Origin of the sequence: Mycobacterium sp. 94-17 (genome assembly GCF_035617725.1) — a bacterium.
GTDB lineage: Bacteria > Actinomycetota > Actinomycetes > Mycobacteriales > Mycobacteriaceae > Mycobacterium.
The window spans coordinates 214142-271812 of record NZ_JAPIYN010000005.1 but is presented as its reverse complement, the minus strand read 5'-3'; the positions used below and the strand labels follow the sequence as shown (position 1 = coordinate 271812).

The 57671-nt window shown below is 66.7% G+C and carries 44 protein-coding genes, 1 pseudogene and 1 riboswitch (1 of these 46 cut by a window edge); of the genes and pseudogenes, 26 read left to right on the top strand and 19 right to left on the bottom strand.

Annotation, left to right across the window (positions count from 1 at the left end):
- The 5 genes in view from OQ789_RS08955 to OQ789_RS08935 are tightly spaced (at most 21 nt apart) and all read right to left on the bottom strand, a layout consistent with a single transcriptional unit that may run on beyond the window.
- Positions 1–1086, bottom strand: the 5' portion of a protein-coding gene (locus OQ789_RS08955; RefSeq protein WP_324685090.1) for an AMP-binding protein. Its footprint begins 399 nt before the window's first position; 1086 of the gene's 1485 nt are visible here — the first part of the coding sequence; the start codon lies at positions 1084–1086; its stop codon lies off the left edge, out of view.
- Entirely contained in the window at positions 1071–1853 is a 783-nt protein-coding gene (locus OQ789_RS08950) for an SDR family oxidoreductase (RefSeq protein WP_324685041.1), read from the bottom strand. Before OQ789_RS08950 ends, OQ789_RS08955 begins: the two co-directional genes overlap by 16 nt.
- 2 nt (positions 1854–1855) lie before the next feature.
- Positions 1856–3484: an AMP-binding protein gene (locus tag OQ789_RS08945; RefSeq protein ID WP_324685039.1), complete on the bottom strand. Its 1629-nt coding sequence runs from the start codon at positions 3482–3484 to the stop codon at positions 1856–1858.
- A 21-nt stretch (positions 3485–3505) separates the two neighbouring features.
- The gene (locus tag OQ789_RS08940) at positions 3506–4249 is read right to left on the bottom strand and encodes a GntR family transcriptional regulator (protein ID WP_324685038.1); all 744 of its coding nucleotides are present in this window, start codon (positions 4247–4249) and stop codon (positions 3506–3508) included.
- Positions 4246–5868: an SMP-30/gluconolactonase/LRE family protein gene (locus OQ789_RS08935; RefSeq protein WP_324685037.1), complete on the bottom strand. Its 1623-nt coding sequence runs from the start codon at positions 5866–5868 to the stop codon at positions 4246–4248. Before OQ789_RS08935 ends, OQ789_RS08940 begins: the two co-directional genes overlap by 4 nt.
- Positions 5869–6084: 216 nt before the next feature.
- Here OQ789_RS08935 and OQ789_RS08930 point away from each other — a divergent pair, with 216 nt between their 5' ends.
- The 8 genes from OQ789_RS08930 to OQ789_RS08895 all read left to right on the top strand — a co-directional run bounded on the left by OQ789_RS08930 (position 6085) and on the right by OQ789_RS08895 (position 17639).
- The gene (locus OQ789_RS08930) at positions 6085–6948 is read left to right on the top strand and encodes an SDR family oxidoreductase (protein ID WP_324685035.1); all 864 of its coding nucleotides are present in this window, start codon (positions 6085–6087) and stop codon (positions 6946–6948) included.
- Positions 6948–8303 carry an aromatic ring-hydroxylating dioxygenase subunit alpha gene (locus OQ789_RS08925; protein ID WP_324685033.1) on the top strand — a complete coding sequence of 452 codons (1356 nt, stop codon included), beginning with the start codon at positions 6948–6950 and terminating at the stop codon, positions 8301–8303. Before OQ789_RS08930 ends, OQ789_RS08925 begins: the two co-directional genes overlap by 1 nt.
- 23 nt (positions 8304–8326) lie before the next feature.
- Positions 8327–10183 (top strand): NAD(P)/FAD-dependent oxidoreductase, encoded by a 1857-nt coding sequence (locus OQ789_RS08920; RefSeq protein ID WP_324685031.1) that lies wholly within the window; start codon positions 8327–8329, stop codon positions 10181–10183.
- On the top strand, positions 10180–11091 hold the full coding sequence (locus tag OQ789_RS08915; protein ID WP_324685030.1) for an SDR family NAD(P)-dependent oxidoreductase: 912 nt from the start codon (positions 10180–10182) through the stop codon (positions 11089–11091). Before OQ789_RS08920 ends, OQ789_RS08915 begins: the two co-directional genes overlap by 4 nt.
- Entirely contained in the window at positions 11084–12244 is a 1161-nt protein-coding gene (locus tag OQ789_RS08910) for a CoA transferase (protein ID WP_324685029.1), read from the top strand. Before OQ789_RS08915 ends, OQ789_RS08910 begins: the two co-directional genes overlap by 8 nt.
- Before the next feature lie 2 nt (positions 12245–12246).
- Complete coding sequence (locus OQ789_RS08905; RefSeq protein WP_324685027.1) at positions 12247–13959, top strand: thiamine pyrophosphate-binding protein; 1713 nt, start codon at positions 12247–12249, stop codon at positions 13957–13959.
- 16 nt (positions 13960–13975) lie between these two features.
- Positions 13976–15406 (top strand): aldehyde dehydrogenase family protein, encoded by a 1431-nt coding sequence (locus tag OQ789_RS08900; RefSeq protein WP_324685025.1) that lies wholly within the window; start codon positions 13976–13978, stop codon positions 15404–15406.
- Between the two features lie 238 nt (positions 15407–15644).
- Positions 15645–17639 (top strand): acyltransferase family protein, encoded by a 1995-nt coding sequence (locus OQ789_RS08895; RefSeq protein WP_324685023.1) that lies wholly within the window; start codon positions 15645–15647, stop codon positions 17637–17639.
- A gap of 3 nt (positions 17640–17642) precedes the next feature.
- On the opposite strand, the gene OQ789_RS08890 is transcribed toward OQ789_RS08895, so the two are convergent.
- Complete coding sequence (locus tag OQ789_RS08890; protein WP_324685022.1) at positions 17643–18302, bottom strand: O-methyltransferase; 660 nt, start codon at positions 18300–18302, stop codon at positions 17643–17645.
- A 113-nt stretch (positions 18303–18415) separates the two neighbouring features.
- A riboswitch (M-box (ykoK) riboswitch) is annotated at positions 18416–18584 on the top strand.
- Positions 18585–18822: 238 nt separating this feature from the next.
- Between OQ789_RS08890 and OQ789_RS08885 the strand changes: the two genes are divergently transcribed.
- Both OQ789_RS08885 and OQ789_RS08880 read left to right on the top strand, forming a co-directional pair.
- A complete protein-coding gene (locus OQ789_RS08885; protein ID WP_324685092.1) occupies positions 18823–19038 on the top strand; it encodes a hypothetical protein in 216 nt (71 codons plus the stop codon).
- A gap of 75 nt (positions 19039–19113) precedes the next feature.
- Complete coding sequence (locus tag OQ789_RS08880) at positions 19114–20922, top strand: NRAMP family divalent metal transporter (RefSeq protein WP_324685021.1); 1809 nt, start codon at positions 19114–19116, stop codon at positions 20920–20922.
- Here the strand turns inward: OQ789_RS08880 and OQ789_RS08875 are convergent.
- Positions 20914–21858, bottom strand: coding sequence for an NADP-dependent oxidoreductase (locus OQ789_RS08875; RefSeq protein WP_324685019.1), 945 nt, complete (start codon positions 21856–21858; stop codon positions 20914–20916). The genes OQ789_RS08880 and OQ789_RS08875 overlap by 9 nt on opposite strands.
- A 180-nt stretch (positions 21859–22038) precedes the next feature.
- Here OQ789_RS08875 and OQ789_RS08870 point away from each other — a divergent pair, with 180 nt between their 5' ends.
- Positions 22039–22647 (top strand): hypothetical protein, encoded by a 609-nt coding sequence (locus tag OQ789_RS08870; RefSeq protein WP_324685017.1) that lies wholly within the window; start codon positions 22039–22041, stop codon positions 22645–22647.
- A 55-nt stretch (positions 22648–22702) separates the two neighbouring features.
- On the opposite strand, the gene OQ789_RS08865 is transcribed toward OQ789_RS08870, so the two are convergent.
- Positions 22703–23458: a L,D-transpeptidase gene (locus OQ789_RS08865; protein ID WP_324685016.1), complete on the bottom strand. Its 756-nt coding sequence runs from the start codon at positions 23456–23458 to the stop codon at positions 22703–22705.
- A gap of 156 nt (positions 23459–23614) precedes the next feature.
- On the opposite strand from OQ789_RS08865, the gene OQ789_RS08860 reads away from it, so the two are divergent.
- Both OQ789_RS08860 and OQ789_RS08855 read left to right on the top strand, forming a co-directional pair.
- Positions 23615–24259 carry a cysteine hydrolase family protein gene (locus OQ789_RS08860; protein WP_420716069.1) on the top strand — a complete coding sequence of 215 codons (645 nt, stop codon included), beginning with the start codon at positions 23615–23617 and terminating at the stop codon, positions 24257–24259.
- Positions 24260–24320: 61 nt separating this feature from the next.
- The gene (locus OQ789_RS08855) at positions 24321–25253 is read left to right on the top strand and encodes a LysR family transcriptional regulator (RefSeq protein WP_324685014.1); all 933 of its coding nucleotides are present in this window, start codon (positions 24321–24323) and stop codon (positions 25251–25253) included.
- Here the strand turns inward: OQ789_RS08855 and oxc are convergent.
- Positions 25237–26979: an oxalyl-CoA decarboxylase gene (gene oxc / locus OQ789_RS08850; RefSeq protein WP_324685012.1), complete on the bottom strand. Its 1743-nt coding sequence runs from the start codon at positions 26977–26979 to the stop codon at positions 25237–25239. The genes OQ789_RS08855 and oxc overlap by 17 nt on opposite strands.
- 246 nt (positions 26980–27225) lie before the next feature.
- On the opposite strand from oxc, the gene OQ789_RS08845 reads away from it, so the two are divergent.
- Positions 27226–28821 (top strand): FadD7 family fatty acid--CoA ligase, encoded by a 1596-nt coding sequence (locus OQ789_RS08845; RefSeq protein WP_324685010.1) that lies wholly within the window; start codon positions 27226–27228, stop codon positions 28819–28821.
- A gap of 6 nt (positions 28822–28827) precedes the next feature.
- Here the strand turns inward: OQ789_RS08845 and OQ789_RS08840 are convergent, their stop codons facing one another.
- Positions 28828–30987, bottom strand: a complete 2160-nt coding sequence (locus tag OQ789_RS08840) for an elongation factor G-like protein EF-G2 (protein WP_324685008.1) — start codon at positions 30985–30987, stop codon at positions 28828–28830.
- A gap of 132 nt (positions 30988–31119) precedes the next feature.
- Positions 31120–31545: a TIGR03668 family PPOX class F420-dependent oxidoreductase gene (locus tag OQ789_RS08835; RefSeq protein ID WP_324685006.1), complete on the bottom strand. Its 426-nt coding sequence runs from the start codon at positions 31543–31545 to the stop codon at positions 31120–31122.
- 187 nt (positions 31546–31732) lie between these two features.
- Between OQ789_RS08835 and OQ789_RS08830 the strand changes: the two genes are divergently transcribed.
- From OQ789_RS08830 to OQ789_RS08815, 4 genes are all read left to right on the top strand, one after another.
- Positions 31733–32809 (top strand): S1C family serine protease, encoded by a 1077-nt coding sequence (locus tag OQ789_RS08830; RefSeq protein ID WP_324685004.1) that lies wholly within the window; start codon positions 31733–31735, stop codon positions 32807–32809.
- A 121-nt stretch (positions 32810–32930) separates the two neighbouring features.
- Positions 32931–34703, top strand: coding sequence for a maltose alpha-D-glucosyltransferase (treS, locus tag OQ789_RS08825; protein ID WP_324685002.1), 1773 nt, complete (start codon positions 32931–32933; stop codon positions 34701–34703).
- Positions 34704–34745: 42 nt separating this feature from the next.
- Positions 34746–36095: a maltokinase N-terminal cap-like domain-containing protein gene (locus OQ789_RS08820; protein ID WP_324685001.1), complete on the top strand. Its 1350-nt coding sequence runs from the start codon at positions 34746–34748 to the stop codon at positions 36093–36095.
- Between the two features lie 34 nt (positions 36096–36129).
- Complete coding sequence (locus OQ789_RS08815) at positions 36130–36816, top strand: YoaK family protein (protein WP_324685089.1); 687 nt, start codon at positions 36130–36132, stop codon at positions 36814–36816.
- 61 nt (positions 36817–36877) lie between these two features.
- Here OQ789_RS08815 and ag85C read toward each other — a convergent pair whose 3' ends face one another.
- Complete coding sequence (ag85C, locus tag OQ789_RS08810; RefSeq protein ID WP_324685000.1) at positions 36878–37900, bottom strand: diacylglycerol acyltransferase/mycolyltransferase Ag85C; 1023 nt, start codon at positions 37898–37900, stop codon at positions 36878–36880.
- Positions 37901–38431: 531 nt separating this feature from the next.
- On the opposite strand from ag85C, the gene OQ789_RS08805 reads away from it, so the two are divergent.
- Positions 38432–39376: a hypothetical protein gene (locus OQ789_RS08805; RefSeq protein WP_324684999.1), complete on the top strand. Its 945-nt coding sequence runs from the start codon at positions 38432–38434 to the stop codon at positions 39374–39376.
- A 24-nt stretch (positions 39377–39400) separates the two neighbouring features.
- Here the strand turns inward: OQ789_RS08805 and OQ789_RS08800 are convergent, their stop codons facing one another.
- From OQ789_RS08800 to OQ789_RS08790, 3 genes are all read right to left on the bottom strand, one after another.
- A complete protein-coding gene (locus tag OQ789_RS08800; RefSeq protein ID WP_324684998.1) occupies positions 39401–40282 on the bottom strand; it encodes a glycosyltransferase in 882 nt (293 codons plus the stop codon).
- A gap of 33 nt (positions 40283–40315) precedes the next feature.
- The gene (locus tag OQ789_RS08795; RefSeq protein ID WP_324684997.1) at positions 40316–41854 is read right to left on the bottom strand and encodes a methyltransferase domain-containing protein; all 1539 of its coding nucleotides are present in this window, start codon (positions 41852–41854) and stop codon (positions 40316–40318) included.
- 246 nt (positions 41855–42100) lie between these two features.
- The gene (locus tag OQ789_RS08790) at positions 42101–43045 is read right to left on the bottom strand and encodes a TauD/TfdA family dioxygenase (protein WP_324684996.1); all 945 of its coding nucleotides are present in this window, start codon (positions 43043–43045) and stop codon (positions 42101–42103) included.
- Positions 43046–43163: 118 nt separating this feature from the next.
- On the opposite strand from OQ789_RS08790, the gene OQ789_RS08785 reads away from it, so the two are divergent.
- Positions 43164–44339, top strand: coding sequence for a cytochrome P450 (locus tag OQ789_RS08785; RefSeq protein ID WP_324684995.1), 1176 nt, complete (start codon positions 43164–43166; stop codon positions 44337–44339).
- Between the two features lie 19 nt (positions 44340–44358).
- Here OQ789_RS08785 and OQ789_RS08780 read toward each other — a convergent pair whose 3' ends face one another.
- Positions 44359–45534, bottom strand: coding sequence for a cytochrome P450 (locus OQ789_RS08780; RefSeq protein WP_420716073.1), 1176 nt, complete (start codon positions 45532–45534; stop codon positions 44359–44361).
- A gap of 199 nt (positions 45535–45733) precedes the next feature.
- Between OQ789_RS08780 and OQ789_RS08775 the strand changes: the two genes are divergently transcribed.
- The 5 genes from OQ789_RS08775 to OQ789_RS08755 all read left to right on the top strand — a co-directional run bounded on the left by OQ789_RS08775 (position 45734) and on the right by OQ789_RS08755 (position 50311).
- Complete coding sequence (locus OQ789_RS08775) at positions 45734–46879, top strand: acyl-CoA dehydrogenase family protein (RefSeq protein ID WP_324684993.1); 1146 nt, start codon at positions 45734–45736, stop codon at positions 46877–46879.
- 4 nt (positions 46880–46883) lie between these two features.
- On the top strand, positions 46884–48404 hold the full coding sequence (locus OQ789_RS08770) for an amino acid adenylation domain-containing protein (RefSeq protein WP_324684992.1): 1521 nt from the start codon (positions 46884–46886) through the stop codon (positions 48402–48404).
- A 17-nt stretch (positions 48405–48421) separates the two neighbouring features.
- Positions 48422–48688, top strand: a complete 267-nt coding sequence (locus OQ789_RS08765; RefSeq protein WP_324684991.1) for an acyl carrier protein — start codon at positions 48422–48424, stop codon at positions 48686–48688.
- Positions 48685–49572, top strand: a complete 888-nt coding sequence (locus OQ789_RS08760; protein WP_324684989.1) for a hypothetical protein — start codon at positions 48685–48687, stop codon at positions 49570–49572. The genes OQ789_RS08765 and OQ789_RS08760 overlap by 4 nt, the downstream gene beginning before the upstream one ends.
- A gap of 70 nt (positions 49573–49642) precedes the next feature.
- The gene (locus OQ789_RS08755) at positions 49643–50311 is read left to right on the top strand and encodes an alpha/beta hydrolase family protein (protein ID WP_324684988.1); all 669 of its coding nucleotides are present in this window, start codon (positions 49643–49645) and stop codon (positions 50309–50311) included.
- A 6-nt stretch (positions 50312–50317) separates the two neighbouring features.
- On the opposite strand, the gene OQ789_RS08750 is transcribed toward OQ789_RS08755, so the two are convergent.
- From OQ789_RS08750 to OQ789_RS08740, 3 genes are all read right to left on the bottom strand, one after another.
- Positions 50318–51214, bottom strand: a complete 897-nt coding sequence (locus OQ789_RS08750) for a glycosyltransferase (protein WP_324684986.1) — start codon at positions 51212–51214, stop codon at positions 50318–50320.
- 200 nt (positions 51215–51414) lie between these two features.
- Positions 51415–53325 (bottom strand): ABC transporter ATP-binding protein, encoded by a 1911-nt coding sequence (locus OQ789_RS08745; RefSeq protein ID WP_420716068.1) that lies wholly within the window; start codon positions 53323–53325, stop codon positions 51415–51417.
- Positions 53322–55058, bottom strand: a complete 1737-nt coding sequence (locus tag OQ789_RS08740; RefSeq protein WP_324684984.1) for an ABC transporter ATP-binding protein — start codon at positions 55056–55058, stop codon at positions 53322–53324. The genes OQ789_RS08745 and OQ789_RS08740 overlap by 4 nt, the downstream gene beginning before the upstream one ends.
- Before the next feature lie 122 nt (positions 55059–55180).
- Here OQ789_RS08740 and OQ789_RS08735 point away from each other — a divergent pair.
- Positions 55181–57478: pseudogene (locus tag OQ789_RS08735) on the top strand (GH92 family glycosyl hydrolase); the annotation flags it as partial.
- Between the last annotated feature and the right edge of the window lie 193 nt (positions 57479–57671).

Here is a 57671-nt window from a genome sequence, read left to right as displayed (position 1 = left end):
CTGCCAGTATCCGGACATGACGGCGTCTCCGCGGCAGACGATTTCGCCGATTTCGCCGCAGGGCGCCCGGCGGCCGTCCGGACTCAGCACCGCGACCTCCATCCCCGACCGCGCATAGCCGACCGAACCCAGGATCGCGTCGTCATCCGTTTCGTGGTCGGCGCGCCGCAGCCCGGTGATGGTCATCGGCGATTCGCCCTGACCGTAGATCTGCGCGAAGACCGGGCCGAACGCCGCAATCGCCTTGCGCAGGCTCTCGACGTACATCGGCCCGCCGCCGTAGACGATCGCCTTCAGATTCCGCGGACGGCCGCGGCCCGTGTCGACCAGTCGTTGCACCATGGTCGGGGCCAGGAACGCGCTGACGGCGGGGTGGTGCTCGCAGAGGTCCAGGAACTCGCCCGGATCGAATGCACCCGACTCGGGCACGATTTGGCGGGCGGCCCGCAGCACATACGGCAGGACGTACAGGCCGGAGCCGTGCGACATCGGAGCCGCGTGCACCAGGCTGCAGTTCTCGTCCGGGTCGTCGATGTCGGCGAGGTGCGCGACCGCCATCGCCGTCAGGTTGCGGTGCGACAGCATCGCGCCCTTCGGTCGGCCGGTGGTCCCGCTGGTGTAGAACAGCCACGCCAGCGCGCCAGGGTCGGTGCCCGGCGGCGCCGACGGGTCGGTGCCGAATCGCCGCGAATAGTCTTCGGAATCGACCAACTCCGTTGGAGTTGCGGTGAGCGCTGCGAGCTCGGCGCCGATGGCTGATGAGGCGAACACCCGAGCCGCCCCGGCGTCGTCGAGGATCTGCGCCATCTCGCGGGGATGCAGCTTGTAGTTGATCGGGACGACGGCGCATTCGGCGGCCCAAGTCGCGAACATCAGCTCGAGCATCTCGGGACGGTTGTGGCTCGCGATCGCGATCCGTGCTCCGGCACCGTGCTGGTGCCGGATCGACGCGGCCAGCCGTAAAGCCCGGTCGCGCAACTCGATCCAGGTGTACACGCGGCGAGCCCCGTGATAGACCGCGCCGCGACCGGGATGCCGGTGCGCGGCCAGATCGAGCAGCGCGAACAGGTTCACGGCTGGATCCAGTGCGCCGCCAGCGCGGCCTCCGACAGGTACTTCGTCGAGCTCCATCCGCCGTCGACGACGATTGTCTGGCCGTTGATGAAGCTTCCGCCCGGCGAGCACAGGAAGGCGACGGTGCTGGCGATGTCGTCGATGCGGCCCAACCGCTGATGCGGCGTCATCTCGGTGTTGATCTTGCGGAAACGCTCGTCCCGCAACCGCTTTTCGACCATCGGGGTCACCGTCACCCCCGGCGCGACGGCGTTGCAGCGGATACCGGACGCGCCGTACTGGCAGGCGATGTGGGTGGTCAGCGCGGTCATGCCGCCCTTGGCGGCGGAGTAGGCGCCTCCGCGCAGGCCGCCGACGACCGCGAACGTCGACGTCACATTGATGATCGCCGAACCGGGCGGCATGTGCGGCAGCACCTCGCGCGCGAGGCGAAACGGCGCACGCAGCATCAAACCCAGGAAGTAGTCCAGGGTTTCGTCGTCGGTTTCGTGCAGCGGCTTGGGGCTGCCCACCCCGGCATTGTTGATCAGGAAGTCGACGTGGCCCCACCGGGCGACCGCGAGGTCCACGATCCGGCGCGGCGCGTCATCGTCGGTGAGGTCGACGGCGAGTGTCGCGACGCGGTCCGGATCGCCGACCGCCCTTTCCAGTTCGGCCAGCCGCCCCTCGTCGCGGGCGGTGCCGAGCACCGCGATGCCCGCCTCGGCGAGCTTCGTGGCGCACCCCAGCCCGATGCCGCTGCTTGCTCCCGTGACGATTGCGACCTGCATCTCACCCATCCTTAGTCCTCGCGCGGCGACCCGCCGCGCCCGGCTTCGCCGCGCTCGCGATCTTCGTGTATCAGCGACGCCCGGATCTGATGCTTGAGTATCTTGCCCGCATCGTTCTTCGGCAGGGCGTCCCAGATCTCGACCCGTTCCGGGGCCTTGAATTTGGCGACGCCCTTGCCCACCAGCAGCGCGAGCAGGCTCGCGACATCCGGCCTCTTACCGTCCGCGGCGACGATCACCGCGCATGCGCGCTCTCCGGTGTGCGCGTCGGGCAGTCCGACGACCGCGATTTCGGCGATACCGGGATGGTCGGCGAGCAGGTCCTCGACCTCCTTGGCGGAGATGTTCTCTCCGCTGCGAATGATCACGTCCTTGGCGCGGCCGGTCACGACGAGGTAACGGTCATCGACCCAACGGCCGAGATCGCCGGTGCGGAAAAAGCCTGCGGCATCGAAGGAATCGTCCGCGCCATGGCGGTATCCCAGCAGCATCTGCGGGCCCCGCACACAGATCTCGCCGTCCCCGGTGGGCGCCGCCCGGTGCGCGACTATTTTGATCTCGGCGATGCCGGGCCTCCCGTCGGTGTCCGCCGCGTATTCGGCCTCGTCCGGGCCGGGTGCGCCGACGGTGGCGACGGGCACTTCCGTGCAGCCGTAGACTCGGGTGATGACCGCACGGTCGAAATACTCTGCGGCGCCGCGGATCAGCGAGGGCGACACGGATGCGCCGCCGCAGATGAACACCTTCAGGTCGGGCAGGCGGGTGCCGGCCCGCTCGGCGGCGGACAGCAGCTGCTGCAGAAACGGGGTGGCCCCCGCCATGTGGGTGCACCGGTGCGAGTTCATCAGTGCGACCGCCGCGGCCGCGTCCCAGCGGTCCATCAGCACCGTGGCGGTGCCCAGCAGCAGTGGGCATTCGAACGCGTAGATCGAACCGCCGATGTGGGCGAGCGGCGACGGCACCAGAAACGTGTCGCCCGGGGCGATCGCCCAGTGGTCGCGGATCTGGCAGATCAGCGCGTGTATTGAATTGTGGCTGTGCAGGACGCCTTTCGGCCGGCTCGTGGTGCCGGAGGTGTAGAGGATCATTCGTACGGCATCGGGATCGAGCGCCGGAAGCGCTGCAGCGTGCGGCTGAGCCAACAGCAAGGCCGAATACGCGGTGTGCGGCCCTGCGGCGCCGCGCAGCACCACCACCTCGGGCGCGCGCTCCATCGCGGATGTCACCCGCTCCAGCATCGCCGCGTAGTCGTGGCCGCCATAGCGCCGCGGGACGAAAACCACTGCGGTGCCCGCATCTTCGAGGATGTAGCGCAGGTCGTGGTCGCGCAGCGACGGCGGGATCGGGTTGACCACCATTCCCGCCAGCGTGGCCGCCAGATAGATCACGGCGCTCTCGTGCCAGTTGGGCAACATGAACGATACGACGCTGCCCGCGGGCGCACGCGCCAGCAGCGCGGCGGCCAACGCGCCGGCCTGCGCGTACAGCGCGGCGCAGTCCAGTCGGATATCGTTGTCCACCAGCACCGTTCGGTGCGGCGACTCCGCGGCGGCGGCTCGCAGCGCGTCGGCCAGCGTGGTGTGTACCCACAGCCCGCGCCGGTATGCCTCCGCCGCGTCCTGCGGGGACCGGGCGATCACCGCCACCACATCCGCGGTTGCCTACTCATCCACGCGGCGCATGGTCATTGCGTACCGGAACCTCGAAGACAGGTGGGTGTTGATGGTCACCTGGGCGATCTCGCCGTCGGAGGTCGTATAGGTGCGCCGCATCTGCAGCGCGGCGGTGCCCGGTTCGACCCCGAGGCCGTCGGCCAGCTCCGCGGACAGCAGGACGGCGGCGATCTCCTGATGCAACTGGGCGACACTCACGCCGAAAAGGTCCTCGATCAACGGAAATATCGGGCCGGCGTGACGTTGCAGCAGCCTGCCCACCGCCGCGAAACTTCGGTTGATGTAGTACTCGGTTCGGCACAGCGGGACCGACGCGCCGTCGGCCTGCCGGTAGCCGCGCACCGACAGCCATTGGCTGCCGACGTCCAGGCCGGTCTGGGCGGCGAGGTCGTCGTCGACGGTCACCATCGCGTTGGACTCGATGGTCAGCTGCGCGCCTGCCGCGAACGCCAGCAGATCGTCGATCGACATCGCGTCCTGGGCGTAGGAACTCGACGCCGGCCGGGGCACCACCCGGGTGCCCGCCCTCGGCCGGGAAGCCACCAGGTTGTCCTCGCGGAGCCGGCGCAGCGCCTCGCGGATGGTGTAGCGGCTCACCGCGAAGCGTTCGCACAGTTGATGTTCGGTAGGTAACTGCGAACCTACGGGGTACACGCCGTCGACGATCTCCTTGCGCAGCGTCCGCGCAATCTGGAGGTAGCGGTGGTCGGCCGCGATCGCCCGCGGCGTCATGGCCCGTCCGGTGCCGGGCGCAACGCCAGCACGCTGCCGTCGCCATCGGCCGAGAGGTAGAGCGTTCCATCGGGCGCCGCGGCGATGCCGGCGAAGGGGCCCTGCGGTCCGGAGAACGGCGGCATCCCGCGCAGCGGTTTGGGTGCCACACCAGGCGGGGGGCCGACCGGCAGGCCGGCGGCGATCGTGCGCCGCGCGCCGGTGCTCAGATCGAAGGCGACCAACTCCTTGGTGCCGGCGTCGACAACGTAGAGCACCCCGGCGTCAACCAGAATGCCTTGCGGGCGTTGCAGATCGGCGGTCACGATGGCGGACCCCGATCCCGTCAATCTCAGCACCCGCCCGGCCGCGGCTTCGGCCACCAGGCACGCCCCGTCGCCGTCGACGGCGACCCCGACCGGCTCACGCAACTCGCTCGCCAGTACCTCGACGCCACCGGGCCCCCACGACAGCACCCGCCCGGTGCCAAGCTCTGCGAACACGACACCGCGGGGACTCAGGGTGACCCCGTAGAGCTGGTCGAAACCGTCTGCCAGCACTTCGGTTTCGCTGGTCGCGGGGCGGTAGCGGCTGAGCTGACCGCCGGAGGTGGTGACGACGAACTCGCCGGGCCCGCTGACCGCGAGGCCGCGCAGGAACCCGGGATAGCCGGGGCTGAACAGCATGCCCGCGGTGCGCAGGGACCCATCGTGCTGGGCGACGTAGAAGTAGGTGCCGTCGGCGATGTAGAGCAGACCGTCGTGTCCCACCGCGAGATCCAACGGCCAGTTGAGTCCGCCGGTCAGCACGGATCGCGTTGTGCCGTCGGGCGATATCTCGGTGATCTCGCCGGTGAAGTTGGACACGAACAGCCGGTCACCGACGAAGGTGCAGTTGTCCAGGCCGGGGCTGAGTTGGGCGAGCAGACGCTGTTCACCGCTGCGGGGGTTGATGCCCAGCACCTGCCCGCTCGCCACCTGCGTCGAGACGATGTGGCCCTGCCGGTCGAACTTGACCGAGTCCGGTACGCCGAGACCGGTTGCGACACACTGCGGGTCGCCGCCGTCGGGATCGATCCGCCAGATTTCGTTGGCGCCCATCACCGGGAAGTACAGCAGGCCGTCCGGCCCGACCTCCATCGCGTTCGGCGATGGCACGTTCTCCAGCAGCACCCGCGGCGCTCCGCCCGTGAGGTCGAATTCCAGCAGCCGCCCACCCTCGCGGCATTCACCGATGAACAGCCGGCCCCGGTGGAAGGTGATGCCATTGGCCGACGGCACGTCATCGCGGAGCACGCGCGTTCGGCCGGCGGGGTCGCGCACACTGACCCGGCCGTCCATCACCTCGGTCGCGTACAGGTTGCCGCCGTCGTCGAACGCGACGTCGTCGGGTGCGACGATGTCACCGCCCTTGGGGCTTGCGGTCACCAATTCCCCGGTGCGGTGATCCAGCGCGCTGATCTGGCTGCCGGTCACCTGGGCGATGTAGATGCGACCGTCCGGGCCGGTGCGCAGGCCGTTGGCGCCGAACAGCCGACTGGGCGTGGTGACCCGTTCGAGCTCCCAGCCCGGCGCGACATCGATGGGGTGGGCCACCGGATAGCGCGATGGCTGGGCCGAGATGGCCCTCGAGGTGGACATGCTGCGCCGGGGTTCCTTCTGTCGGCCGTTTGGGCTGGACGCTATCAACTCCGCTTAGTCCAGACAATAGGGGGGAAGTAGCCCGAACCCGACCTTGACAGAAAAGTCCACCGATCGGAATAGTGTTCTCCTAGCGACAGAATGCCATATTTTGTCCGGACAAAACCGTACTTGTCCTGGCGCGGACGCATGGCCGGCGGCGAGGGAAAGCAGGTCATGGCCGATCACGAGGATCGCCCGAATCTCCTGGGCCTCGACGGCCGCGTCGTGGTTGTTTCCGGCGCCGGCGGGGGCGGCATCGGCACGACCGTCACGGCGATGACCGCCCGGGCCGGGGCCACGGTTATCGCCGTGAGCCGGTCGAAGGAAAACCTCGACGAGCACGTCGCCCCGCTGGCCCGCCAGGGGCTTGCCGTGGTGCCCGTCGCCGCCGATGCGTCGACCGACGAGGGCATCGCCGCGGTGATCGACCGGGCCCGCCGCACCGGCGGCGACTTGTACGGGTTGGTCAACGTCGCCGGCGGCGCGGAGCCGTCGACGTGGATGCCGTCCACTCGGGTGACGCGCGACGACTGGCGCACCATCTTCGCCGCCAACCTCGAGACGGCGTTCTTCATGAGCCAGGCCGTCGCAAGTGAACTCGTCGCGCGGCAACGGCGCGGGTCGATCGTGTCGATTTCCTCGATCAGCGGCATGAACACCGCGCCGTTCCACATCGCCTACGGCACCGCCAAGGCGGCCATCATCGCGATGACCCGCACCATGGCCCTCGAGTTGGCGGAGGCGGGCATCCGGGTCAACGCCGTGGCGCCCGGCGTCACCGAGACGGCGGCCTCGCGCACCTACGTCGGCGAGGACCCCCAGCGCGACCGGCAGGCGATCGCGATGGGCCGGCGCGGCCGGCCCGAGGAACAGGCCGGCGCCATCCTCTTTCTGCTCTCTGAGATGTCGAGCTACGTCACCGGCCAGACCCTGCTCGTCGACGGCGGCCTGGATCTCAAGTGGAGCCACCTCGGCGCCGATAACACCTCACTTTTCCTCAAAGACGAATCCTTCCGTGCGGCAATCAGGAGGATGTGATGACCGACTCAGGGGCAGACGAACTTTCGGCGCCTGTGACGATCGGCGTCGAGGCGTACATCAGCGAGACCTACGCCCGCGCCGAGCGCGACAGGCTGTGGCGCAAGGTCTGGCAGCAGGTGGGCCGCGTCGAAGAGCTGCCCGAGGCGGGCAGCTACCTGACCTACGACATCCTGGACGACTCGATCATCGTGGTGCGCACCGGCACAGGCGAGTTTCACGCCCACCACAACGTCTGCATGCACCGCGGCCGCCGGCTGATCGACACCCCCGAGGGCGCCAAGAACGCGTGTGCGCGAACCCGAAAGTCCTTCGTCTGTGGGTTTCACGGCTGGACCTACGGTCTGGACGGCGCGTGCATGCGCATCCGCGAACAACAGGACTGGCAGGACGCGCTCACACCCGACAACACCCGCCTGCGGCCCGTCAAGGTTGACACCTGGGGCGGCTGGTTGTGGATCAACATGGATCCCGACTGCGAGCCGCTGGCTGACTTCCTGTTTCCCGCCGCGAAGATCCTCGATCCGTTCGGGTGTGAGAACATGCGCTTCAAATGGCGTAAGTGGGTCGAGTTCGACTGCAACTGGAAGGTCGCGCTGGAGGCCTTCAACGAGACCTACCACGTCTTCACCACGCATCCCGAGTTCAACAGGTTCGGCGAGTTCAAGGGATGGGCGAAAGCCCAAGGCAGGCATAGCAATATCGGCTACGACGCTCCTGAGGACCTGAAGGCCACCAAGTCCAAGATCCGCCTCGGCACCGGCGCGGACCCCCGTGTGTCGACCGCGGAGATGCAGGTGTACACGATGGAGGAGACCAACGCCACCACTACCCAGACGCTGGTGAACGCCGCGAAGCGATTGGTCGACGAGTTGCCCGAGGGCACACCGGCCGACAAGGTCCTCGAGCACTGGCTGGCGTCGGCGCGCCGCGACGACGAGGCCCGCGGGGTGGTCTGGCCGACGATCTCCGCCGACATTCTCGGGCAGGCCGGTACCGCGTGGCAGATCTTTCCGAACTTCCAGATCGGCCAGGGCTTGACCAGCGCGTTGTGCTACGGCGCGCGGCCGCACCCCAGCTACAACCCGGACAAGTGCATCTTCGAGGTCTCCGTCTTCGAGCTGTATCCGAAAGGCGCTGAGCCGCGGACGGAATGGGAGTACACGCCCGTCGGCGACCCCCGGTGGCGGTCGGTGCTGCCACAGGACTTCTCCAACATGGCCGCCGTGCAGCACGGCATGAAGTCCCTGGGCTTCCCGGGCACCAAGCCCAACCCGTATCGCGAGCGCAGCACCGTCAATCTGCACTACCAGTTGTCGCGGTACATGGGAACCGGCGAACCTCGGGAGCTTTGAGTGATTCCGCGAAGGAGACACGGATGACCACCGCTGACACGCCCTGCGGGCCCACCGAGGTCCCGCAGGACGTAGACATCGACGCGATGCGGGCCAAGTACGCCCGGGAGCGCGAGAAGCGCCTGCGCACGGACGGCGGCGCGCAGTACCTCGAACTCGACGGTGACCTGGCCGACCTCTACGAGGTAGACCCGTACACCCCGGTGGCAGACCGCCCCCCGATCGAGGCGGACATCGAGGTAGCGGTGCTCGGCGGCGGGTTCGCCGGGCTGTTGTCGGGTGCTCATCTGAAAATGTCTGGCGTACAGGACGTTCGGGTCATCGACATGGCCGGGGACTTCGGCGGCGTGTGGTACTGGAACCGCTTCCCAGGCATCCAGTGCGACAACGACGCCTACTGCTACATCCCGATGCTGGAGGAACTCGAGTTCCTGCCGAGCAAGAAGTTCGCCGATGGCGCCGAGATCTTCGCGCATTGCCAGGCCATGGGCAAACACTTCGACCTCTACGACGGCGCGATCTTTTCCACCCAGGTCGAGACGATGCGCTGGGACGAGGAGACCAAGCGCTGGCGGCTGAGGACGAACCGCGGCGACGACATCCGCGCGCGGTTCGTGGTGATGGCGCAGGGCTCGTACAACAAGCCGAAACTGCCCGGCATCCCTGGCATCAAGGAGTACCTGGCCGCCGGCGGCCACGCGTTCCATTCGGCGCGCTGGGACTACGACTACACCGGGGGCGACGCCAACGGTGGCCTGCACAAGCTCGCCGACAAGCGCGTCGCACTCGTTGGCACGGGTGCCACCGGCGTTCAGCTGGTGCCGCATCTCGGCCGGGATGCCCAGCAGCTCTTCGTTTTCCAGCGCACCCCGTCGTCGGTGGACATGCGCGCCAACACCCCCACCGATCCGGCCTGGGTGGCGACCCTGCGGTCCGGTTGGCAGGAGGAGCGTAAGCGCAATTTCCACAACTGGTCACCGTTTGTCGGGGTGGTCTTCGGTGAACCGGATCTGGTGTGCGACTTCTGGACCGAATTGGGCCGCAACATGACCGCCCGGATTGCCGCCAGCCCGGATCCCGCCTCGCTGGGGATCGAGGAGATCATGGGGATCCGGGAGGAAGAGGACTACAAGATCATGGAGCGGTTGCGGGGCCGCGTGGCCGCCCTGGTCGACGATCCCGACACCGCCGAGGCGCTCAAGCCGTATTACCGCTTCATGTGCAAGCGGCCATGTTCGAGCGAGACGTACCTGCCGGCGTTCAACCTGCCCAACGTGACGTTGGTGGACGTGTCGGAATCCAAGGGCGTGGAGCGCCTGACGGAGAGGGGCGTTGTCGCCAACGGCGTTGAGTACGAGGTCGATTGCGTCGTATTCGCCAGTGGATTCGAGATCTCCACGGAGATCAGTCGCCGCTTCGCGGTCGACGTCATCGAGGGCCGCGACGGCCTGTCGCTGTTCGACTACTGGCATGACAAGTACCAGACGCTGCACGGCATGACCGCCCGCGGGTTCCCCAACCAGTTCTTCACCGGTTTCATCCAGGGCGGCGTCTCGGCCAACACCACCGCGATGTTCGAGCAACAGGCCGAGCACATCGCCTACATCATCGCCGAGGCGCAGAAACGCGGCGCGACCACCGTCGAACCCAGTCAGGAGGGCCAAGACGCCTGGGTGAGAACAGTCGCCAAACTCGCGATCGACAACTCTGCGTTTGAGATGTCCTGCACGCCTGGGTATTACAACAATGAGGGCCAGGGTGGCGCCAAGGACAATGGCGCGTTCCTCGGTGATTTCTACTCGCCGGGCTTCTATGCCTTCGGCGACCTCATCGCCGAGTGGCGCGCCAGCGGCGACCTACAAGGCCTCGAGCTTTCGTGAGCGAGTTGCGCTTCGACGACCGCGTCGCCGTCGTGACCGGCGCCGGACGCGGACTGGGCCGCGCCTACGCCGAGCTACTTGCCGCGCGCGGCGCGAAGGTCGTGGTCAACGACCCCGGGGGCAGTCTCACCGGCGAAGGGGGCGACGTCGGTCCGGCCGAGCAGTTAGTCGATGAGATCACCGCGGCCGGAGGAGAGGCCGTCGCCTCTACCGCGTCGGTCGCGACTCCCGATGGCGGCGAGGCGATGATCCAGGCCGCGCTCGAACGCTACGGTCGCCTCGACATCCTGATTCACAACGCGGGCAACGTCCGTCGCGGCTCGCTGAAGGAGATGAGCTACGCGGATTTCGACGCCGTCCTCGACGTGCACCTGCGTGGTGCGTTCCACGTTGTGCGGCCGGCGTTTCCGGTGATGTGCCGGGCCGGCTACGGACGCATCGTGCTGACCTCCTCGATCGGCGGGATATACGGCAACCACGAGGTGGCCAACTACGCGGCGGCCAAGGCCGGCGTGATCGGGCTGTCCAACGTGGTGGCGCTAGAGGGCGCCGACGCCGGCGTGACCTGCAACGTGATCGTTCCCGCCGCGGTGACCCGGATGGCCGAGGGTATCGATACCTCGGCCTACCCACCGATGGGCTCGGATCTCGTTGCGCCCGTGGTCGGTTGGCTGGCCCACGAGTCCTGCTCGGTGACCGGCGAGATGTTCATCGCGCTGGCGGGTCGGGTGGCACGCGCGGTGATCGCCGAGTCGCCCGGCGTGTACCGGCCGTCCTGGACGGTCGAGGATGTCGGCGAACACCTAGAGGCGATTCGAAAGGTGGAGGCCCCTTTGGTTTTTCCGGTGGTGCCCGATGGCCATACCGAGCACATCCGCTACAGCTTCGAGTTGGCGCGCCATGCCTAGTGGACCGCTCGCCGGTGTGCGGGTCATCGACCTGACCGCCATGGTGATGGGGCCGTACTGCACCCAGATCATGGCGGATATGGGCGCCGACGTGATCAAAGTCGAACCGCCGCAAGGAGATAACACCCGCTACATCTCGGTCGGTCCGGCGCCCGGCATGAGCGGGGTGTTCGTCAACGTCAACCGCGGCAAGCGCGGCATCGTGCTGGACCTGCAAACCGACTCCGGCAGGCAAGCGCTGCGCGCGCTTGTCGAGACCGCGGATGTCTTCATCCACTCGATGCGGGCCAAGGCGATCGCCAAGCTCGGCTTCGCGTACCAGGACGTCGCGGCGATCAACCCCGGAATCGTGTACACCAATTGCTATGGGTACGGCCGGCGCGGACCCGACCGCGACCGGCCCGCCTACGACGACACGATTCAGGCCGAGTGCGGTCTGCCGGCGGTACAAAAACAATTGACCGGCGAGGCCGACTACGTCGGTACCATCATGGCCGACAAGGTCGCCGGGCTGACGTCGCTGTACGCGACGACCATGGCGCTGTTCCACCGCGAGCGGACCGGCGAGGGACAGGAAGTCGAAGTCGCCATGTTCGAGACCATGGCCACGTTCATGCTCGTCGAGCACGCCAACGGCGCCATGTTCGACCCTCCCCTGGGGCCGGCAGTGTATCCGCGCACGGTGGCGCCCAATCGTCGCCCGTATCGCACCAGCGACGGCCACATCGCGGCATTGATCTACAACGACAAGCACTGGAATGCCTTCATCAACGCGGTGCAGCCGCCGTGGGCGAGCGAGCTGTATTCGACACTGGAACAACGCGCCAACCAGATCGACACGGTGTACGGGTTGGTCGCCGAGACGATGAAACAGCGCACGACGCACGAGTGGCTGACGCTGTTCGGCGAACTCGAGATACCCGCCTCGCCACTCAACACTCCCGGCGACCTGTTCGACGATCCGCATCTCAACGCCGTCGGGATGTTCGAGACCGTCGACACCCCGAACGGACCGGTGCGCTTCCCGGGCGTACCCACCTGGTTCTCCCGCACACCGGGCCGGGTTGCGGGCCCCGCGCCGGAACTGGGCGCCGACACCGACAAAGTACTCGCCGAAATCGGCATGAGCAGACGTGAACCAAAGGAGCTTTAGCGATGCCCGTCCCCGTCTACAAACGCATTCTCGACCTGTTCGAGGCCGAGGGCGTGAACACGTTGTTCGGCATCCCAGACCCGAACTTCGTGCACATGTTCGCCGAGGCCGACGCCCGCGGGTGGTCGGTGGTCGCGCCGCATCACGAGCTGAGCGCGGGCTTCATGGCCGAGGCGGCGTCGCGCATGACGGGCAGGCCCGGGCTGTGCATCGGCACCCTCGGCCCGGGCATGGCCAACATCGCCGGCGCCATCCAATGCGCGCTGGTGGAGAACTCGCCGGTGATCTTCCTCGGCGGGCAGCGGGCCCGCATCACCGAGCGCCGGGTCCGGCGCGGCCGCATCCAATTCGTCCAGCAGGAGCCACTTTTCGCGGCTTCGGTCAAGTACAGCAGCTCCATCGAGTACGCCGACCAGACCGATGAGATCATCCACGAGGCGATCCGCAAGGCGATGTCAGGCACCCCGGGCCCGTCCTACATCGAGTTCCCGTCGCACATCATCCTCGACGAGCTCGACGTCGATGCCGCACCGGCCCCGTCGAGCTACCGGCTGGTGAACCAGGGCGCCGGCAGCCGCGAGGTGGCCGAAGCCGTGAAGTTGATCCGCGAGGCCAGGAGCCCGGTGCTCCTGGTCGGTCACGCGGTGCACACCTCGCGGACTCAGCAGGAGGTCAAGGAACTCGCCCAGTTGATGGCCTGCCCGGTCATCCAGACCTCCGGCGGCACGTCGTTCATCCCGGGCCTGCAGGACCGTACGTTTCCGTATCTGTTCTCACCGGCCGCCAACGAGGCCGTCGAGGAGTCCGACCTATGTGTCGCGCTCGGCACCGAACTCGGTGAGCCCATGCACTACGGCAGAACTCAGCACTGGGCGGCCAACAATGCGAACCGCAAATGGGTGTTGGTCGAGCAGGATCCGACCGCCATCGGCGTAAACCGGCCCGTCGACGTGGCGCTGGTGGGCGATCTGCGCGGCGTGGTGCCGCAGCTGGTCGAGGCGCTGCGCGACGCGCCCCGCACCGCGTCGGCCGGCCTCGAGAAACTGATCAAGGCCGACGCCGCCGAGTTGGTGCGGGTGGCCGAGGAAGCCCCGACGGGTCGCACCCCGGTGCACCCGGCGCGTTATGTCGTCGAGGCGACCAAGGCGTTCGACGAACTGGAGGACGGCATCATGGTCCGCGACGGCGGCGCGACCGTGATCTTCCAGTGGACCTACTCGCAGACCAAGCCGCGCGACGTGATCTGGAACCAGAACTTCGGTCATCTGGGCACCGGCTTGCCGTACGCCGTCGGCGCCTCGGTCGCCGAGGGCGGTAAGCGCCCAGTCATGCTGTTGACCAGTGACTCGGCGTTCCTCTTCCATATCGCCGAGCTGGAAACCGCTGCGCGGCAGAATCTTCCGCTGGTATGCGTGGTGGGCGTCGATCACCAGTGGGGCCTGGAGGTGGGCGTCTACAAGCGCACCTTCGCCCAGCCGTCGCCGCAGCCCGGCGTCCACTGGAGCAAGGACGTCCGGATGGACAAGGTCGCCGAGGGCTTCGGCTGCCACGGTGAATACGTCGAGAAGGAAGAGGAGATCGGCCCGGCGATCAAGCGCGCCTACGCGAGTGGCAAAGTCGGCGTTGTGCACGTGTGCATCGACCCGAAGGCCAACTCCGAGGAGATGCCGAAGTACGACCGATTCCGGACCTGGTACGCCGAAGGCACCCAGTAACGAGAAGGATGATCCGATGCGCGAATACCTGAAGTTCTACATCGACGGCAACTGGGTTGACCCATTGCGGCCCAACACTTTCGACGTCGAGAACCCGGCAACCGAGCAGGTGTCCGGGAAGATCTCGCTGGGGTCCGCGGCCGATGTCGATGCGGCGGTTGGCGCCGCCCGGCGAGCCTTCGCCGATTGGTCGCAGAGCACCCGCGAACAGCGCCTGGACTTGTTGCAGGCCATCCTGGCCGAATACGGCAAGCGTGCGGGCGATCTCGCTGAAGCGGTCACCGAGGAAATGGGTGCGCCGCCGTCGCTGGCCGCCGGCCCGCAGGTGCAACTCGGGGTCGGTCACCTGGTGACGGCGATCGACGTGCTGAAGAACTTTCCGTTCTCCGAACAGCACGGGTCGACGCTGATCGCCAGGGAGCCGATCGGCGTGTGCGCGCTTATCACGCCGTGGAACTGGCCGCTGAACCAGATCGCGGTCAAGGTGTATCCGGCGCTGGCGACCGGATGCACAATGGTCCTCAAACCCTCTGAGGTGGCGCCGTTCTCGGCCTACATCTTCACCGAGATCCTGGCGGCCGCGGGCGTGCCGGCCGGCGTCTACAACCTGGTCAACGGCGATGGCCCCGGCGTCGGCGTCGCGCTGGCCCGCCATGCGGGAGTTGACATGGTGTCGTTCACCGGATCCACCCGGGCGGGCGTCGAGGTGGCCACGAACGCCGCGCCGACCGTGAAGCGGGTGACCCAGGAACTCGGCGGCAAGAGCCCCAACATCATCCTCGACGACGACGGCTTCGCCGAGAGCGTGCGCGCCGGCGTCGTCAACATGATGCCGAACTCCGGGCAGAGCTGTAACGCGCCGTCGCGCATGCTGGTCCCGAATTCGCGGATGGCCGAGGCGATCCCCATCGCGCGGGAGACCGCCGAGCAGGTCAAGGTGGGCGACCCCGGCGAAAAAGCCGCGATCGGGCCGGTGGCGTCGAAGGCGCAGTTCGAGAAGGTTCAGGGCCTGATCCAGAAGGGCATCGATGAGGGCGCGACCGTGGTCGCCGGGGGTCCGGGCCGCCCGGCGGGCCTGGACAAGGGGTACTACGTCCGGCCCACCGTCTTCGCCGACGTCACCAACGACATGACGATCGCGCGCGAGGAGATCTTCGGGCCGGTGCTGTGCATCCTCGGCTACGACGACCTCGAGCACGCCGTCCAGATCGCCAACGACACCGATTACGGCCTGGCCGGTTACGTTTCGGGGGCCGACAACGACACGGCGCGAGAGGTGGCCCGCAAGATTCGTGCCGGGTGGGTGACGATCAACCACGCCTTCGACATGAACTCGGCGTTCGGCGGCTACAAGCACAGCGGCAACGGCCGGGAGTGGAGCGAATTCGGCTTCCACGAGTACCTCGAGGTCAAGAGCACGCTGGGCTACGCGTCTGACAAGGCCTGACGCGTCAGGCGTGAAATCCGAACGCAGCGGGGCGAAAAACCGTCGCGTGTCCTGCGCCTGTTCCCGAGCGCCCGCCTCTAGGCTGTCTTGCTGAACTCAACAGGAGGGGCAGCGACGTATCGGCATCAACCATGGCGCCGGGCGAGATGATAGTTACGGCGCGCTGACAGCAACCACGGAGCCGGGCGGGTCTCATCCCGCGCCGGCTCGTCGTACTCGGCCCCGGTGGGTCGCCCCGGTGCGCCGTGTCGGCCGGCTGGCCATCTGGGACCGGCCGGAGCGGGCCAACGGAATACCGGCGCTCGACGGGCTGCGCGCGATCGCGGTGTCGCTGGTGCTCATCGGGCACGGCGGCATCCCCGGCGTCAGCGGCGGATTCATCGGCGTCGACGTGTTTTTCGTGCTCAGCGGGTTCCTGATCACCTCGCTGCTGCTGGACGAGCTGGGGCGCACCGGCCGTATCGACTTGACCGGCTTCTGGATCCGGCGCGCGCGCCGGCTGCTGCCCGCGCTGGTGTTGATGGTGCTCACCGTGGCCGCGGCGCGCCGGCTGCTGCCCGACCGCTCGCTGACCGGCCTGCGCGACGACGCCATCGCGGCCTTCGCGTGGATGGCGAACTGGCGCTTCGTGGCCCAGAAGACCGACTACTTCACCCAGGGAGCGCCGCCCTCGCCGCTACAGCACACCTGGTCGCTCGGGGTGGAGGAGCAGTACTACTTCGTCTGGCCGGTGCTGCTCGTCGCGGTCACCCTGGTGCTCGCCGCCCGCGCGCGGCGCCGCTCGACCCGGGCCACCGTCGGAGGGGTCCGGTTCGCCACGTTTTTGATCGCCACGGTGGGCGCGCTGGCCTCGGCCGCGCTCGCCGTCGTCATGGCGTCGGACGGCGCCCGGGACCGGATCTACTTCGGCACCGACACCCGCGCGCAGGCGCTGCTGGTCGGCGCCGCGGCGGCCGCCCTGCTGGTTCGGGACTGGCCGTCGATGAACCGCGGCTGGTGCATGATCCGGACCCGATGGGGACGCCGGATCGCCCGGATACTGCCGCTGCTGGGTATGGCGGGCCTGGCGGCGGCGACGCACTACGCCACCGGTGCCGGCGTCGAATTCCGTCACGGCCTGCTGATCGGGGTCGCGATCGCGGCCGTGGCGGTGATCGCACCGGTCGCGCTGGAGCAGCGCGGAATCGTCGCGCGCGCGCTCGCGTTTCGCCCGCTGGTGTGGCTCGGAACCATCTCCTACGGCGTCTACCTGTGGCACTGGCCGATCTTCTTGGCGCTCAACGGCGAACGCACCGGATGGTCCGGACTGCCGCTGTTCGCCGCGCGGTGCGGCGCCACGCTGGTGCTGGCAGCGACGTCGTACTGGCTTCTCGAACAACCGATTCGGCGCTGGCGACCGGCGCGGGTGCCGCTACTGCCGCTGGCGGCCGCGACCGTGGCCAGCGCCGCGGCGGTGACGCTGCTGGTGGTTCCCGTGGGCACCGGGCCCGGGCTGCGTGAGGTCGGTTTGCCGCCCGGTGTCTCGGCGGTCGCGGCGGTCTCGCCGTCACCCCCGGGAATAAGCAGGCCCCGAGATCCCAACCGGCCGTTCACCGTCTCGGTGTTCGGTGATTCGATCGGCTGGACCTGGATGCACTATTTGCCCCCGACGCCCGGGTTCACGTTCCTCGACCACACCGTGATCGGCTGCAGCCTGGTGCGTGGCACGCCGTACCGGTATGTCGGGCAGACCCTGGAGCAGCGATCCGAGTGCGACGGCTGGCCAATCCGATGGGCGAGGCAGGTTAGCCAGGATCAGCCGGACGTCGCGCTGCTGGTCATCGGCCGCTGGGAAACGGTGGATCGGGTCAACGAGGGGCAGTGGACCCATATCGGCGACCCCACCTTCGACGCCTACCTCAACGGCGAGCTAGAACGGGCGCTAACCATCGCGGGTTCCACCGGTGTCCACGTGGTGGTCGCCACGGTGCCGTACAGCCGGGGCGGTGAAAAGCCGGACGGCCGGCTGTATCCGGAGGACCAGCCGGACCGGGTCAACCTGTGGAACGCCATGTTGCGCAAGACCGTCAGCCACCACCCGAACGTCGCCATACTCGACCTGAACAAGAAGCTGTGCCCCGACGGTGTGTACACCGCGAAGGTCGACGGCATCAAGGTGCGCAGCGACGGCGTCCACCTCACCCCCGAGGGGGTCAAGTGGCTCACGCCGTGGCTCGAGGAATCGCTGCGGTAGGCCCTAACCGCTTGTGCGACAGCTGATTTCCATGCTGTCACTGTCGCGAACCTGGAAGTTGAAGCTGACGTAGCCATTGTCGGGATCGCGCACCTTGTCCAGGTAGGGCGCCATATCGGCCGAGCTGGCGTTGTCGGCGACGACCAGCACACCGGGTGACAGCCGGGGCTCCAGCAGTTCGAGCACGGGCAGGTACAGGTCTTTCCAGCCGTCGAGCAAGACGAAGTCGACCGGCCCCGCCAAGTCCGCGAGCGTGGACAGCGCATCGCCCTCGAGGATGGTGATGACGTCGTCCAGGCCGGTCTCGGCGAAAGTCTGCTTGGCCGCGGCGATCTTGGTGTCGCTCAGCTCGGTGGTCACCACCCGGCCGGTGCCATTGTCGCGGACGGCGGCGGCCAGATGCAGGGCGGAGATGCCGAAAGACATGCCGAATTCGACGACGGTGGCCGGGCGGGTGGCCCGCACCAGCGAATACAGCAGCCGGCCGGCTTCCGGCGTCACCGGGATGTAGAACTCGCTCATCGCCTCGGTGCGTTCCTGTGTGGTCATCGGCCGATCGAAGGTGTCACGCCGCTCGCGCAGCAGCGACATCTGGTTTTTCGACACGGCGTACATCCGGTCGAGCGTCGAAGCGACCCGGGCATCCTGCAACGTTGTGGTCATGGATTCGAGCGTAGGCGCTCCGCCTGGCGGACCCCGGGAGACGTGTGCCCGGGCGTCAGGGATCCGCCTAGCCAGTTTGACGGCCTAGCGACCGCGGTGCAGTATGGATCACGCAAGCACCTCGGTAGGTGAGGCGTCTGCACGGATACAGGCCACTGACCCCGAACGTCGAGAGACGCCCCGGGTCAGGACAGCTCTTCCCGGACCCAAGGGTTGAGCCCAAGTGGCTTCCGAGCCCGGATACGCCGTGCAGTGCCGAAGCTCCAACGAGAGGGGTGCGACCGGCGAGTGTGTCGCCGGTCACTTCTGCCTCTCTCGTTTCAGGTGAATGTGGATGACACCCGCGTGTGTCTTGGCCGTGAGGAGGTGAGGGCGAGATGAGTCCCGGCGATAGTCCCTGTCACAAATCCGTCTTGTCCCGATCCGGCTCCGGCATGCCTTTCTCCGCCTGACGTCGCTGTGCTGCTGCGCGGCTGACACGCCGTGCCGACGCCGATCGGGTGTTCGTCAGGAGAAGATCATGACCTTTGTTCTCACACACCACTTTTCGGCCCGTTCCAGGCTGCGCGCACGGTCGATGCTGCGTGCTGGCCGGTTGTTGACCAACAGGTTCCACCTGCGGGCCCGGCTGACCCCTGAGGAGCGGGCCAACCTGTATGTCTCGCGGATGCCGATCGCGATGGTCACCGCGTCGCTGGGTGGCCACGTCCCGGGTTCGGGCAGCAACCACCGTTAGCCCGTCGCGCATTGAGCGCCGCAGCAACGTCGCCGCACCGGCGACGCGAGAACCGCTCGAGATAGCGAGGATTCGATGACTTCGACCCACACCGGCGGTGGTGGCCGGACCCCGGTGTTCGGGGGGACGGCCGCCACGCCGGAAGGCGCACGCGCCGAGGCGCAGAGCCCGACCGTGCCGGACTCCGCGCACGTCGGTGACATCGTCGGCGCGTTCGGCCGCATCCCGCGCGACGTCGACGGCGCCGATGCGGCGTTCCGTGGACGCTGGCGGCGCCTGCGGACGCTGGCGGTCATCACCGGACCCGGACTGATCGTCATGGTGGGCGACAACGACGCCGGTGGCGTCGCGACCTACGCGCAGGCCGGCCAGAACTACGGCATGGGCCTGCTGTGGACGTTGGCGCTGCTGATTCCGGTGCTGTACGTGAACCAGGAGATGGTGCTGCGACTGGGGGCCGTGGCCCGGGTCGGGCACGCGCGCTTGATATTCGAACGGTTCGGCAAGTTCTGGGGTGCGTTCAGCGTCGGTGACCTGCTGGTCCTGAACGCCTTAACGATCGTCACCGAATTCATCGGCGTCTCACTGGCTCTCGGGTTCCTGGGTTGCCCGCGGATCGTCGCCGTCCCGGCCGCCGCCGTGCTGCTGTTCGCTGTGGTGGCCGGCGGGTCGTTCCGCCGCTGGGAGGGGTTGATGTTCCTGCTGATCGCGGTGAACGTGCTGATCATCCCGATGGTGTTGCTGGCGCATCCCGCCCCGAAAGCGACTGTGGCCGGGCTGATTCCGCAGTTCCCGGGAGGTTTGAACTCGACGGTGCTGCTGCTGGTGGTCGCGATCGTGGGCACTACGGTAGCGCCGTGGCAGCTGTTCTTCCAGCAGTCCAACGTGGTGGACAAGCGCATCACGGCCCGCTGGATCTCTTATGGGCGAGCGGATTTGGCCATCGGAATCATCGTGGTCATGGTCGGCGCGACGGCGCTGATGGCCGTGGCGGCGTTCGGATTGACCGGTACCGCCGATGCGGGTCACTTCACGGACGCGGCCGCGGCCGCCTCAGGACTGTCGAGGCATGCGGGTGCTTCGGTGGGGGTGCTGTTCGCGATCATCCTGCTGGACGCGTCACTGATCGGCGCCAACGCCGTCGGACTGGCGACCACCTATGCGGTCGGTGACGCCATGGGCAAGCGGCACTCGTTGCATTGGAAGATCAGCGAAGCCCCGCTGTTCTACGGCGGCTACGCGATCCTGCTCGCGGTGTCGGCCGCGATCTCTTTCAGCCCCGACCACATCCTGGGCCTGGTGACCCAGGGTGTCCAGGCGCTCGCCGGTGTGCTGCTCCCCTCGGCCACCGTCTTCCTGGTATTGCTGTGCAACGATCGGGCGGTCTTGGGCCCGTGGGTGAACACGGTGCGGCAGAACATCATTGCGTGGACGATCGTGTGGTGTCTGGTGCTGCTGTCGCTGGCGCTGACGGCAACGACCTTCTTCCCGGGCATGTCCACGGCCACCATCGAGGCCGGGCTCGCGGCGGGCGCGGTGCTCGGCATCGTCGGCGGGGCGGTGATGATCGTCGTCGGCCGGCGACACCGGAACCTGATCGAGGCCGAAGCGATCGTGCGCACGCTCGGCGGCGGCCTGGACCCCGAGGTGGTCGACGAACTCGACGATGCCTCCTCGCTGACGCGGGCCGAGCGGCGGGGTCTACGGCGCCAGGATCGTGCCCGCTGGCAGACCCCAAACCTCGCGGTGCTCGATCTACCGGCGATGTCGCCGATGCGACGGGCGGGGTTGTTCACCCTGCGGGGTTACCTGGTGGTGGCCGTCGCTTTCGTCATCATCAAGATCGTGCAGGCCGGTGTTGCCGGGCCGGCCTCCTCAATGTGAATCGGTCGGCAGCAGAACGATTTTGCCGTGGGTGTGGCGCTGCTCGAGCTCGGCATAGGCGTCGGCGACCCGGTCCAGCGGGTAGGTCGCGGCGATGTCGAATTCGATGGCGCCCGACACGATCAGGTCGGCTATCTCGGCGAGCACCTCGGGCGTTGAGGCTTCCATGCTGCCCTCGGTCTTGGCACCCACTTCGCCGGCCTTCTGGAACGAGATGATGGTGTCGATCCGCTCGGGGGCGACGCCGAGATCGACGGCGAGCTGGACGTAGTCCGGGCCGAACAAGTCGATGAACGCGTCGATTCCATCCGGCGCCGCCGCACGCAACCGGTCGGCGAGTCCGGCACCGTAGGAGACCGGAATGGCGCCGTGCGCGCGCAGCCAGTCGGCGTTGCCCGGCCCCGCGATGCCGAGTACCCGGGCCTCGCGCAACACCAGAAGCTGAACCACCAGGCTGCCGACCCCGCCCGCGGCCGCCGACACGCCGATCGTCTCACCCGGTTGGGGCGCCACCGCGCGCACAGCCGCGTAGGCGGTCGCCCCGACCACATAGAGCGAACCCGCTGCCTCCCAACTGAGTTGAGGAGGTTTGCGGATCAATTGGCTGACCGGTACCGCGGCATGGGTGGCGTGGCTGGACCGGCGCATGCTGAATCCCAGGACCTCGTCGCCGACCGAGAACTCGGTGACCCCGGGTGCCACGGCGGTGACGATGCCGGCCAGGTCGCTACCCTCGCCGGAGGGAAAGGTGGCCGGAAACATCTCGTGCATCGCCCCGACGCGGATGCCGGCCTCGCCGGGATTTATCCCGGCGGCACGAACCTCGATGACCACCTCGCCCGGTCCGGGGGAGGGCATCTCGATGTCCGCGACGTACAACACCTCGGGTCCCCCGTACCGGTCGAACCGCACCGCGCGTGCCGTCGCAGCCGTCATACCGAACTCCTTTGACCCGGGGATGCCGTCACCCACGCCAGCATAGGCGCGCCGGGGTGCTACCCACCGGGCGCCGAGTGGGCATATGTTCGTAGTAAGCCCGATAACACCAGCACTTCGCCACCGGCGTCGGGGGCCGCGGTGAAAGCCTGATACCGATGACACGTGGAAGGAACATGCGTGGAGGTTGACCGGATCGGCCGCGCGGGCCGGGCCGTTGCCCTCGTCCTGGTCGGCGCCGCGGGCACGGGATGCGGCGGCGCCGGCGAATCCGCGTCGCCGTCGTCGAGTTCCGCCGCGTCGAGCAGTTCGAGCACGGTCACCGGCCCGCCGTCGGACCAGCCCTCGGACTACGGGTTCTTGCTGATCAAGCCGAACGATGTCGGCGGTGGTCTCACCGCGCCGCAGGCGCCGATGCTCAACCCCAACAATGCGCCGGGGGTCGCCCAGCTGTTTGCCAACGCCGACAGCAGCCGTCGGCTGTGGGACACGATCGTGGTCGCCGCCGATCCGCCTGCGGCCGCCGCCGAATTGGCTGCCACGCAAGGCAGTTATCACGGCAAGGTGAACGGGAGTTGGCAGCCGCTGGCCGTTGGCGCCAACGGGGTGACCATTTCGGGTGTCTCACCGGACAACTCCCAGGCCATGACGGTCTTGGTCTTCACCGAGGGCAAGGCACTGGTCACCCTGGAATTCGACAGCGCGCCCAACGAGCCGACCGATCCGGCGGCCGCCCTCGACATCGCTCGCAAGCAGGATGCCGCGATCAAGGCCGGGTTACCCAGCTAGCCGCGGAATTCCTTGGGCTGCAACGACGTTCGCGTGTTCGGCTGGCAGGTGACGCTCAGGCCACAACCTGGATGGGGTCGCCGACGTTCACCTCGTTGAAGTACCAGGCGGCGTTGTCAGGGCTGAGGTTTATGCAGCCGTGGCTGACGTTGGCGTTGCCCTGTGAATCAACCGACCACGGAGCCGAGTGGACGTAGACGCCGCTCCAGGTGACGCGGACGGCGTACTGCGCGGTGATCTTGTATCCCTCGGGCGAGCTCAGCGGGATGCCGATGGTTCGCGAGTCCATCACCACGCTGCGCTGCTTTTCCAGCGCGGTGAAGCTACCGATCGGGGTGGGCCGGCTCGGTTTGCCCATCGACGCCGGCATGGTGCGCAGCACCTCGCCGTCCCTGCTGACGGTGAAGGTGTGCCTGGAGATGCTGGCAACCCCGAGTAACGCGTCGCCGGTGTCGAATCCCGTCGTCAGAGCCTGCACACCGACCGACACGTGGGTGTGGGCGGGCCAATACCGGTCGGGAACCCACTGCACGACGGTGTCTTGGACCCATTCGAAGTGTCCGGGGGTGCCGCCTGGCGACGTGACATGGATGGACCGTTCGACGGCCGCCCGATCGGCCACCGGGGCGGTGAAGGTCACGACGACCGGATGGGCCACGCCCACCACCGCGCCGTCAGCGGGCAAAATCGAGGCGATTTTGGGCTGGGGTTGCGGCAGCGGCACGGCCGCGGTGCTTCGACCGGCAGGGGCTACCAGGGCCACGGCCGTGATCGCGACCATAACAAATAGATAACGAACACCCCGACGCATAGCGTCCACCCTTCGAGATGGTGCGATCAACACACCGGATATTCTACTTGTTACCGACGGATCGCCGGTTTCAGCAAACAATGGCAGCCTGGCTCGGTCGCTTCGGTCACGATCCGATCACCGGTCGAGTTCGATCGGCGTTGCGGAGGAGCAGGAATGTCCGGCGATCACCACACGCGGCCTTCGGCGGACTCGGCGGCGCTGGTGCTGATCGACGTGCAACGCGATTTCTATGCCGACGACGCTCCGATGCGAGTCGAGGGAACGAGTGCGGCCATCGCCGCGATGGCCGACCTGGCGCGGGCGTTCCGGCGGCGGGGGCTACCGATCGTGCATGTGGTGCGCCTGTATCGGGCCGACGGGTCGAACGCCGAGCCGGTGCGGCGCGGATCCATCGCGGACGGTGCGCGGATCGCGGTACCGGGCAGCGCCGGCTCACAGATCGCCGCCGAGCTGCTGCCGAAAACCGTTGAGCTGGAACATCATTTGCTGCTCTCAGGGGGCTTCCAGCGGATCGGGCCCGCCGAGCACGTGATGTACAAGCCGAGGTGGGGAGCCTTCTACCGCACCGGGCTCGAGCAGCATCTACGCGAAAGCGGCTCCGACACGCTGGTTTTCGTGGGCTGCAACTTCCCCAACTGCCCCCGGACGTCGATCTATGAGGCATCCGAACGCGACTTCCGCATTGTGCTGGTGCCCGATGCCATCTCGGGCTTGTATGATCGTGGCGCCCAGGAATGCCGGGCCATCGGGGTGGCGGTGATGGACACCGCGCAGACGCTGGTTTGGCTCGCCGGTTAGCAACGCGTTAGCCTCAGCGGGATCGGTGCCCAAAGGCCGAGCCGAAACCCGAGGAGTGCGGTTGCTCTTCCGTCAGCTGCAGTACTTCGTGGCGGTCGCCTCCGAGCGGCACTTCGCCCGGGCGGCCGAAAAGTGCTTCGTATCCCAGCCGGCGCTGTCGGCCGCGATCGCCAAGCTGGAACGGGAACTGAACGTCACGCTGATCAACCGCGGGCACAGCTTCCAGGGCCTCACGCCCGAAGGCGAACGGTTGGTGGTGTGGGCCAAGCGGATTCTCGCCGAGCACGACGCGTTCAAGTCCGAAGTGGACGCCGTGCGCTCGGGCATCACCGGGACACTGCGGCTAGGCACCGTCCCCACCGCCTCCACCACGGCGTCGCTGGTGCTCTCGGCGTTCTGTTCGGCCCACCCGTTGGCGACGGTGCACATCCTGTCCCGGTTGGCGGCCACCGAACTGTACCGGCGCCTGCGTGAGTTCGAGCTCGATGCCGCCATCGTGCACGCGGCACCCGACGAGGCTCACGACGTGAACCTGGTCCCGCTCTACCGGGAGCGCTATGTGCTGCTGGCACCGGCGGACATGGTGGCGTCCGGCGCCACGACGACGACCTGGGTTGAGGCCGCGCAGTTGCCGCTGGCGTTGCTCACCGCCGAGATGCGCGACCGCCAGATCATCGACAAAGCGTTCGCCGACCATTCCATCACCGTCCGCCCGCAGGTCGAAACCGATTCCGTCGCCTCGTTGTTCGCTCAGGCATCGGCGGGAAACTGGGCGGTCATCGTGCCGCACACGTGGCTGTGGACGTCGCCCCTGGGGCCCGCCATCCGGGCGATGGAAATGGTCGATCCGGTGCTCACGGCCGACGTGGCCCTGGCCACCAACGCGAGCGGACCCGGCTCACCGATTGCCCGTGCGCTGGCCACGTCCGCCGGGCAGCTGGAACTGGACGAGTTTTTCGACACGCAGCTGTTGGGGCTCATCCGCCGGCGCTGACCGCGCCCCGCGCCGGGAGGGCCGCGCTGGCCGGGTTCAGGTTGGACAGGTGCCCGCTTTCCACTCCCGCCGCCGCGTCGAGCTCGCAGTCGATGATCGACGGCGCCCCCGAACCGATCGCCTCGGTCAGCGCCACACGCAGCTCCGACGGCGTGCTGACGTGATATCCCTTGCCGCCGAACGCTTCCGCGAGCAGCTCGTGGCGGGCCCGGGCATTCAGCACCGTCGGGGCCGGATCCGACCCCGGCCCGGGTGGGGCCTCGTCGCCGCGGTAGACGCCGCCGTTGTTGAGGATGACGACGGTCACCGGCAGTCGGTAGCGGCAGATGGTCTCGATTTCCATGCCGCTGAAGCCGAATGCGCTGTCGCCCTCGATCGCGACCACCGGCTTGCCGGTCTCGACCGCGGCGGCGATGGCATACCCCATCCCGATGCCCATCACGCCCCAGGTTCCGGAGTCGAGCCGGTGTCGTGGCAGCTCCATGTCGATGACGTTGCGGGCCAGGTCGAGCGTGTTGGCCCCCTCGTTGACGACATACACGTCCCGGTTGGCTTGCAGCACAGAGCGAATCGCGCCGAGGGCGTTGTAGAAACGCATGGGGTGCGGGTCCTCGGCCAGGCGTTCGCTCATCGAGGCGTTGTTGCGGGCCGTGCGCCCGGCCAGCTCGCGGGTCCAGTCCGGCGGCACGGTGATCGGCCGGGCGGCCACCCCGTCGCACAGCGCGGACATCACCGAGCAGATGTCGCCGGCCAGCGGGGCCGCGATCTGCCGGTTGCTGTCGAACTCCGACGCGGCGATGTCCACCTGAACGAATGTGGCATCCTGGCTCCACTGCGGTGAGTCCCCATGACCCAGCAGCCAATTCAGCCGGGCGCCGACCAGCAGGACCACGTCGGCGCGTGCGATCGCCAGCGAGCGGGCGGCCGCCGCGGACTGGGGGTGCGAGTCCGGCAGCAGGCCCTTGGCCATCGACATCGGCAGGAACGGAATTCCCGTGGTGTCGACGAACGAGCGAATCACGTTGTCGGCCTGCGCATATGCCGCACCCTTGCCCAGCACGATCAACGGCCGCCGCGCGTGGGACAGCACGTCCAGAGCACGGTCCACGGCATCGGGCGCCGGCAACTGCTGGGGAGCGGGATCGATGACCCGCCAGACGGTGCCCGCCGCGGTGGCGGCATCCATGGCCCGGCCCAAGACCTCACCCGGGATGTCCAGGTAGACGCCGCCGGGCCGGCCGGACAGGGCGGTGCGGACAGCGCGGGCGACCCCGCGCCCGATGTCCTCGACCCGGCCGATCCGATAGGCCGCCTTGGCAAACGGCTTCGCGGCGTCGAGCTGATCGAGGTCCTGGTAATCCCCGCGCTGCAGATCCACCAGCGCCCGATTGCTGGAGCCGGAGATCTGAATCATCGGAAAGCAGTTCGTGGTGGCGTTCGCCAGCGCGGGCAGGCCGTTGAGGAAACCCGGGCCGGACGTCGTGAGGCACACCCCGGGCCGCCGGGTGAGGAATCCCGCCGCGGCCGCGGCGTTGCCGGCCGACGCCTCCTGCCGGAAACCGATGTAGCGGATGCCCGACGCCTGCGCCACCCGGGCGAGATCGGTGATCGGGATGCCGACGAGCCCGTAAATGGTTTCGACGTCGTTGGCCTTGAGCGCCTCCACCACGAGATGAAACCCATCGACCTGGCCTGCCGGGTCCGAAGATGCCGAGGCGGTGGACATGGGCGACTCCTCGAATGGTTGCGGTACTTCTTTTAATGCGTTTGCCATCACTGTGGCCCGAGCCCAACCACGTGTCCAAGACGAGGGCACTATCCGGCGATCTACGTTGTCTATCGAGCCAGCTCAGCGGGATGGTAACGCGGTTTGATAGCCGTCAGTTATCGATCGTGAGCCAATCGATATTGGACGTGGCGGAAGGCCGACCGGCAGGGTGGCATCGACAGCGAGAGTGGAGGGAGTCCGGTGATGGGGTCAGACGCGAAGGGCAGGGGCGAGGGTTCCGCAGACCCGGGCATCGCCGATCTGGTCGAGGCGGCGGCGCTCCGCGCGCCACAGGCGCGGGCGCTGGTCGTCACCGCCGAGCGCATACCGGTCGATTACCGCGATCTGATCCGGCTGGTCGACGACCTGGCCGCGCAGTTGAAGTCCGCCGGCCTGCTGCCGGGTGCCCGGCTCGCGCTGCGCGCAGGCAGCAATGCCGAATTCGTCGTGGCGCTGCTGGCCGCATCGCGCGCGGATCTCGTTGTGGTTCCGCTGGATCCGGCCCTGCCCGGCGCCGAGCAGCGCGCCCGCAGCGCCGCGGTGGGCGCCCGGGCGGTGCTGGTGGACCGGCGCGGCGACGCCGACCGCGACACGGCCGCACCGGGCGGCTTGCCGGAGTGGCCGATCACCGTGACGGTCGGGTCTGACGGCACCGCCCCGGCGGTCAGCCTGGCTGTCAGCGCGCCACCCGCGCCTGACGCGTCGGCGCCGCAGGGGCTGCGCGACGACGACGCCATGATCATGTTCACCGGCGGCACCACCGGTGTGCCCAAGATGGTGCCCTGGACGCGCGACAACATTGCCCGCTCCGTGGCGGCCATCATCGCCGGCTACGGGCTGGGAGCGCCGGACGCGACGGTGGCGGTGATGCCGCTCTATCACGGGCACGGCCTGCTCGCCGCGCTGCTCGGCACCCTGGTGTCCGGGGGAGCGGTGTTACTGCCTGCGGGCGGAAAGTTCTCGGCCCACACGTTCTGGGACGACATCGAGGCCGTCGGGGCCACCTGGTACACCGCCGTCCCGACGATCCATCAGATCTTGTTGGAGCGCGCACGAACCGAGCAGCCGGGCGGCGCGCACCCCCTGCGGTTCATCCGGAGTTGCAGCGCGCCGCTGACCGCCGAGACCGCGCAGGCATTGCACGACACGTTCTCGGCCCCGGTGGTGTGCGCCTTCGGGATGACCGAGTCGACCCACCAGGTGGCGACGACGCCCGTCGGCGGCGCGAGCGAGACCGAAAACCCCGGCGCCACACCCGGTCTCGTCGGGCGGTCGACCGGGCCGGCAATCCGGATCGTCGGGCCCGAGGGCCGGGCGCTGCCTGCGGAGACCGTGGGCGAGGTGTGGCTGCACGGCCCGACCGTGGTGCGCGGCTACCTCGGCGACCCGTCCATCACGGCCGCCAACTTCACCGATGGGTGGTTGCATACCGGCGACCTGGGCACCCTGTCGACGGACGGTGACCTCGTGATCCGCGGCCGCATCAAGGAACTCATCAACCGGGGCGGGGAGAAGATCTCGCCGGAACGCGTCGAGGGCGTCCTGGCTACCCATCCCGACGTGCTCGAGGCGGGGGTGTTCGGCGTGCCGGACAAGCTGTACGGGGAGACCGTGGCCGCGGTCATCGTCGCGCGCGGATCCACCGCGCCCACGGCCGACGACCTGGCGGCGTTCTGCCGGGACCGCCTGGCGCGCTTCGAGGTTCCGGCCGAGTTCCGGCTGGCCGCCGAACTGCCGCACACCGCGAAGGGCTCGCTGGACAGGCGCGCGGTGGCCGAGCAGTTCGGCCGCAGAGGCTGACGGGTTCTAGACGGCGGCGTGCAGCCGTGCGGCCGCGGATTCGGGCATCGGTTCGTAGCGGGCGAACGACCGGGTGAACGACGCGGCGCCGTGCGCCAGGGACCGGAGGTCGATGGCATAGCGGGTCAACTCCACCTGCGGCACCTCGGCCCTGACCACGGTGCGCTCGTTGCCGGCCGTATCCGAGCCGAGCACCCGGCCGCGCCGGCTGGACAGGTCACCCATCACCGCGCCGACGAAATCGTCGGGAACCAGCACCGAGATCTCGTCGATGGGCTCGAGCAGCGCCACCTTGGTCGCGGCGGCGGCCTCCCGCAGCGCCAGCGAGCCCGCCACCTGGAAGGCGAAGTCCGACGAGTCGACGCTGTGCGCCTTGCCGTCGAGCAGCGTGACGCGGATGTCGACCACCGGGTAGCCGGCGTGCACACCCTTCTCCATCTGGGCCCGCACGCCCTTTTCCACGCTCGGAATGAACTGCCGCGGCACCGCTCCGCCGACCACCTTGTCGACGAACTCGAAACCGGATCCTTCCGGCAGGGGCTCCACCTCGATGTCGCACACGGCGTACTGGCCGTGGCCGCCGGACTGCTTGACGTGGCGTCCGTGGCCTTTTGCCTTGCCGCCGAACGTCTCTCGCAGCGGGACGCGCAGCTCCACCGTGTCGACGGTGACGCCGTACCGGTTGGCCAGCGCGTCGAGCACCACGCCGGCATGTGATTCGCCCATGCACCACAGCACTATCTGGTGGGTTTCCTGATTCTGCTCGATCCGCAGCGTCGGATCCTCGGCGGCCAGCCGTCCCAACCCCACCGACAGCTTGTCCTCGTCGGTCTTGGCGTGGGCCGCGATCGCGACCGGCAGCAAGGGCTCGGGCATGGTCCAGGGCTTCAGCACCAGCGGCTCCGACTTGTCCGAAAGAGTGTCACCCGTCTCGGCGCGGCTCAGCTTGCCGATCGCGCAGATGTCACCCGCCACCACCGTGGCGGCCGGGCGCTGCTGCTTGCCCAGCGGGAAGGACAGCACCCCGACGCGCTCGTCCTCGTCGTGGTCGGGGTGCGCATGGCCACTGCCGTTGCCGGTGCCGAAAAACGACGCAAAATGGCCCGACACATGAACCGTCGTGTCGGGCCTGATGGTCCCGGAGAACACCCGGACCAGGCTGACCCTGCCCACGTACGGGTCCGACGTCGTCTTCACCACCTCGGCGAGCAACGGCGCGTCCGCCGCGCAGCTCAGGCCGGCGTGTGGCGCACCCAGCGGGGTGAAGACCTCCGGCAGTGGGTGTTCCATCGGGGACGGGAACCCGCGGGTGGCGACTTCCAGCAATTCCAGGGTGCCGACGCCGCTGCCGCTGCACACCGGGATCACCGGAAAGAACGACCCTCGGGCGACGGCCCGCTCCAGGTCTTGGATCAGCACGGCTTCGTCGATGGCCTCGCCCCCGAGATAGCGCTCCATCAGCGACTCGTCCTCGGACTCCTCGATGATGCCTTCGATGAGGGCGCCGCGCGCTTCCTCGATCTGCTCGGCGTCGGAGGGGTCGAGCGCCTGCGGGGCGCGGTCGCCGTCGGTGTATTCGTATCGCGTTTGCGACAGCAGCCCGATCAGGCCGTGGCAGGAGGGCAGGCCGGTGGGGAGGTAGAGCGGTAACACCTTGTCGCCGAACGCATTCTGGGCCGCGGACAGCGCTTCCTGGTAATTCGCCCGCGCGTGGTCGAGCTTGGTGACCACCACGGCGCGGGGCATGCCGACCTGGTCGCATTCCTGCCACAGCGATTTGGTGGGCTCGTCGACGCCCTCGTTGGCTGCGATGACGAACAGCGCACAGTCCGCGGCGCGCAGCCCGGCCCGCAATTCGCCGACGAAGTCGGCATATCCAGGAGTGTCGACCAGGTTCACCTTGACGCCATCGTGCGACAGGGACGCCACGGCGACGCCGACCGACCGTTGTTGGCGGATCTCGGCCTCGTCGTAGTCGCACACCGTGCTGCCGTCGGCGACCGAGCCACTTCGGTTCAGCACCCGGGCAGCGACCAACAGGGCGTCCACGAGTGTGGTCTTGCCGCCACCCGACGGGCCCACCAGCACCACGTTGCGAATGTCGTCGGGACCGTTGGCGGTGGGAGCGTTTCCAGCTCCCTGGGACGCATTTGTCCTGTCGGCCATGACTTTCCTCCAGGTTGCCCGGGGCGCGCCGTTGCTGACCTTGTCGGCACCTATCTAGCTACCATCCACCGAACTTCCGGCGACCACAAGACCGTCGGGCCACATGGGGTGCGCGCGGCCGGGGGACGGTGCTCAGTAGTGCCAGCTGGACCAACGCTGCACGGCGATCTCGATCACCGGGCCGTCCAGCGAAACCGATTCGTATTGAGGGTATTTCGCGCGCAGCAACCGGCGCCCACGAGTAACGGCGTCACCGTCGGTGTGCACGGTGGCGATGCCGTCGGCGCGCACCCACCACAGCCGGGTCCAGTCGTCGTCGTAGTGATCGACGAGCAGGCTCACCCGCGGGTTGCCGTCGATGTTGGCCAGCCGGCGCAGCCGCCGCGTCGATTTCGGTTTCGCGTCGACGGCCGTGTACACCACGTCGGACCCGGCTCGGTCGTCGGCGAGGACCGCGAAGACCACCGGCACCAGATGCGGCAGGCCGCCAGGCGCGACGGTGGCCAGCCGGGCTATCGCGGAATCGGTGAAGCTGGCCCTGGCGTCGAAGTCGCCCACTGCGTCAGCTTAGGACGCACGGCCGGCGAGAGCGGGCAACCGGTCGGGCAGTCAGAACCTGGCGCATGCCGTGCATAGCAACCTGCATTACGGTTATATACACACCGGTTATATACACAGATTGTGCCGCCAAGACCCTGTGGCCGGGACAGTTCCTTTTCTACCGCGAAGCAGGAGGGTGACACCGATGGGCAAATCGCACCACCGCTCGGTGTTGAGGTCATGGTTGGTCGGCGTGCTCACCGTGGTCGGGCTCGGACTTGGCCTGCAGGCCGGGGTACCCGTCGCGTCGGCGGCGCCCCCGAACCTGGCGCTGGATCGGTTCAGCGACCGTCCGCTGGCGCCGCTGGACCCGTCGGCGATGGTCGGTCAGGTCGGGCCGCAGGTGGTCAACATCGACACCAAGTTCGGCTACAACAATGCGGTGGGCGCCGGGACCGGCATCGTGATCGATCCCAACGGCGTCGTCCTGACCAACAACCACGTGATCTCGGGCGCCACCGACATCAGCGCCTTCGACGTCGGGAATGGCCAGACCTACGCCGTTGACGTGGTCGGTTACGACCGCACGCAGGACATCGCGGTGCTGCAGCTGCGCGGCGCGGCGGGCCTTCCCACCGTCGCGATCGGCCCTGCGGCCACGGTGGGCGAGCCCATCGTCGCGCTCGGAAACGCGGGCGGTCAGGGCGGCACACCCAACGCGGTCGCCGGCAAGGTCGTCGCGCTCAACCAGAGCGTCTCGGCGACCGACACCCTGACCGGTGCGCAGGAGAACCTGGGCGGCCTGATCCAGGCGGACGCCCCGATCAAGCCAGGCGACTCGGGTGGGCCCATGGTGAACAACGCCGGCCAGGTGATCGGCGTGGACACCGCCGCCACCGACAGCTACAAGATGTCCGGCGGGCAGGGCTTCGCGATTCCCATCGGACGTGCGATGGGGGTCGCCGGGCAGATCCGGTCCGGCGGCGGGTCGAACACGGTTCACATCGGTCCCACCGCCTTCCTGGGCCTGGGTGTGATGGACAACAACGGCAACGGCGCGCGGGTGCAACGGGTGGTCGGCACCGGTCCCGCCGGGGCCGCCGGAATCGCGCCCGGCGACGTCATCACCGGCGTCGACAACGTCGCGATCAACGGCGCGACGTCGATGACCGAGGTGCTCGTTCCGCACCACCCCGGTGACAACATCGCGGTGCACTACCGGTCCAGTGATGGTGGCGATCACACCGTGAACATCACCCTGGCGGAGGGGCCGCCGGCCTGACATCTGCGCTGACGAAATCCGGCCGCCGGCCAAATCATTTGCGACCGGGCATGTTTCGGCGTACTCGTGAGGGTGTGATTCCGAAAGCCGCACCCAGGGTATCCGTGGCATCGTGGATTTGATGAACGACGCAAGAGAAGCTGTCGAGCACCATCCCGAGGGGGGCAGTCACGTCCAGGACGGCGTCGTGGAGCACCCCGAGGCCGAGGACTTCAACAACGCCACAGCGCTGCCCACCGACCCGACGTGGTTCAAGCACGCAGTGTTCTACGAGGTGTTGGTGCGGGCGTTCTTCGACGCCAACGCGGACGGCGCCGGCGACCTGCGCGGCCTGTTGGGGCGCCTGGACTACCTGCAGTGGCTGGGCATCGACTGCATCTGGCTGCCGCCCTTCTACGACTCGCCCCTGCGCGACGGCGGGTATGACATCCGGGACTTCTACAAAGTGCTGCCCGAGTTCGGCACGGTCGAGGATTTCGTCGCGCTGCTCAACGCGGCGCACGAGCGCGGCATCCGGGTCATCACCGACCTGGTGATGAACCACACATCGGATTCACACCCCTGGTTCCAGGAATCGCGCCACGACCCCGAGGGCCCCTACGGTGACTTCTACGTGTGGAGCGACACCAGCGAGAAGTACACCGATGCCCGAATCATCTTCATCGACACCGAGGAGTCGAACTGGACCTTCGACCCGGTCCGCAAGCAGTTCTACTGGCATCGGTTCTTCTCCCACCAGCCGGATCTGAACTACGACAACCCCGCCGTGCAGGAAGCCATGATCGACGTGCTGCGATTCTGGCTCGGGCTGGGTATCGACGGGTTCCGGCTTGACGCGGTGCCCTACCTGTTCGAACGCGAGGGCACCAACTGCGAGAATCTGCCCGAGACGCACGCCTTCCTCAAGCGTGTCCGCAAGGTCATCGACGACGAGTTCCCGGGCCGGGTGCTGCTGGCCGAGGCCAACCAGTGGCCGGCCGACGTCGTCGAATACTTCGGTGACGCCACCACCGGCGGCGACGAATGCCACATGGCGTTTCACTTTCCGCTGATGCCGCGCATCTTCATGGCGGTCCGCCGCGAATCGCGCTTCCCGATCTCGGAGATCCTGGCGCAGACGCCCGAGATCCCCGATCTGGCGCAGTGGGGGATCTTCCTGCGTAACCACGACGAGTTGACGCTGGAAATGGTCACCGACGAAGAACGTGACTACATGTACTCCGAGTACGCCAAGGACCCGCGGATGAAGGCCAACGTCGGCATCCGCCGCCGGTTGGCGCCGCTGCTGGACAACGACCGCAACCAGATCGAGCTGTTCACCGCGCTGCTGCTGTCGCTGCCCGGCTCACCGGTGCTCTACTACGGCGACGAGATCGGCATGGGCGACGTGATCTGGCTGGGTGACCGCGACGGGGTGCGTACCCCGATGCAGTGGACACCGGACCGCAATGCAGGCTTCTCCAAGGCCAACCCGGGCCGGCTGTATCTGCCGCCCAGCCAGGACTCCGTCTACGGCTATCAGGCGGTCAATGTGGAGGCCCAGCGCGACACCTCCACGTCGCTGCTCAATTTCACCCGCACCATGCTGGCCGTGCGGCGCCGTCACGAGGCCTTCGCGATCGGCAGCTTCGAGGAGCTGGGCGGCTCGAACCCGTCGGTGCTGGCCTTCGTCCGGCAGGTGTCCGACGGCGGTGACACCGTGCTGTGCGTCAATAACCTGTCGCGCTTCCCCCAGCCGATTGAGCTGAATCTGCAGCATTGGAGCGGTTGCACGCCGGTCGAGCTGACCGGGCAGGTGGAGTTTCCGCGCATCGGTCACCTGCCTTACCTGCTCACACTGCCGGGGCACGGGTTCTACTGGTTCCAGCTGGCCGGATGCGAAGTGGACGCGTGACGGCGACGATGCAGAGCGTAGCGATGAGGAGGAGTGGCGCAGATGACCGAACCGGCCAAGCTGCCGTGGTCTGAGTGGCTTCCACAGCAACGTTGGTACGCCGGGCGTAACCGCCAGCTGTCCAGCGCCGAGGCGAGTGTTGTCGTCCCGCTCGACGACGGCCTCGACCTGGTGCTCGTCGACGCCGACTTCGCCGACGGCACGCGTCACCGGTATCAGGTGATCGTGCGGTGGGATGTGGCCCCGGTGTCCGAGTACGGCGCGGTCGCGACCATCGGCGCCGTCGGCGACCGGACCGGCTTCGATGCGATGTATGACGCCGAGGCGCCGAAGTATCTGCTCTCGCTGATCGACTCGTCCGCCTCGCGCGGCGCGCCGGGCGCCGAGGTGAGATTCGGCAAAGAACCGGATGCGGCGCTGCCGCTGGAGGCGATGGCGCACGTCTCGGATGCCGAGCAGTCCAACACCAGCGTCATTTTTGACCGCGACGCCATCTTCAAGGTGTTCCGCCGGGTCAGCCGCGGCATCAACCCCGACATCGAGCTGAACCGGGTGCTCGGCCGGGCGGGCAACCCGCACGTCGCGCGGCTCCTGGGGGCCTACGAGATGACGGGTCCGGAGGGCGGCGCCGACGCGGCGTGGCCGCTGGGCATGGTGACCGAGTTCGCCGCGAACGCCGCCGAGGGCTGGGCGATGGCCACCGCCAGCGTCCGCGACCTGTTCGCCGAAGGCGACCTGTACGCGTACGAGGTCGGCGGCGACTTCGCCGGTGAGTCCCACCGACTGGGCGAGGCGGTGGCGTCGGTGCACGCCACCCTGGCCGAGACGCTCGGGTCCTCCCAGGCCGTCTTCCCGGTGGACACCATGCTGGCGCGGCTGTCCGCGACGGCGGCGCTGGTTCCCGAGCTCGGGGAGCATGTGGCGACGATCGAGGAGCGATTCCAGAAGTTGGTCTCCGAGACGATCACCGTGCAACGCGTCCACGGCGACCTGCACCTGGGCCAGGTGCTGCGCACGCCGGAGAGCTGGCTCATTATCGATTTCGAGGGCGAACCGGGGCAGCCCCTGGAGGAGCGCCGCGCGCCCGACTCACCGTTGCGCGACGTGGCCGGCGTGCTGCGGTCGTTCGAGTACGCCGCTTACGGGCCGCTGGTCGACCACGCGGACGACAAGCAGTTGGCGGCGCGCGCCCGCGAGTGGGTCGAGCGCAACCGGACGGCGTTCTGCGACGGGTACGCGGCCGCCGCCGGGATCGATCCGCGCGATTCGGCGCAGCTGCTGGCCGCCTACGAGCTGGACAAGGCCGTCTACGAGGCCGGCTACGAGGCCCGCCACCGCCCGGGCTGGCTGCCGATCCCGTTGCGCTCCATCGCTCGTCTCGCCGCTGCCTAGCGTCTTGCCGCGGCTCCCTGAAAGCAGGTGCGTGTTGCCGAGCGAGATATGCAACAGCGAATCGCGATTGTCGTGGGTGCTGGCCGCGCTCGCGGGTGTGCTGGGGGCCACCGCGTTCAGCCACTCCGCCGGCTACTTCGTGACCTTCATGACCGGCAACGCCCAACGCGCGGTGCTCGGATATTTCCGCGGCGACGTGGTGCTGTCGCTCACGGCGGGCGCGTTGATCATGTGCTTCGTCGCGGGCGTGGTGGTGGCCTCGGTCTGTCGGCGTCATTTCTGGGTGGCGCATCCGCACGGCCCGACGGTGCTGACGACGTTCAGCCTGGCCGCGGCCACCGTGGTCGACGTCGTCGGTGAGGGTTGGCGGGAGAACCTGCTCGACTTCGCGCCAATCATGTTGGTGGTCTTTGGGATTGGTGGTTTGAACACTTCATTCGTCGAGAACGGCGAGGTGTCGGTGCCGTTGAGCTACGTGACCGGCACGCTGGTGAAGATGGGTCAGGGGATCGAGCGCCATATCGCCGGCGGATCGGCGGCGGACTGGCTGGGCTACTGCCTGCTGTTCGCCGCCTTCGTGGTGGGCGCGGCAGGGGGTGGCTTCATCAGCACGCTGATCAACGGGACGTGGATGCTGGTGACGGCCACCGTCGTGTGCGCGGTGACCACCGGGTACACCTATTTCCACTCCGATCGCCGGGCCCTGCTCGAGGAGACGTGAAAAAGGGCATCGGCAGTAGCGCTGACCGGTGCGCTACTGCCGATGCCGGCTTGCGGGGGTTTCAGGCGGCCGGCTGTGCCGGTTGCGCCGGCTGCGCGGCGGTGTTGTTGGCGAGCAGCACCTGCTGCATGTCGGGCTTCATGGCCAGCAACTGCTGGTTCCAGTAGGGCCACGAGTGCGTCCCGTTGGCCGGGAAGTTGAACACGCCGTTGCGCCCGCCCGCGGCCGCATAGCTGTTCTGGAACTGCTCGTTGGTGCGCAGCGTCAGGCCTTCCAGGAACTTGGCGGGCATGTTGTCGCCACCGAGGTCGCTGGGAGTGCCGTTACCGCAGTAGATCCAGAGGCGGGTGTTGTTGGCGACCAGTCGCGGGATTTGGACCATCGGGTCGTTGCGCTTCCACGCCGGGTCACTGGACGGGCCCCACATGCTGTTGGCGTTGTAGCCGCCCGCGTCGTTCATCGCCAACCCGATCAGGGTGGGCCACCAACCCTCGGACGGGTTGAGGAAGCCCGACAGCGCGGCGGCGTAGGGGAACTGCTGCGGGTAGTAGGCCGCCAGGATCAGTGCGGAGCCGCCCGACATCGACAGCCCCACCGCCGCATTGCCCGCGGGAGAAATCTGCTTGTTGGACTGCATCCACAGCGGCATTTCCTGGGTCAGGAACGTCTCCCACTTGTAGGTGTAGTTCTGCCCGTTACCCGAGGACGGTTGGTACCAGTTGCTGTAGAAGCTGGACTGGCCGCCGACCGGCATGATCACCGACAGGCCGGACTGGTAGAACTCCTCGAACGCGGGGGTGTTGATGTCCCAGCCGTTGTAGTCGTCCTGCGCGCGCAGGCCGTCGAGCAGGTACACGGCGTGCGGTCCGCCGCCCTGGAACTGGATTTTGATGTTGCGGCCCATCGACGGCGACGGAACCTCGAGGTATTCGACTGGAAGCCCCGGCTTGGAGAAGGCTCCCGCGACGGGGGAGCCGCCGGAGGCAATGGCGAGACCGGACAGCAGGGAGGCCCCCATCGCCGCGACCGCCAGTCGGCGCGGCATGGTAGCCGCTGCGCCACGCAACTTTTCGAAGAAGGACATAGCTGTCTACCCATCCCAACTTTCATCTGCCGCAGGGTGCGGTCGAATCTGTTCTCGGGGAGTGAAACACAGCGCGGGTGCCGAATTCGGTTGTCACGGCCGGGATAACAGATCGCGGTTGGCTAACGATTGAGCCTCGCCCAGACATCGTCACGGTCAGGTCACGATGGGCTCCCGAAACCATGTGCCGCCAATCGGGCGGATTCCCGAACATCCAGCCACCGCTGATGTCACGATTCGTCACGGCTCCGCATGACCGGTGCCATAGAACAGTCTGGGAGTGCTCCGTTGACCGCGACGTTTGTCTCACCGTCGGATCTCGACCATGGGCTGCTCGCGAATGCCATCAGGTGGTTTGGGCAAGCCCGGGGCCAAGAACTGTGCGACATTCCCGCCTGCCTCGACGGACAGCACTGGCGCACCATCCCGTTCACCCGGAAGCCCGATCTCCGGGCCGAATTGCGACCCTATGCGGAAAGCGGCGATTGGATCACTCGATTGTCTTCGAGCGGCACGACGGCGGATCCCGTCGTGTCACCGTGGTCCGAAGCGGATGAACAGGTCGCGGACGCGACGGTGCGCGCCATCCATGCGCGTTGCCCATCGATCGGCGGTGCCCGCTGCGCGGTGATCGCACCCAGCCCGAGCCTGGCGGTCGCCTATTCGATGTTGCGCGAGATCGAATTGAGCGGCGGTGTGCCGCTGATCATCCCGCCGGGCGATGCCGAAACGGTGTGCCGCGCGCTGGTCGACGAGGGGATTGAGGTGGTGTTCACGCTGCCGCTGGTGGCCTCGCGGATCGGGGAGTATTGCACCCTGACTCGGGGGGCGCCCCCGGCGGGCATTCGTTTGCTCTTCTGTGGCGGCGACGTGTTGTCACCGGCACGGCAGGCGATGTTGGCGAACATGTGGGATGCGTGTGTGCTCAACATGTTCGGTTGCTCGGAGCTGTTCGGCCCCGTTGCGGGCCCCGGCGAGGAGGGTGGCCCGCTGGTCTGGCGGTGCGAGCACGTGGCGGTCGAGGTGGTCGACAGCGCCACCCTCTCACCCTGCGGGACCGGGGATCGCGGCGTCATGGTGCTGTCCACGCTGTGGCCGAAAGCCAGCCCCTTGCTGCGTTACTGGACCGACGACATGGTGCAGCTCGTCGGAACCAACGCCACGGCAGAACCCTTCGTGTTCGAGTACATCGGGCGTCCGGCGTCGACGCTGCATGTTGACGGTAAACCAATACCATTGCGGGACATCGACGAAGCTTTGCTGTTCGACGGATGGTGTACGTCGGAATGGTCCATTCGCCAGACGGTGAACGGTGTCGTCATCGAAGCAGAGACGGTTCACGGTAAGCCCGCCGTGCTGCGAAGTGCGCGAGAGGCTTTGCGCGCCAGCGTTGATATCGATGTTGAGCTGGTGCCCCGAGTACCGGGTTCTCTTTCGAGGGTCATACCGAAATTCACGGTTCCCGGCCGGGCTTGATCCACAGCGGCCGGCGGGCCCTGGTCACAGATTGACCGTCCTCAATCGCACCGACCCCTCTAGCTTTCCGCCGATGTGCGACATCAATTGAACAGCGGCCGTGAGTGTTTCCGCCCTGTCTTCGCCAGGCGCGCGGGCAGCCTGCCACACCAGGCCGAACATGCGCCGGTATAGCCCGACATCGATCGACATCCGTTGGTAGTGATACTTGTTCAGATACGACGAGGACATCCCGTACTGGCGCCATTTGCTGATGGTTGCGGTCAATGTGGCAGGCATTTCTCCGATCACGACGGCATCGGTGGTGTGCCACAGCGTGCCGGCCTGCAGATCGAGCACCCGGAACATCAGGTCGATGTCTTCGCCGAAGTTGGAAAACCTCTCGTCGAATCCGCCTACGCGTTGCAGGATATCCCGCCTATACCCACAGTTCGCGGTGATGAGCGCGCCGTCAAGGGTCTTCGCAACAATGGGCCGCGAGCCTGCCTCATATCGCAGGACTGTGGCCAACAGCATTTGCGCACAGACTCTTTCGAAGATTGTGTGGGGCTGCGCGATCACGCGTCCCCCCACACCGACCACACCCGCAGGGCTTGCCGCAGCCATCAGCCCGGCAGCCCAATCCTTTTCGGGTCGGCAGTCTCCGTCGGTGAACAACACCCAATCGGTCGTGCACGATTTGAGTGCGACGTTGCGGCCTGCGGCGGCATGCCGTCGCGGATTGTCTACCAAGATCACCCGGGGATCCGCTGCGACGATCTCGCGGGTGCCATCGGTACTGCCGCCATCGGCGATCACAATCTCGGAGATGGGATACGTCTGTGCGCGAACGCATTCCAACAGAGCTCCGATATTCGATGCTTCGTTCAACGTCGGTATCAGAACCGATGCGGAGATCGGAGTCACATCGGATCCGAGTCGCACCAAAGCGCCGCGTTGTTAGGGCGAGGTCGCCACGTGCATCGGTGGTGCGCCGACGTGATCCGGTGGCGCCGCGACGGACGCGCGGGCCACCAGTACCACCTTGCCGTCACCGGAGGTGCGTTCGTAATTTGCCTCGTGCAGGTAGTCGGCGTGCAGCCGGACGTCGGCGAACCCGACCAGCCGCGCCCAGTTGGCGATGCGGAACGGGTCGGTGTGGAAGAAGTTCCGCACGTCCAGGACGTGCCGTCCCGACGCGCTGTCAACACCGGACAGGGCATAGAGATCGCTGTCTTCCTGCCCCTGCCGCGGGAGCCATGACGACCACGCAGGGCCATTGGCGCTTCCGTTGCCAAGGGCGCGGGGCAGTCGCATGCCGTCGTGCAGTTCGAGGATCAATGAGCCCCCCGGCCGCAGGTGTTCTTTGGCCAGCCGCAACACCCGCACGATGTCCTGGGGTTCCCTGATGTGGTGTAACGCGCCGTTCGTGCACACCACGGCGTCGAATTGCTCGCCGAGCGACAGCCCGCGGATGTCGCCTTGCAGGAAGCGGCCTTCCGGCACTTTGCGCTGCGCCACCGCCACCAGTGCACCACTGTTTTCTATGCCGGTGACGCGCATCTTGTGATCGGCCAGCGCCCGAGCCAGTGACCCAGTGCCCGCGCACAGATCCAGCACCGCGGGACTGGTGACACCGTCAAGGCGGCTGCGCACGAACTCGGCTTGCTGGGAAACGGTCCGGCCGGGCTGATAGATCCCGTCGTAGATATCGGCATCCGTGAGATGCACGTCCGCATCGGACGATGCAACGGATTGAGATGGACGAGTGGAGCGCAGCAGCTCGTCACTGCCGGCCTCCCGGGCCATGTTGCGTCCCATCCAGCTGAACATGTCCGACATCGAGACCAGCATGTCGCGCACGCCGTCTTGGAAGGTCACCACATCGATGTCGGAATGCACATACAGGCTGGCGACTTCCAGCAGTTGGTCGGTGTGCTCGGGGTCGAGCACGCAGTGAATCGGGAAGTACTCGATGGTGTGATCGTCGATGCCGGGGAAGATCTTGCGCAGGCCCTCGATGTAGTTGACGAACACTGCTGGCAGAACGCACTCGATCGCGGCGAACCGGCCCAGTGACCAGACGATCGGTTCGTTGTCCTGAATCTCGAATCGCTTGAACCGCAACTCCGGCACCCGGAATGCGCCGTCGTCTTCGTGGACGTCGACGCGCGAACAGCCGATCCCACGCATGAACCGCATGAAAAGCGCCACATGGGCACTATCGGGATTGAGTTCGCCGTGCTCGGAGTAGATGTTGTTCAGCAGCAGGCAGCGGGCCCGGTAGTCGTCGACCCGCGCGGTGACCTTCAGAAAGGCCTGGTTGAATCGATTGCTGCCCGGCAGCATCTTGATTGCCCACCATCGGATCGCATCCTGGTCAAAACCGCCCTCAGCGAACCGTTTCAAAAATGGATGAGAAGCCAGCGGCCATTCCGCAATGGCGGCTTCCAAAGCGGTTAACAGCCTGTCTTTTACGTCCTTGGTGTGCGAGTTCACAGTTCCCTCCTCGACAAAAGGAATCAGTAATCGGATCGGCGGTGCACATCGAATTGGTCGGGATCGTACTCCGACCAGCAAACCGGTGCGACAAGTTCGCCGAACTTGTCAGCCATCGGAAACCAGTGGGAAGAATCGGCGCCAAATTTGCACTTTGGTTATTAAAGAATCGCCATGTCGGCTTGGCGCGTCGGGCGGTAGGCGAGCGACGAAGCGAGCCAATCTCTGGCGAGCAGCAACCGCGGATCAGTCCTCGAGTGGCTCGTAGGTGGGCCCGCTGATCGGCCGGCTCGGGAGGCCATGAACATCCACCGGGGGTTCGCCGACCAACGTGACGCGGTGCATCCGGCGGGGCTGGTCGTCGTAGTCGTGAATGGCATAGTGCTGAGTGCTTCGGTTATCCCAGATAGCCACGTCGCCGCATTCCCAGTTCCATCGAATCGTGTTCTCCGGAACCGTGATTCGCCGCTGTATCATCTCGAACAACATTTGGGACTCGTAGCTGTCCAATCCGACGAAGCCGCTCAGCGCTCCACCGGCCAACAGCGCCCGTTCGCCGGTCTCGTTGTGCACGTGCACGACCGGGTGTTCGGTACGAAACTCGGTGGCAACGAAATTCTGCCAGGCATTCTGCGTGTCGCCGGACTGTTCGGCGCCGTCGGAGTGGTCGTGGTGCACCGTGCGATTGCTGTGTATCGCCCGCAGATTCTCCGTCAGTCGCTTCAGTGGCTCCGGCAGCGCGTCGTAGGCGGCCACGGTCGACGCCCACAGCGTCGATCCGCCGTAGCTGGGCAGGCTCACCGCGCGCAGGATCGACATTTTGGGGAAATTGGGAAGGAAGGTCATGTCCGTGTGCCAGACGTTGGCTTTGTCGCTGGCGTCGATGATCGTGATCCGAACGTCGTCGGCGCCAAAGTATTGCGACGCGGGATGCGCCATGGGCCTTCCGAACAGCTTGCCGAACGCGTAATGCCGGTCGTCGTCGAGGTGATGCTGGTCGCGGAAGAAAATCACCCGGTGGCGCAGCAGTGCTTGATTGATCTGCTCAACCGCGGCCCGGTCAAGATCACCGTCGAGGCGCAGGCCCTCGATGCGCGCCCCGATACGGCTGCCGAGCTTGGTCACGATCAGCGATGTGGTCGGCGTCGCCATGTTGGCCTCCCTATTGCGGGTGAGCCATCGCGTCGTCATCCGACGACGATCTTGTGCCCGTCACTGTAGACGCATCGTGGTGCACGGCGAAGCCGAATCTAAGACGCCGTCACCGGCGGCGGGGTAGCGTCCGTAGACCGCCTTAATGGAGTTCGCAATGGTCGCCAACGCGCAGTTGCCCTTTGAGCAGGCGCACCCGTTGCAGTTTGCGCCCGTGCTGCGTGAGTTGCTGTCGCACGGCGCGGTTCACCGTGTTCGCACCCCGGTGGGCGACCCGGCGTGGCTGGTAACCCGCTACTCGGTGATTGTCCGGCTATTGGCCGACGACCGGCTCGGCGGCTCCCATCCCGAGCCGGTCGCCGCGGCCCGGATGGGCGAGTCGGTGTTATACGGCGGGCCGACTGACAACGCCGACACCGAGGAGGCCGACCATGCTCGCTGGCGGGCTCTGCTCCAGCCGCAGTTCTCGCCAAAGCGACTGCGAGCCCTCCGCCCCAAGGTCGAGAGCCTGACAGCCGGGTTGCTCGACGAGCTGGCGGTGAGCGGACCACCGGGCGATCTGCACGCGGCGGTCGCACTGCCGCTGCCGCTGTTGGTGATTTGTGAGGTCCTTGGAGTGCCTCACCGGGACCGCGAGCGGTTTCGGGCATGGACCACCGAAGCCGCCGCCATCCGGGACCACGGTCGCTCGGAAAGAGGGATGAACCAGCTGTGCGCCTACGCGAGGGAGTTGATCGGCGCCAAGCGGCGCCACCCCGGCGATGACGTGATTTCCCGGTGGTGTGCGACTGAGGGGCTGTCCGACGGCGAGATTGCCGACCTCGTGGTCGCATTGTTGTGGGCCGGGCACCACACCGCCGTGGTCCAGATCGGGCACAGCGTGTTGGTGTTGCTCGCCAACCCGGAACAGTGGCGGGCGCTCGCCGACCATCCGGCCTTGGCGTCGAACGCCGTTGAGGAGACACTGCGCGCCTCGCACACCTGCGACAGTGTGATCGTTCGCTATGCGCGGACTGAGATGGAAATCGAAGGCGCCGTCGTCGAGGCTGGAGATCTCGTGCTCTTGAGTCATGCTGCAGCACAACATGATCCGTCGGCCTTCGACGATCCTGACCGGGTTGACATCACCCGGCCGGCGCCGAAGCACCTCGCCTTCGGCCACGGCACCCGGCACTGCATCGGCGCTCCATTGGCCAGGATCGAGCTGAATGCCGTTATTTACCAGTTGGCTAAGCGGTTTCCGACGATGCGGTTAGCGGTCGATCTCGAGGAGCTAAGGATGAACACCGATCTGTTGTTCGGTGGGCTGGCCGAACTCCCGGTGCGGTGGTGACACCCGGTCGCTCACCCGGTCACCATCGGACCGGGAGTTCGGGCAAGCCGCCGAACAACCGGCCGCCGCGCAGCGTCAAGTCTTCTATTCCTACGGCGAGACACATCGTGGGGAATCGCGAGGTCAATTGGGAGAAAACCGCATTCAGCTCGATCCTGGCCAATGGAGCGCCGATGCAATAGCGCCCGCCATGGCCAAAGGTCATGTGTCCCGGCGCCCGGCGGGTGATATCGACGCGATCGGGATCCGCGAACACCGTCGGGTCGTGATTGGCCGCGCCGACACTCAGCAGGACGAGCTCCCCGGCTTTGATGGTGACCCCGTCGATCTCCAGATCAGTTCGCGCATAACGCGGGAACACTCCTTCACCCCAGCGTGCGGCGCGTAGCGTCTCCTCGACCGCGTTCGGCACCAAGGCCGGATTGCCGGCGAGTGCGCGCCACTGGTGTCCGTTGGTCAGCAACAGCAAGGTGCCCAGCCAGATGTGTGCCGTCGTGTTCTCGTAGCCGGCGAACAGCAGTCCCGTCCACAACTTGGCGGCCTCGTCGTCGGAAATGCCCGGCGCCGCGCACAAGCGGGATATCACGTCGTCGCCGGGCGCCCGCCGCCTGCGCGCGACCAGCTCATTGCCGTAGGCGAGCAAACGGCCGCGGCCCCGTTCGGAGCGGGCGCGGTCGCGGGTATTGGTGATGTCGGAGATCCATCCGCGAAACCGCTCACTGTCTTCGTACGGCAACCCGAGCACCTCACAAATCACCAACAGCGGCAGCGGCACTGCGACCGCCGCGTGCAGATCGCCCGGTGGTCCGTTCGCCGCGAACTCATCGAGCAACTGAGCGGTCAGGGCATCGACCCTTGACCGCCATGCCTGTAGCCGCTTCGGCGTGAAGAGCGGCTGCAGCAGTGCCCGTTTGCGTGCGTGGTCAGCCGGCTCGGTGGCGAAGTCGCCCATCGGTCCGCCGAAAATCGCCGACTCGTGCGTCCGGGCCGCCGTATCGGGTGTGGGATGGGATTGGCCGAGCCGCTCGTCGCCGTACCACCGTTGCACCTGCGCGTAACCAGTGATCAGCCACGCCGAATCGCCCGCCTCGGTACGAACGGGGTGAATCACACCTCTGGACTGCAGCTCGCGCAGCGAAGGCGCGAACTGCAACGCATGCGCCCGCGCGAACGGCAGTTGCGGCACGGCGACCATGGCGACCTCCAACCAGGTCGAGTCGCACACGTTATAGGAGAGCCTCACGATACCGCGCTTGAGCAACCGAGTGGAGGCATCGCGATGATTCGACGTCCGCGCAATGCTCGATCCGCCTCGACCGCCGTCAATAGCCAGGTATGGTCGATTCGCACTTTCATGCGGCCCTATCCGGTAGAGGAATGGATGGATTCGCACGGTGGACTTCAGTATTACTGCAGAGCAGGCGCAACTCGCGGATGAGGCCGAGCGGTTCGGTCGCTCGGTATGTGATGTCACGACCGAGGAATGCGTTGCGGGGGACCGGATTTGGCGAAAGCAATGGTCGCAGTGCGCGGATTTCGGGATTCAGGGCCTATTCATTCCGGTCGAGTACGGCGGTCAGGGCTTGAACTTCGTGACCACCGTCCTCGTCCTCGAGGCCCTGGGTTACGGCGGACGAGACAATGGCCTGATATTTGCCTTGAACGCCCACATCTGGTCGGCGGTATTGCCGATTTGGCTTTTCGGGAACGAAGAACAGCGCGGCCGTCTGCTCCCGCCGCTGTGCGACGGATCATGGGTCGGGGTCCAGGCGATCACCGAGCAAGGATCGGGTTCTGACGCATTCGCCGTGAGCACCACGGCAATAGAAGATGGCGATCACTGCCGCCTGGACGGTTCAAAGGTATTCATCTCGAACGCGCCGGCGGCGGACATGTTCATTGTGTTGGCTCGAACGGGTGGTGAGGCCGCGTTGTCCGGCTTGACCGCATTCGTCGTGGAACGCGGAACCGCCGGGCTCGATGTCGGTGGCCCGACTCAAACCCTCGGACTGCGCGGGGCCGGCCTCGGCGAAGTCTCACTCAGGGGCTGCCGGATCCCGAAGAGCACCGTGCTGGGTGGGTGGGGCAACGGAGCGATGGTCTTTCAAACAACGATGGAGTGGGAACGCAGCTTCATCATGGCCTCCGCGCTGGGGACGATGCGTCGGCAGCTCGAGGAGTCGGTCGAGCATGCACGCACCCACCTCCGCTTCGGTCAGCCCATCGGCAAGAACCAGGCCGTTTCGCACCGCATCGCCGACATGCGGGTCCGTTTGGAGGCGGGGCGGCAATTGCTGTATCGACTTGCGTGGCTCAAAGACCAGGGCAAGCGGACCACGCTGGAGTCTGCCATGACCAAGCTGTTCCTCAGCGAGGCTTTCGTCGAGTCAAGTGTCACCGCGTTCAAGAACTTCGGCGCATCGGCGTACATCGCCCACACCACGCAGGAGCGTGAGCTACGTGACGCGCTGGCCGGCCAAATCTATTCGGGCACATCGGATATCCAGCGCGAAATCATCGCCAAACTGTTGGGGCTGTGACGTCATGGGTGATTTGTTGCACCGACTGCTCGAGCGGGCCGCCCGCACAGTGCCGACGTCATCCGCAGTGGTCGACGGCTGCCGAACCCTGAGCTACGCGGAGCTGAATTATCACGCGGACCGGATCGCGGACGAACTACGGACGGCGGGAGTAAGTCCCGGGACCCCGGTCGGTCTCTTCATCGGCAAGTCGCTCGAGGCGGTAGTCGCAATCTACGGCATTTTGAAAGCGGGGGCGGCGTATCTACCGTTGGACGTGACGTCCCCCCCGGCGAGAATTCGATACATCGTGGACGACGCGCGGTTGCGCGTGGTACTCGTGGCGGACGGCACGGTGTCCCCGCCGTGGCCGGAGTCGGCCCCTCGAGTCGAGCATTGGATCCCGGTCTGCCTGCGGGCCCTTACAGACCGTGGGCGGTCCGTCTCAGATCTCCCCCTCGTCCCCGTCTCGGAGGACAGCCCCGCCTACGTCCTCTACACCTCCGGCTCGACCGGCCGTCCGAAGGGCGTAAACCTCAGCCATCGCAACGCGTTGGCGTTCGTGCACTGGGCGGCAGGGGAATTCACGCTGCAATCGCACGACCGCCTGGCCAACCACGCCCCACTGCATTTCGACTTGTCCGTCTTCGACCTGTTCGCCGCCGCCGCGGCCGGCGCCACCGTTGTATTGGTGCCGCCGAGGATGAACGCCTTTCCCAGCGAGTTGGTCCAGCTTGTGCGGGACCAGAAGGTCACCGTTTGGTATTCGGTGCCGTCGGCGCTCATGCTGATGGAGTCGCGCGGCGGGTTGGCCAAAACATCGCTGCCCGAACTGCGCGCCGTGCTCTTCGCGGGTGAGGTTTTCCCGCTGCCGGTGCTGCGCCGACTCCAAAACGCATTGCCGCAAGCGGCTTTCTACAATCTGTTCGGCCCAACGGAGACCAATGTCTGCCTCTTCTACCGGGTGCCGCGCGATCTGCCCCGGTCATGGACGACGCTGCCGATCGGCCGACCGATCGCAGGCGTCGAATGTTTCGCATTGAACGGCGAGAACAGTCCCGTGCGGGCGGACGAGGAAGGCGAACTCTGGGTTCGCGGGCCGACGGTCATGCTCGGCTATCTGCACGACGACGCACACACCAGGGCCGTGTTGACCGTTCCGGCGGGCGGGGAAGAAATCGGATACCGGACCGGGGACATCGTTTCCCGTGACGCCGCGGGAATGTGGAATTTCTTGGGACGCAAGGATACTCAACTCAAGAGCCGTGGTTACCGCATCGACCTCAGGGAGATAGAGGCCGCCTTCTATCAAAGCGGCAAAGTCGTGGAGTGCGCTGTCATCGCCGTGCCGAACGGGATCCTCGGCTTTGATTTCGCCGCGTTTGCGGTCGTCACCGAAGGAGCAACGGAAGGTGACCTGTTCGCCCACTGCCGGGGCTTGCTGCCTGACTACATGATGCCGAGCTCGATTGAGTTTTGCGCGGCTCTTCCGAAAACCACGACCGGCAAGCTCGATTATCGAGCGTTGGCCAAGAGCGTCGGGTGAAAGGCAGGGAACCGTAGGTGAGCATTCGGGACCGGGTACGCAGGTACATCATCGAAGACCTCAAATGGCCGGACGAACCGTCCGCGTTGACCGACGACTTCTCGCTGATCGAAGGGCGGGTGCTGGATTCGATCCGAGTGCTCAGCCTCGTCCAGTTCCTCGAGTCCGAATACGGGATCGAAGTCCGCGACACGGAGATCACCTCGCAGCACCTGGACACGCTCGCCCGCATCGAGAACTACGTGACCACGAAACAGGCACCCCAGGGCCAGGAGTCCGGGTGACTACGCCGGTGCGTGCGGATCTCGCGATCGATGGTGGCCGCGAGCACCCGGCGTTCGTCGGCCCCGCCGGCGGCGCCGTGTTCGCCTGCCTGCACCGGCCCAGCACGCCGCCACGACGCCTGGTGCTGCTGTGCTCCTCCATCGCGGCCGAATGGAAGTTCAATTACCGCCGGGAGGTCCTGCTCGCCCGTCGTTTGGCGAAGTTGGGCATCGCCGCCGCCCGTTTGCACTACCGCGGTACCGGCCACAGCGATGACGGCGAGGTCACGTTCGGCGGCATGGTCGACGATGTCGCGCGTGTCCGCGAATGGGCTTGTCGGCAAGTCGATGTCGAGCACACGGTGTACTTCGGCAGTCGGCTGGGCGCAATGGTCGCCGCTGCCGCCGGTCGTTCCGCCCGTGCACCGCTGGCGTGTTGGAATGCGCCGCCAGCCGGCGACGCGTACTTCCGGGAGATCTTCCGGAATCTGAGCGTCGGCCGCCTGGCCGCGCCGCGTACGGTGGACGATATGCGGGCTCCCGACGAGCTGTTGCGGTCTGGAGAACCTCTGGATGTCCTCGGCTACACATTGGGCCCGGCGCTCTACAGGTCGGCTTGCACTCTCTTATTCAGCGACGAGCTCGGCCCTTTGAGCCGTGCCGTCAACCTGGTTGAGATCGGCGACGCGCTACATGCGGAACGCGCGGCACGGCACGCCGCGAGGCTGCGCGAGCAAGGCTTCGACGTGGTCACCGACGTGGTCGAGGAAGCACGATCGTGGTGGCTCGACGGTAGCGAGTTTCCGCGGCCGGACGAGGCACGGGAGGCGGTGGGCGGGCTGGTCGAGCGGACAGCCGGCTGGCTTGCCGCCGTGGCCGGGCGAGAGGCGCCCCGTGGCGCCTGAGAGCCGGGGCCGCGCGAATGACGAGCGCTTCGTTTATATCCCGGTCGGCGCGGACCGCATATTCGGCGTGTTGACCGAGCCCGTGGGTGAACCCGGCGGGCTCGGTGTTCTGCTGCTCGCCGGTGGCATGTACACCCCCTCGACGAATCGCAATCGGATGTTCGTCGACCTCGCCCGTGACCTTGCCGGTTACGGACACACCGTCCTGCGGTTCGACTACCGCGGAGTCGGCGAAAGCACGGGCGTCATCGGGTCCTACGCCCTCAGCGATCCCAATCCCGCCGATGTGGCGGGTGCAATCGAATTTCTGGCCGCCGCAGGCAAAACCCGCCTTTCGGCGGTCGGCTGCTGTTACGGCGCTCGCGCGGCGATGCACGCGCTCGCCGATCACCCACTCATGAGGTCCATGGTGCTGATGGCGCCGCCGCTCGGCGATGAGGCCCGCGGAGAGATCGGCGACTCCGGCGATGTGGGTGCGTTGTTCCTGAAGCATGCCGAGACGCTGCGAGCACGAAAAATCCCGACGTTGTTTGTCTACGGCGCGGACGACGATTATTACCAGGACTTCAGCCGGGTTCGCCATACCCGTTTGGAGACACTGTTTTCCGCTGACTCATCGCTGGCGCTACGGGTGCTGCCGGGCGAGTTGCACGGCCTGAGCTGGGTCAGGTCTCAGCAGCTGTTCGCGGGGTTGGCGCTGGACTGGCTTTCGCAGACGGCGAGCGACCCGCACGCGTGAGCCCACTCAGTTGTCTTGTGGGACAGCGATTGTCTTGATACCAAGCCTGCGCAACAGCCTTTGAGTCTCGTCCATCTGGAATCGATACAGCCGAACGCCGGGCGTCATCGGGCATGCCTTGAGCCACGGCTTGCACTCACCCATGAAGTGCAAGATCGAGGCGCGTCTGGGTCCTGCTATCTCGGGCACGACCCCTTTGGGCCAGTCGGTGAATTCGAGAAACCGATCGATCTCAAACCGGTTCAGATGCCCCGGCAGCGGCCTTCCGTGGCCCCGTTCGAGCAACCAGATGTTCAGCGCGTCTTGGTCGTTGTAGTACATATAACGCTTCTTGGGTCCGCTCAGGACGGCGCCGACGGCGTCCTTGACGGTCGGCATCAGAGTGGTATCCAGCCACAGTGCTCCCGCATTGAAGTAGTGGCTCCCGTAGTGACACGGATAATGGTCGACGAAGCCGGGCAGGGCGGCACACTCACCGACCGTGGGGCTGAATTCGTCCCTGACCACGCCCAATTGCGACGCTCCGAGGCATTCGAATGGCGATGAGACGTCGTCCAACACCAGGAGGTCGCAATCAAGGTAGATCAGGTAGGGCCGCTGCACGAAGTCGGGATCGAAGTGAAATCGAAGATACGTGGTCGCGGTTATATGGGCCAGTTCCTTGGTGCGGCAATCCTCGTATCTTTCATCCAGCCTGCACCACCGGACATCGAAAGCTCCGAAGCCTAGCGCCCGCGAAACGGTCGCAACGGCGTCGGCGTGTGGCCTGGTCAGATCGTGGGTGATGACGCGGATGGCAATCGACTTGCGGTCGCCGGCCGGGATCGAGTGCGCGGCCGACATGATGGTGACCATTCCGGGCAGCACGTAGTTTTCGTCAAAGCAAAGCCCGATGGCATACATTACTCACGATCCTGTCGTCGGGAGCGTAAAAGCATTGTGCCACTCGACGGGGCCCTCATGGCCGGTACTGAATTTTCCGCGGCGATGGGTCAACGCGGGCAATGCCCGTCCCGGGCCGTGCCCGATTCCGGCTCCGTCCCCTCCGAACGTCCGACGGGGTGCACCGTGAATCGTATGGCTAGGCAACACCCTTGGGCTGCCTAGACCCGGGTCATCGCGTAGTAGGCGCCCCGCCGGGCCATCAGATCGGCGTGGCTGCCGTGCTCGACGATCCGTCCGGCCTGCATCACCAGGATCACGTCGGCGTCGCGGATCGTCGAGAGCCGATGCGCGATAACGAAACTCGTCCGGTCGCGACGCAGTTCGCGCATCGCGTGCTGAATCAAAACCTCGGTGCGTGTGTCCACCGAACTGGTGGCCTCGTCGAGGATCAGGATTTGGGGGCGGGCGAGAAAGGCACGCGCGATCGTGATCAACTGCTTTTCGCCGGCGCTGATGCTTCCATCGTCGTCGCTGACCCAGGTGTCATAGCCGTCGGGCAGGGTGCGCACGAACCGGTCGACGAAGGCGCTCGTGGCGGCCGCGACGATCTCGTCGTGGCCTGCTCCCGGGCGGCCGTACGAGATGTTCTGTGCGATCGTTCCGCCGAACAGCCAGGTATCTTGCAGTACCAGCCCGATGCGCGACCGTAGTGCCGAGCGGTTGACCGTCGTGATGTCAACCCCGTCGATGAGGATTTGGCCGGAGTCGACGTCGTAGAACCGCATCAGCAGGTTCACCAGCGTGGTCTTCCCCGCGCCGGTCGGTCCCACAATCGCGACCGTGCTGCCGGGCTCGGCCACCAGCGACAGGTCTTTCATCACCGGCGTGCCCGGTCGGTAGCTGAAGCCGACGTGGCAGAACTCGACCCGCCCGCTTCGGCCAGGCCCATTGGTCTGCGGCGGCACGATCGGCGTGTCGGGTGTCTGCTCCCGCGCGTCGAGGAGGTCGAAAACCCTTTCCGCGCTGGCGATCCCGGACTGAACCGTGTTGTATATCGCCGAGACTTCGCTGAGCGGATGACTGAACTGACGAACGTACTGGACGACGGCCTGCAGGCTGCCCAACGTGATCTGGCCGGCGGCCACCTGTAGTCCGCCGACCACCGCGACGGCGACGTAGTTGAGGTTGCCGATGAACATCGTGCCCAACGGGACCAGGGCTGACAGGGACTGGGCGCCGAAACTGGCCCGGTACAGGTCGGCGTTGACGCCGCGGAACTGCTCCTCTGTCCGCGCCCGGTGTCCCAAAATTTTGACCAGCGTGAAGCCGCTGAGGGTCTCCTCGACGTGGGCGCTGAGCCGACCCGCATCGGCCCACTGCCTGACGAACAGGCGCTGCGAGGGCCGCGTTATGCCCCGGGTCGCCACCAGTGACAGCGGCACGGCCAGCAGCGTGATCACCGCCAGCAGCGGCGACATCGTCAGTATCATCACCAGCACCGCGACCACGGTCAGCACCGCGCCGAGTAGCTGGCTTATCGTCGTCGACAGCGACGTCGCAACGTTGTCCATGTCGTTGGTCATCCGGCTGAGCATCTCCCCGCGCCGGCGGGAATCCAGGTAGGACAACGGCATCCGGTGGATCTTGTCTTCGACGTCAGAGCGCAGCGCGATCATGGTCCGCTGCACGGTCATGTTGACCAGCCTGCCCTGGCCCCAAACCAGCACCGCGGCAACCACGTACAGGCCCGATGCCAGCAGCAGTGTCCGGCCGAGCGCGCCGTAGTCCACGCCGACACCGGGCTGGAAGGTCATGCCGGAAAGCAGATCGGCGAATTTGTTCTCGCCGCGGGCGCGGGCGGAGGCGATCGCCTGTTCCTGCGTGATCCCGGCCTGCAGACGGCGGCCTATCACCCCGCTGAACACCAGATCGGTGGCATGCCCGAGGATTCGGGGGCCGATCACTGAAAGCGCAATGCCGGTGGCAGCGAGGACGATCGCGGCCGGCATCAACCACCATTGCCGGGTGAGCCGTTTGACCAGCCGGATGGCCGTTCCGGTGAAATCGTGGGACCGCTCGGTCGGGGCCTGCACCTCGGGGCCCATCGGTTGCCGTGTACGAGTCATCATGAGCTCGCGGCGGGGATAACGGCTTGAGAGTCGACGAATTCCACGTAGGTGGGGCACTCGGTGAGCAGTGATTCGTGGCGGCCGCAGCCCACCACGCGTCCGTCGTCGATGACGATCACCTGGTCGGCTTGGGCGATCGTCGAAATACGCTGCGAGACAATCAAAAACGTCGCCTCGGCGGACGCCTCGCGCAGCGCCGCGCGCACCCGCGCCTCGGTGTGCACATCCAGTGCGCAGAACGCATCGTCGAACAGGTACACCTTGGGCCGTCGGATCACCGCGCGTGCGATCGCCAGGCGCTGGCGCTGCCCTCCCGAGAAATTGACCCCGCCCTCGGCCACCGCCATGTCCAGCCCGTCGGCATGCGCGCCGATGAAGCCCTCGGCCGACGCGACGCGCAGCGCCTCCCACATCTGGGTGTCAGTGGCCCCGGCGTGGCCATACCGTAGGTTCTCGGCAACTGTGCCCGAAAACAGATACGCGCGTTGAGGAACCAGCCCGATCCGCGTCCACAGTTGCTCGAGGTCGTAGTCGCGCACATCGACGCCGTCGATGCTCACCGAGCCCTCGGTGACATCACAGAGCCGACAGATCAACGACAGCAACGTCGACTTCCCAGACCCCGTCGAGCCGACGATCGCCGTGGTGGTGCCCGGCGCCGCGGTCAGCGAAACCCCCTGCAGAACCGGACGGTCGGCACCCGGATAGCGAAACGCGGCCCCGTGCAGGCGGACCACCCCATCAGGGGTGGGGGGGCGCACCGGGACCGGCGGACTGGTGATGGTAGCCGGGGATGCCAGTACCTCACCGACGCGTTCGGCGCACACCGAGGCGCGCGGCAGCATCATCAGCACAAACGTCGCCCTGAGCACGGCCATCAAGATCTGAATGAAGTAGGTCAAGAACGCGATCAGCGCCCCTACCTGCATCCGGCCCGCATCGATGCGCAGCCCGCCGAACCAGATCAGCGCCACGCTGGACATGTTGATCACCAGCGTGGTTACCGGCCACATCAATGCCTCCCAGCGCCCGGCCGCCAACGCGGTCTGTGCCATCGCGCGGTTGGCCTGCGCGAAACGCTGTCGCTCGAACGGCTCGCGGGTGAACGCGCGGATCACCTTGATCCCTGAAAGCTGTTCGCGCATAACCTGATTGAGGTTGTCGATCAGCGTCTGCATGCGCCGCGAGATGGGCAAAAGATGCGCCACTATCCAATAGTTGGCCAGCGCCAGCAGCGGAATGCTGACCAGCAGCAACCACGACAACCCGGCGTTCAGCCGCACCGCCATGAACACCCCTCCGATGCTCATGATCGGAGCAGCTATCAGCACCGTGAAACTCGTCTGCACCAGGATCTGAACGTGATGAATGTCGTTGGTGATGCGCGCCAACAACGACGGCGCGCCGAACCGCGCAATGTCCGGTGTCGAGAGGCCGGCCACATGTCGAAAGAGCGCCCACCGCAGGTCGCGGCCGAGGCCCATCCCGATGCGCGACGCGAGACGGATCGTCGCGACCAGACACAGCATGTGTAGGGCGCTGGCGCCGAGCATTATCGCCCCGAGTCGCACGATCATCGGCGTATCGCCCTTGGCTACCCCGTCGTCGATGATCGCCGCATTGACGGCGGGCAGGTACAGGAACGCGATGCTGCCAACCGACTGCAGCGCAACGACAGCCGCGATCAGCCGTCGATACGGCCGCACGTACTGCCGCAGCAGCCTGATCAGCACCTAACCACTTTCGCATAAAACTGCTGGTCAATCAGCAGATCCAATCGGTAGGCACCCTGGCATAATCCATCCGTGCCCGTGTGCAGCGTGTCCGCAGAAGACCGGCGGCGAATCGTCCGGCATTGCGCGCGACAGCCTTAACCGCGCTCGCCGTCGTGGCGGTTGTCTGCATGATTCCGATGGCAGCTTCGCCCACGGCTCGCGCCGATGCGCCCTTGTTCGTCGGGAAACCGGTCGAACACGTGAACACGCTCATCGGCACCTCGTCGGGAGGCGGGCGGTCGACCGAAATCAACAACTTCCCCGGTGCCTCGGTGCCGTTCGGCATGGTGCAGTACTCGCCGGACACCACCGATACCTATGCCGGCTACGACCACGACAACGAGCGCGCCACCGGATTCAGCATGACGCACGCCTCGGTGGGCTGTGCGGCGTTCGGCGATATCGCGATGCTGCCGACCACGACCCCGATCGGGTCCGATCCGTGGAACGAGTCGGAGAAGATCGCGCACGACTCCACCGAGATCGGCGTGCCCGGCTACTACACCGTGCGCTTCCCCGCTACGGGCGTGACCGCGGAACTCAGCGCCACCACCCGCACCGGCGTGGGCCGGTTCAGTTACCCGCAGAACGGGCGGCCCGCCCTGTTCCACGTGCGTTCCGGCGGATCCCTGGCCGGCAACTCCACGGCGAGCATTCAGATCGGTGAAGACGCCACCACAATCGTCGGATCGGCAACCACCGGCAGATTCTGCGGCGTCGGCAACGTCTACACCGTGTTCTTCGTCATGACGTTCAGCCAGCCGTTCACTTCCTACGGCACCTGGGACGGCGACACGGTGCACCCGGGTGCGCGCAGCGCGAATTCGAGTGGCAGCGGCGGCTATGTGCAGTTCCCGTCCGGCTCGGTGCTCGAAGTGCGGACCGCCCTGTCCTACGTCAGCGTCGAGGGGGCACGTACCAATCTGGCCGCCGAAGGTGGGTCGAGCTTCGAAGACGTTCGTGCTGCCGCATTGTCGCAATGGAACGCCGCCCTGTCGCGGATCGCGGTGGCCGGCGGGAATGGCGACGCCGTGCAGACTTTTTACACCTCGCTGTACCGCTCGCTGCTGCACCCGAACACGTTCAACGACGCGGACGGGCGTTATATCGGATTCGATCGCGAGATCCACACCCTGCCAACGGGACACACCCAATACACCAACTTTTCCGATTGGGATACCTACCGGTGCCTCGCGGCTTTGCAGGCGATGCTCTTTCCCGATCGGGCCAGCGACATGGCCCAATCACTCGTGACCGACGCAGCGCAGAGCGGCGCGCTTCCCCGTTGGCCGCTGGCGAATTCCGCGACGGCCGTGATGACCGGGGACAATGTGGTGCCGCTCATCGTGAACCTCTATGCGTATGGGGCGCAGGACTTCGATGTCGAAGCGGCGCTGCGCTTCATGGTGAACGCGGCGACGGTGGGTGGTGTCGGACTCAACGGGTATGTGGAACGGCCCGGGATCGTCACGTACCTACAACACGGCTATGCGCCCAACACGGAGGAGTTCCGCGGCGGCAACGGGTTGGTCGGCGCCTCGGTCACGCTGGAGTGGTCGGTCGACGACTTCGCCATCGCCCGATTCGCCGAGTCGCTGGGGGACAACGCCACCGCCGCGGAATTCCAGCGCCGGGCGCAGTACTGGCGCAACCTGTTCAATCCGATTACCGGATACATCTCGCCGCGCAACGCCGACGGATCCTTCCCCCTCGGTCCGGCGTTCGTGGAACCCGTGTCGGGCTTCGGGCAGGACGGATTCGAGGAGGGCAATGCCGACCAATACCTGTGGTGGGTGCCGCATAACGTTGCCGGGCTGGTGACCGCCCTCGGTGGCCGCCAGGCTGCGGCGGACCGGCTCGACCGGTTTACCACCGAACTCAACGTGGGCCCCAACAAGCCCCATCTGTGGGTCGGTAACGAACCGAGCTTCGGGGTGCCCTGGCTGTACAACTACATCGGTCAACCGTGGAAAACCCAGCGGCTGGTCGACCGGGTCCGCACCGAATTGTTCCGTCCGACACCGGACGGCGTACCGGGCAACGACGACCTGGGGGCGATGTCGAGCTGGTATGTGTGGGCCGCTCTCGGCATCTATCCCAGCACGCCGGGCACGCCGATCCTCACCGTGAACACGCCGTTGTTCGACCGCGTCGTGATCGCACTGCCGGCCGGCCGGGCCATCCGGATCGCCGCCGCGGGCGCATCCGGCGGCGACGGCCCCAAATACATCGACGGGCTGAGCATCGACGGTCACACTAGCCATCAGACTTTTCTTCCCCAGGCGATCATCCGCACCGGCGGCGATGTCGCTTTCTCCGTGTCCGCCACCCCAAACATGTTGTGGGGCATCACCGAATCCTCGGCACCCCCATCATTCGAGTCAGCGCAACCCGGCGGCGGTTAGCATCTCGGTTCCCTCACCGCGCAGCGGGTGGTCCGCCGGTGGCGGGGTATTCGCCGCTGACCGTGACACCGGCCCCCGCGTTGATCTGCTGGAGGTGCCAGTTGGTGCCGTCGAACCAGATGTCTTGGATTGCGCCGTGGGCGTCGAGGTAGGCGAAGTGGTGTTC

What these genes read in the sequence shown, in the direction of transcription:
- OQ789_RS08925 (WP_324685033.1), top strand. Translation starts at nt 6,948, where the DNA reads ATGACCGACTCAGGGGCAGACGAACTTTCGGCGCCTGTGACGATCGGC.
- OQ789_RS08880 (WP_324685021.1), top strand. Translation starts at nt 19,114, where the DNA reads ATGACTTCGACCCACACCGGCGGTGGTGGCCGGACCCCGGTGTTCGGG.
- oxc (WP_324685012.1), bottom strand. Translation starts at nt 26,979, where the DNA reads ATGTCCACCGCCTCGGCATCTTCGGACCCGGCAGGCCAGGTCGATGGG.
- OQ789_RS08750 (WP_324684986.1), bottom strand. Translation starts at nt 51,214, where the DNA reads ATGTATGCCATCGGGCTTTGCTTTGACGAAAACTACGTGCTGCCCGGA.
- OQ789_RS08900 (WP_324685025.1), top strand. Translation starts at nt 13,976, where the DNA reads ATGCGCGAATACCTGAAGTTCTACATCGACGGCAACTGGGTTGACCCA.
- OQ789_RS08875 (WP_324685019.1), bottom strand. Translation starts at nt 21,858, where the DNA reads ATGACGGCTGCGACGGCACGCGCGGTGCGGTTCGACCGGTACGGGGGA.
- OQ789_RS08845 (WP_324685010.1), top strand. Translation starts at nt 27,226, where the DNA reads ATGGGGTCAGACGCGAAGGGCAGGGGCGAGGGTTCCGCAGACCCGGGC.
- OQ789_RS08905 (WP_324685027.1), top strand. Translation starts at nt 12,247, where the DNA reads ATGCCCGTCCCCGTCTACAAACGCATTCTCGACCTGTTCGAGGCCGAG.
- OQ789_RS08910 (WP_324685029.1), top strand. Translation starts at nt 11,084, where the DNA reads ATGCCTAGTGGACCGCTCGCCGGTGTGCGGGTCATCGACCTGACCGCC.
- OQ789_RS08820 (WP_324685001.1), top strand. Translation starts at nt 34,746, where the DNA reads ATGACCGAACCGGCCAAGCTGCCGTGGTCTGAGTGGCTTCCACAGCAA.
- treS (WP_324685002.1), top strand. Translation starts at nt 32,931, where the DNA reads ATGAACGACGCAAGAGAAGCTGTCGAGCACCATCCCGAGGGGGGCAGT.
- OQ789_RS08950 (WP_324685041.1), bottom strand. Translation starts at nt 1,853, where the DNA reads ATGGGTGAGATGCAGGTCGCAATCGTCACGGGAGCAAGCAGCGGCATC.
- OQ789_RS08745 (WP_420716068.1), bottom strand. Translation starts at nt 53,325, where the DNA reads ATGATGACTCGTACACGGCAACCGATGGGCCCCGAGGTGCAGGCCCCG.
- OQ789_RS08770 (WP_324684992.1), top strand. Translation starts at nt 46,884, where the DNA reads ATGGGTGATTTGTTGCACCGACTGCTCGAGCGGGCCGCCCGCACAGTG.
- OQ789_RS08830 (WP_324685004.1), top strand. Translation starts at nt 31,733, where the DNA reads ATGGGCAAATCGCACCACCGCTCGGTGTTGAGGTCATGGTTGGTCGGC.
- OQ789_RS08890 (WP_324685022.1), bottom strand. Translation starts at nt 18,302, where the DNA reads ATGACCACAACGTTGCAGGATGCCCGGGTCGCTTCGACGCTCGACCGG.
- OQ789_RS08930 (WP_324685035.1), top strand. Translation starts at nt 6,085, where the DNA reads ATGGCCGATCACGAGGATCGCCCGAATCTCCTGGGCCTCGACGGCCGC.
- OQ789_RS08790 (WP_324684996.1), bottom strand. Translation starts at nt 43,045, where the DNA reads ATGACGACGCGATGGCTCACCCGCAATAGGGAGGCCAACATGGCGACG.
- OQ789_RS08785 (WP_324684995.1), top strand. Translation starts at nt 43,164, where the DNA reads ATGGTCGCCAACGCGCAGTTGCCCTTTGAGCAGGCGCACCCGTTGCAG.
- OQ789_RS08865 (WP_324685016.1), bottom strand. Translation starts at nt 23,458, where the DNA reads ATGCGTCGGGGTGTTCGTTATCTATTTGTTATGGTCGCGATCACGGCC.
- OQ789_RS08885 (WP_324685092.1), top strand. Translation starts at nt 18,823, where the DNA reads ATGACCTTTGTTCTCACACACCACTTTTCGGCCCGTTCCAGGCTGCGC.
- OQ789_RS08935 (WP_324685037.1), bottom strand. Translation starts at nt 5,868, where the DNA reads ATGTCCACCTCGAGGGCCATCTCGGCCCAGCCATCGCGCTATCCGGTG.
- OQ789_RS08860 (WP_420716069.1), top strand. Translation starts at nt 23,615, where the DNA reads ATGTCCGGCGATCACCACACGCGGCCTTCGGCGGACTCGGCGGCGCTG.
- OQ789_RS08940 (WP_324685038.1), bottom strand. Translation starts at nt 4,249, where the DNA reads ATGACGCCGCGGGCGATCGCGGCCGACCACCGCTACCTCCAGATTGCG.
- ag85C (WP_324685000.1), bottom strand. Translation starts at nt 37,900, where the DNA reads ATGTCCTTCTTCGAAAAGTTGCGTGGCGCAGCGGCTACCATGCCGCGC.
- OQ789_RS08780 (WP_420716073.1), bottom strand. Translation starts at nt 45,534, where the DNA reads ATGGTCGCCGTGCCGCAACTGCCGTTCGCGCGGGCGCATGCGTTGCAG.
- OQ789_RS08840 (WP_324685008.1), bottom strand. Translation starts at nt 30,987, where the DNA reads ATGGCCGACAGGACAAATGCGTCCCAGGGAGCTGGAAACGCTCCCACC.
- OQ789_RS08920 (WP_324685031.1), top strand. Translation starts at nt 8,327, where the DNA reads ATGACCACCGCTGACACGCCCTGCGGGCCCACCGAGGTCCCGCAGGAC.